This window comes from Pseudomonas svalbardensis (assembly GCF_030053115.1).
Lineage (GTDB): Bacteria > Pseudomonadota > Gammaproteobacteria > Pseudomonadales > Pseudomonadaceae > Aquipseudomonas > Aquipseudomonas svalbardensis.
In genome coordinates this window covers 6,229,975-6,287,645 of the sequence record NZ_CP125619.1, presented here as the reverse complement: position 1 = coordinate 6,287,645, position 57,671 = coordinate 6,229,975, and the positions used below count along the sequence as shown (strand labels likewise).

Sequence of the window (57,671 nt, the reverse complement as noted above, 5' to 3'; positions counted from 1 at the left end):
CATTCACTCGGCCGGCCACCGCCGCTTTTGCCAGTCCGGGTCCGATACTCGCGGCGAGCTCGTACACCGACAGTGGCTGGTCGTATTCACGCAATGAACCATCGCTCAGGGTGATGTGAATCATGTCGGTGCTCTCGAGTGCTAGCGCATAAACCGTAGTGGTAAACCCTGACAGTTGTCATTAAGACGTTTGTCGTGCCAGGCAATTTGCCCCGACACGATTGTCGTGCTGACGCTGTGGCGAAAACGCTGTCGGGCAAAAGGTGTCCAGCCGCATTGAGACAGGATCGGCTGCTGAGAAACGGTGACGCCGCCGGGTTCGGGTTTGATCAGAACGAGGTCGGCCCAATAGCCTTCGCGCAGATAACCGCGATCGGGAATGGCGAACAGATCGGCGACCCGGTGACTGGTTTTTGCGACGAGCGTAGTGATCGGCAACACTTCATCCGCAACCAGTTCCAGCAACGCGGGCAGGGCGTGTTGCACCAATGGCAATCCGGAAGGCGCCTGACTGTACGGCCGCTGTTTTTCAGCCCAGGTGTGTGGCGCGTGATCGCTGCCGATCACGTCGAGTCGATGGCTCAGCAACGCTTCGCGCAAGGCATCGCGGTCGGCCTGGGTTTTGATCGCCGGGTTGCACTTGATCAGGTTGCCGAGGCTCGGGTAATCCCGGTCATCGAACAGCAAGTGGTGCAGGCAGACTTCGGCTGTGATGCGTTTCTGGGCGAGCGGCTTGTCTTCGAACAACGCCAGTTCGCGGGCGGTGGTCAGGTGCAGAACATGCAGTCGGGTGCCGTGACGTCTGGCGAGGTCCACGGCCATTGAGGAGGAGCGAAAGCAGGCCTCGGCGTTGCGGATCAGCGGGTGGGCCGCCGCTGGAATGTGTTCGCCGAACAAGTCGCGCAGGTTCGCGGCGTTGGCGTCGATACTGGGCGTGTGTTCGCAGTGGGCCAACAGAATGGTCGGCACCTCGGCGAATAGCCGTTCCAGAATCTGTGGGTCATCGACCAGCATGTTGCCGGTCGAAGCGCCCATGAACACTTTGACGCCGGCTACTTCACAGGGGTTGAGCCTGGCGACGGTATCGAGATTGTCGTTGCTCACGCCGAAATGAAAGCCGTAATTGGCGACAGAGTTGATCGCCGCTCGGCGCTTTTTGTTGGCCAGTGCGCTGAGGTTCAGGGTCGCCGGATTAGTGTTGGGCATGTCCATGAAGCTGGTGATGCCACCGGCCACCGCCGCCCGGGATTCGGTGTAAAGGCTACCCTTGTCTGGCGAGCCTGGATCGCGGAAGTGCACTTGGTCGTCGATCATTCCGGGCAGCAGCCATTGCCCTTGTGCATCGATTTCCACGTCAGCATTTTCACCGTGGATGCTGCTGGCGATCTTCACGATTCGGCCGTTGCTCACCAGCAAATCACCCTCAAACTCGCGATCTTCGTTCACCAACCGGGCATTGCGAATCAGCACGCTGCTCATGGTCAGAACTCGTTCTGCAGGGCTTTGTAGCCGCGCACCAGATCGACGTTGGTACGCGCCACGTCCTCGGAAAACTCCGAGGCGCTGACGCTCACCGGTGGGAACTGCGACAGATCTGTCTTCGGGCCAATGCGGGTGGTGGAGGGCACGTAGAAGTCTTCGGGCAAGTCGCGACCATCGACCACCGAGTTGTGCCGAACCACGCAACCGTCACCGACGACGCAGTTGAACAGCACGCTGTTGAACCCGATAAACACTCGATCGCCAACCTTGCACGGACCATGAACGATCGAGCGGTGGGCGATGGAACTGAACTCGCCGATGGTCACTGCCGCGCCGGACTTGGAGTGGATCACCACGCCATCCTGGATGTTCGAGTTGGCGCCGATGGTGATCGGCTCCATCTCGCCTGAGGCATCCACTTCGTCAGCGCGTATCACCGCGTAAGGACCGACGAAGACGTTCTCGCCGATCACCACTTTGCCGCAGATGATGGCGGTTTTATCCACGTAGGCAGATTCGGCTATCACCGGCAAATCACCGGAAGGATTCTTGCGGATCATGGCTTGCTCAACGCGTTGTACAGGGTGTTGAGGTTGTACTCGAACAACCCGACAAAGGTGCTGGCCGGCCCGGTCGCCGCGAGCGCATCGGAGTACAACGTGCCACCGATGTGCGCGCCGCTTTCATCGGCAATCTGCTTGAGCAGGCGTGCATCCTTGATATTTTCCATGAACACCGCTTTGACCTTGGCCTGGCGAATCTGAGTGATCAATGCAGCGACTTCAGCGGCTGACGGTTCGCGCTCAGTGGACAGGCCTTGAGGGGCCATGAAGTCGATGCCGTAAGCCTGACCGAGATAACCGAAGGCGTCATGGGACGTCACGATTTTGCGATTGCCCGGTGGCAGCGAGCCGAGTTTGGCCTTGGCTTCGGCGAGCAGCGCGTAGATCTTTTTCAGGTAGGCCTGACTGTTGCGTTCGTAGTCGGCTTTGTTCGTCGGGTCGGCGGCGATCAGTGCCTTGGTGATGTTGCTGATATACAGCTCAGCGTTCGCCAGGTTGTGCCAAGCGTGCGGGTCGGGAATCGTCTCGCCATCTTCATCCAGGGAGCGCGGGATGATACCGTGGCTCGCGCTGATCACTGGCGCTTTGGTCTCGGTGCTGGTCACCAGGCGGTCCAGCCATGGCTCGAAACCCAAGCCGTTTTTGATGATGAGTTTGGCTTTGAGCAACGCCTTGGCGTCGTCAGGTGTCGGCTCGTACGTGTGAGCATCTGCGTCCGCGCCGACCATGTTGGTGATCTGGATATGGTCGCCGCCGACTTGGTGGGTCATGTCGGCGAGGATGCTGAAACTGGTGACTACCTGAAGTTTTTCCGCAGCAGACAGCGACATCGACAGCAGCAAACTGAACAGCACGAGTAAAGCGCGCATCGGGTAACACCTCATTGGGATGTGAGCAAAGGCGGGCGGCGCAGCAAACCGTGCACCGGTCCGAACACCACGGACAGCAGATACAAACCGCCAGCCACCAGCACGATCGCCGGCCCACTGGGGAGCGAGTAGTAGAACGACAGCAACAGTCCGAGCCACACCGAGAGGCAGCCGAGCAGGGCGGCGATGGCCATCAACGTCGGCAAGCGACGACTCCAGAAGCGCGACGCGGCGGCGGGCAGCATCATCAAACCGACGACCATCAACGCGCCGATGGCTTGAAAACCGATCACCAGATTCAGCACCACCAGAGTTAGAAATACGCCGTGTGCTAGGGGACCGAGTCGGCTGACGGTTTGCAGAAAGAGTGGGTCGAGGGTGTCCAGCAACAGCGGTTTGTAGATGAACGCCATGGCGATCAAGCTGAAGCCGGAGACCCAGAGCATGCCCGTCAACGTCGGGCCATCGACCGCCAGTGCCGAGCCAAACAACAGGTGCAACAGGTCCAGACGTTTGCCGGCGATGCCGAGGATCAGCACACCGCAGGCAAGGGAGATCGGGTAGATCGCAGCGAGGCTGGCGTCTTCTCGCAGGCCGGTGCGACGGGTGATCCAGGCAGCAAGTCCGGCCATGCCGAGACCGGCACCGAGGCCTCCGACGGTCAGTGCCGTCAGACTCAATCCGGCGAACCAGAAGCCCAATGCGGCCCCCGGCAGAATGCCGTGAGCCACCGCGTCGCCGATGAGGCTCATCCGTCGCAGGATCAGAAACACGCCCAACGGTGCGGTGCTGCACGCCAGGACCAATCCACCAAGCAGCGCTCGGCGCATGAACACGAACTCGTGGAACGGTTGCCAAAGATGAGTGGCCGCGAGCATCAGGCCACCCGCGCTTGTGGTTGTTGGTGGATCAGATCAACGCTCGATCCGAGGACGCAGCCGGTGCTTTTGATCAGCAACGTTTGAGGAATGTGTTGGCGAACGGCGGCCAGGTCATGGCATACGATCAGCTGGGTTCGGCCTTCGGCATGCCAGGCGTGAATGTGTTTCCAGAGCAGTGCCTGACCGAACTCGTCGAGGGCGGCGTGGGGTTCGTCGAGCAATAGCAATGGTGCGTCGGCGAGGCTCAAACGGGCGAGCAGGGCACGCTGTAATTCGCCGCCGGACAAGGCCATCAACGGGCGCTGTTCCAGTCCGCTCAGACACCAGTTTTCCAGCACGGCTTTGAGACGTTGTCTGCGTATCTCGGGAGACTGCGTGCTACCCCAGAAACCAGCGGCTACTAACTCTTGCAAGCTGATGGGGAATTGGCGATCCAGGTGTTGTTGCTGCGGAAGGAACGAGAGTTTGCCCTTGCGTGAAACATCCAAGATGACTTTGCCGGTCAGCGGTTTTTGCAAACCAGCGATGACTTTCAGGAGGCTGCTTTTACCCGAGCCATTGGCACCGATCACGGCGGTCAAACTGCCCTTAGGCAGTTCGAAATCTACGGAAGGCGTGAGCGGTTGACTGGGTGCGCCCCAACGCAAGGCTTGGCAACGGATCATGCGGCCTCCCAATTCCAACGGCTTTCGGCGACGGCATCATGGGCGTGGAGGCTTTCCGCGTGGACGACTCGTATGTGGAAGGCGTTGATTCCGGGGGAGCGTTTCAGCGCCAGGTTCAAACGTCGGGCGGCGTCTTCGCAGAACATCAGGTTCTGACCGTTGGCCAACGCGAAGGCTTGTTCGTCGGCGCGTTTTACGGCGGTTTGTACGGCGGTGCCAAGGGCCGCTTCGGCGTCGTTGATGATCGCGATCAGCGGCAGGTCATCCAGATAGTCGTCCACTCGAAGCCGCAATTTCGCATTGCTCCGTTGGCTGTGAGGCGTTGCGACGATGCCTTTTGTGGAGCCGAGCCAAGCCAAAACATCGGCATGTTGTAACGGCTTGTTGGCGAAGTCATCGACGAATTGCTGCTGAATCAGTTGTCGGGAAAGCGCGGCCGAACACGGACAGGTCGAGGAATAAGGCACGTCGATTTTTAGTTCCACGTGGAACATCGCGTTTTTCAAACGTGCTTCGATGCTCACTGGATAGGTTTTCCAGCCGGCCAACGGACTGACCAGCGCCGGTCTTTTGAGCAGTAAATCGGTGTGGATTTTTAAGTACGCGCTGTTGGACAGTCCTTCATGAGTCTTGAGGAAACTTTGCAAAACTTTCCGCAACAAGGCTGGCGTCAGGTTTTCTTGCTCGAGCATTTCAAGCGCCAAGTACAGCCGCGACATATGAATCCCGCGCGCCTCTCCATCATCGAGGCTAACGCCGGCGTCGGCTTTCGCACTCAGTCGTTGGCCATCGAACAAAACAGGAAGAGCAATGCCGCACATGCCCACCCACTCAAGTGGCAGGGCTTGGCGTGAGGCCTGCGCGGCGATATCCGGCAGAGTCAGCGCATTCATGAGCAGGTCCATCGTGGGAGTCGATTCCGTATGTTATGTTATTACATTAAAATCAACCATGCCTTTTTTATGAACAGGCTTTCATCATGCACAGACGTCACTTGCTCAACCTGATCATGGCCAGCGCGGCCTTCGCTTTACCGTTTGGCGTCTCGGCCACACAGATTCGCAATGCGCGGCTCTGGCGTTCGGATGACAAGTTGCGATTGGTGTTTGATCTGAGCGGGCCGGTGCAATACAAAACGTTTTCCCTGAGCGCTCCCGAACGGCTGATCATCGATCTGAGTGGCGCCAACCTCAGTGGCGACTTCCGTCAGATGGCGCTCAGCAACACCGTGATTCGCTCTATCCGCTCCGGACAATTTGGCGTTGGTGATACGCGAATCGTCCTCGACCTCAGCGGCCCAGTGCAGCTCGCCAGTTTTTTAATGCCGCCACAGGACGGTCAGGGACATCGACTGGTACTCGATCTGAAGACGGCTGTGTCGTTACAAATGACGGCTGCGCCCGAGCCGCCCGTCGACAAGTCTCACCCCAAGCGCGACATCATCGTCGTGTTCGACCCTAGTCATGGCGGCAAAGATCCGGGAGCGGTCGGAGCCAAAAAAAAATCCGCCGATCGATAGCTACATCGCCTGGCTAAAGGGTCAGAAAAAAGTTGGTTGAACTTTCGCATTAATGTGAACACTTGTTGTAGAAACTAAAGAGGAATAAAAAATCGACTCTGATATTAAAATGGTCTAAAAGCTGCTTGTGACCTGTCATATCTGACAGTAGACGGTGCTTGAGCGACGATGCTTAATTATAGGTGTTAATAGATCGAGAATATTTATCCTAAGTTACATTCTGGAGGGGCTGGTGATGCAAGTTGAAAAGTATGTTGAGGATTTTGATTCTCTCGAAGCACGCAGGTATGAGACCGGAGAAATGCTGGTTACCCCACACATGACATTCATTACAACCTCATGGAGTCATGAGTTAGGGATGAGTATCGGAGACGTCCGTTCCGAGGGAGGCTTTAGCGGTAAAGGTCTACATTCAGACGCTAGTGGTCATTTTGGACACGGAAACTTGATAGTTACGTTCAAACATCCAAGGATTAAACGTTTCGAGTTTTTGTATCACGGAACTAACGCCAATGATCGTGTTTGTCGTTGTTTTGATCAAGGCGGATCGCTTATCGAGGAACTAAAACTGCAAAGCGATGTAGCCCAAGTAGTTAAGTATGGCCGTGGGGAAGCAGGTTCCATATCACGACTCGAGATTGACTTCGGCTCTGACGGACAATATATGGCGGTTGACCGTTTCATCATCGAACAAGAAGAGTAACTTGGCAGTAAGAGCGGACGAGTTGTTGAGACCTGTTGAGTAAGTGCGCGAAGTCACGCAATGACTTGTTGTAGGCTCAGCAGCCTGTAATCCGGCTACACGTGAACTTGGCGCTGCTGTCGCCGGAACTGGAAAACCGGTTGATGGTTGTCCAGCCAACCCGGCGGTTGTAGCCGACCCAGGCTTCGCCATCGGATGCGAGACCGGTAAAGAACGTCAGTTGCCCGTAGCGGTTGTTGGTTTGCGCCCAATAGCGTTTGCCGGCCACTTCGAAGCCGCGCAAATAGATCGTGCTACCGACGGTATTGACGCTGTAGGCATTGCCGTCGCCATCCACGCAGGACAGCAGATTGGCGCTTCGGGTGCATTTGGCCAGGCTCGGGATTTGCGCCCAGGCGTCGACAGCAATCAGCAACGAAACGCTCATCAGCGTTATTTTCAGGGCTACACGCATAGGATTTCTCACGGACCGAACGGGCTTAAGCATCGTGCCCTTTGCCATCATGGGCAAGAGGGGAGTGGCTTGATTGTGTTGTTATACTATAACATCAAGTTAAGCCCGACACTGCGACCGGGCATCTCTATGAGGAATACCTGATGCCCAATCGTCTCCCCGTCACCGTCCTGTCGGGCTTTCTCGGCGCGGGCAAAAGCACGCTGCTCAACTACGTGCTGCGCAATCGCGACAACCTGCGCGTCGCCGTGATCGTCAATGATATGAGCGAAATCAACATTGATGGCGGTGAAGTTCAGCGCGATGTCACCCTGAATCGTGCGGAAGAAAAACTGGTGGAGATGAGCAATGGCTGCATTTGCTGCACCTTGCGCGAAGACTTGTTGGAAGAGGTGAGCAAACTCGCCAAGGAGGGTCGCTTTGATTATTTATTGATCGAATCCACCGGCATTTCCGAGCCACTGCCCGTGGCGGAAACCTTCACCTTCCGCGATGAAGAAGGGCAGAGCCTGGCCGACATCGCCCGGCTCGACACCATGGTCACCGTGGTCGATGGCATGAACTTCCTGCTCGACTATCAGGCCGCCGAAAGCCTCGCCTCCCGTGGTGAAACCTTGGGTGAAGAGGACGAACGCTCGATCACCGACCTGTTGATCGAGCAGATCGAATTCGCCGACGTGATTCTGATCAGCAAGATCGACTTGATCAGCAGCAGCGAACGCCAGGAGCTGATCGCGATCCTTGAGCGGCTTAACGCCCAGGCGGAAATCATCCCGATGGTCATGGGCGAAATTCCCTTGGCGAAGATCCTGAATACCGGCCGTTTCGACTTCGAGAAGGCCGCTCAGGCGCCGGGCTGGTTACAGGAACTGCGTGGCGAACACGTGCCCGAAACCGAGGAATATGGCATCGCCTCGACAGCCTACCGAGCACGCCGACCGTTTCATCCGCAGCGCTTTTTCAGCTTCATCGACCGTCCGTGGGTGAACGGCAAACTGCTGCGCTCCAAGGGTTTCTTCTGGCTGGCCAGCAAGCACATGGACGCCGGGAGCTGGTCCCAGGCCGGCGGACTGATGCGCCATGGTTTCGCCGGGCGCTGGTGGCGTTTCGTGCCGAAAACCCAGTGGCCGCAGGACGAAGAAAGCACCGCCGGGATCATGGAAAACTGGACCGCAGCCAGCGGCGATTGCCGCCAGGAGCTGGTGTTCATCGGCCAGAACATCGACTTCGCGCAACTCACCAGCGAACTCGACAATTGCCTGCTGACCGACGATGAAATGGCGTTAGGCATCGAGGGCTGGCGACTACTGCCAGATCCATTTGGCCCGTGGCATGAAGAGGCGGCAGCCTGATGTTGGCACCCAGTCTGACACTGCGGCCGATCATTTATCAGGTTCAAGGTGAGACGCCGCAAGCGCTCACCCGAATACTGGATGACGGCGTAAACCTCGCCGTTTGGCAGCGCCAATTGCCGGCGCACATCGCTGATTTCGGCAGTTTGCTGCTGTCCCTGAACGAGCCGTTGGCCGAGTCGCTGGTTCTGGAACTGCCCAGCGATGACACCGAACCCAATCTTCACGGATTAGCCTCAGGTTTCAGCGATCTCGAAGGTTACGAAGGTTTCATCGCCGACGTCTCCTGGCTGGTCAGTGCTTTCGCCTGTTTGATGGGCGCCAAGCGTATCGGCCTGCGCTTGCGGGTCCTGGACAAGGCCATGTGCCCGCGTTTCCACGTCGATCATGTGCCGGTGCGGCTGATCACCACGTATTGCGGTATCGGCAGCCAGTGGTTGAAGGAAGGTGCGATGGATCGCCGACAACTGGGCAACGCCGAAGCCGAAACCCAGGACGGTCCGCTGATCGAGCAGATCGCCAGCGGTGAAGTCGCGTTGCTCAAAGGCGAGAAATGGCATGGCAACGAAGGTTTCGGCCTTATTCACCGGTCGCCACAGCTTGCGTCCGGTGAGCGGCGGCTGATCCTGACGCTCGACTGGCTGAGCTAGCGGCTCACGGCTTGAGCCAGGTTCCCTGGCTCTGGGTTTCGCAAAACGGCTTCAAATACGCCGCATCCGTGGCTACGCCGTAATAGTGAATATCCTGCCGGTAAGGCATATTGGCGACTTGGGCGTTGTTGCACACGCCGAACGCGCCAGAGGGGCATTGGTCGACGTACTGCACCTCAACTTTCTGGTCAGGAAGGTTCGGCTGGCAGAAACCATCGGCGAACAGTTTTTCCGGAATGTTGCGGTTCTGCTGGCAGACTTTCACGTCGAGTCGCGCAGCCGTGCTATGTACCACGCAGGCTTGAGCCAGCGCCTCACCTGAAGTGAGCGCCAGGAGCAACGACAATCCCATCAACCGCATCCTTACCTCCTCAGAAACTTTCGACCATGTTGCAGAACATTCCCACTCATGTCATTGCTGGCCCCTTGGGTGCCGGCAAGACCAGCCTGATCAAGCACTTGCTGGCGCAGCGGCCAGCGAATGAGCGTTGGGCAGTGCTGATCAACGAGTTCGGTCAGATCGGCCTCGACGCTGCATTGCTGACTCAGGACGCCGATGGTATCGCACTGGGTGAAGTGGCCGGGGGCTGTTTGTGTTGCGTGAATGGTGCGCCGTTTCAGATCGGCCTCGGGCGTTTGCTGCGCAAGGCGCGGCCGGATCGACTGTTTATCGAGCCCTCCGGGCTGGGGCATCCGGCGCAATTGCTCAGGCAATTGAGTGAGGTGCCGTGGCAAGGTGTGTTGGCTGTTCAACCCTGCGTGCTGGTGCTGGACGCCCAGGCACTTGCTGCCGGCAAACCGCTGCCGGTGGCGCAACAGGAAGCGCTCAAGAGCGCCGGGTTGTTGCTGATGAATAAAGCCGAAAATATCGACGATGCTGATCGTCAGCGAATCACCGCACAGTTGCCGGCGCGTCCGTTGTACTGGACGCAGCAAGCCGCGTTGCCATTGAGTGAGTTACCAGGGCTTGGGGTTCAGGCTGTAGCGGCTGTGGATAACTTCGTTGCGCCCAAAGGATTGGCACAGCTGCCAGCCATCTGGACCGATCCTGCGCTGCCAATTTGCTTGAGCCAGGAGCAGGAGGGCGGCTGGAGCGTTGGGTGGCGTTGGCATCCCAGTCAGGCTTTCGACGCGACGCTCGTTGGCCGTTGGCTTGAAAGCCTTGCCTGGCGGCGGGCGAAGCTGGTTATCCACAGCATCGACGGTTGGGTTTCGGCGAATGCGCTGGAAAACTCGGTGCTGGATTGGCAGCCCAGCGAATGGCGGCGTGATTCGCGTATCGAGCTGATTTTCAGTGAGCCGCAGGATGTTGATTCATTGCAAAGAGCTCTAGCCGACTGCCGGTCGAGCCCGACTTGAATCAAGGACGCCATTTAGTGTGTTCTTGCCGCCACTGGCTCATCTCGATCACCTCAGCGCGCGGTTTCACTACATCGGTCACCGCAGGTGTGTCGTCGAACGGCATCGGGTAGGGCGCCAGCTCAATCTGTGCACTGTGGGCGCCGAACTGGGTGATGGTGCCGTTGTGACGGCTTTCACCGGTCACGGTGAATTCGAAGTTATACACACGGGCGAGGCGCCGCCGGCCGTTGGCGTCTTTAATGAATGCGATCTTCTTCAAGGCCACGTTGCCGTCCAGCAGCTCGATTCCGAGCTTTGCGCAATGCAGCTTGACCCGCTCCAGCGCGCGCTCGCGCAAGCCATGGTTGTGCCATAACCACGCGCCACCGGTGGCAAGCAGCATCAGGACGAAGATATTTCCAAGGGTCAGCATCAACACGTTGCTCCAACAAGATAGTGTCAGCTTAACTGCGTCGCCGGTCTGTCGTACAGGCTGCGTTTAGTCGCATACTGCGCGGCTTGAATTTCAATCGTTTGACGGAAAACCCACCGCATGAAACGTACGCCCCATCTGCTCGCCATCCAGTCCCACGTGGTGTTCGGCCACGCTGGCAACAGCGCCGCGGTTTTCCCGATGCAGCGGGTCGGGGTGAATGTCTGGCCGCTCAATACGGTGCAGTTCTCCAACCACACCCAGTACGGCCAGTGGGCCGGTGAAGTGCTGGCGCCGCATCAGATTCCCGACCTGGTCGAAGGCATCGCGGCGATTGGCGAACTGGGCAACTGCGACGCCGTGCTGTCTGGCTATCTCGGCAGTGCTGCCCAGGGTCGGGCGATCCTGACGGGGGTGGCGCGGATCAAGTCGATGAATCCCAAGGCACTGTATCTGTGTGACCCGGTGATGGGCCATCCGGAGAAGGGTTGCAGCGTGCCCGCGGAAGTCAGCGATTTTCTGCTGGAGGAGGCGGCTGCCGTGGCGGACTTCATGTGCCCGAACCAGCTGGAGCTGGACAGCTTTTCGGGGCGCAAGCCGCAATCGTTGTTCGATTGCCTGGCCATGGCGCGAGCGCTGCTGACGCGCGGTCCGAAGGCTGTGCTGGTCAAGCATCTGGACTATCCCGGTAAACTGGCGGATGTTTTCGAGATGTTGTTGGTGACGGCCGAAGGCAGCTGGCATTTGCGCCGTCCGCTGCTGGCGTTCCCGCGTCAGCCGGTGGGCGTCGGCGACCTGACCTCCGGACTGTTTCTGGCTCGCGTGCTGTTGGGCGATAGCCTGGTGGCGGCTTTCGAATTCGCAGCGTCGGCGGTGCATGAAGTGCTGCTGGAAACCCAGGCTTGCTCCAGCTATGAGCTGGAACTGGTGCGGGCTCAGGACCGGATTGCCCACCCGCGAGTGCGGTTTGAAGCGACACCGATCAGTTTGTAACAACATTCGCGGAAAAAAATCGCAGCCTTTGCGCTGGCTGCGACTTTGTCGATATCAGGCGTCGCCCTTGATGTCCTGATAACGCTTTTCCAGCTCCTGACGAATCTGCCGACGTTGCTGGGCCTGCATGAAGCGGCGTTTGTCTTCGCTGTTCTGCGGTTGCAGTGGCGGGACAACAGCCGGTTTGCGGTCGTCATCCACTGCGACCATGGTGAAGAAGCAGCTGTTGGTGTGGCGCACCGAGCGCTCGCGGATGTTTTCGGTCACTACCTTGATGCCCACCTCCATGGAGGTGTTGCCGGTGTAATTGACCGAGGCCAGAAAGGTCACCAGTTCGCCGACATGGATCGGTTCACGAAAAATCACCTGGTCCACCGACAGGGTCACCACGTAGCGGCCGGCATAACGGCTGGCGCACGCGTAAGCCACTTCGTCGAGGTATTTGAGCAAGGTACCGCCGTGGACATTGCCAGAGAAGTTGGCCATGTCGGGGGTCATCAATACCGTCATCGACAGTTGTGCGTTTCCGGGTTCCATAGCGTTCTCACGGTTCAAGGCAGAATTTCGGGAGGGCGGCACCTCTGCGGGCGCCTCGTCAGCTTTTTCAAACCAACAGTTATCGGGACGCCGGGCAGGTGGCTGCCGTCACGCCTGGATCGATCTGTTTCCATATATTGCACCGCCTTTCTGCCGGAAGTCGCGGTGTTAACCTTCAAAAGCCCCTTCTCAAGGGTAATTCCCACGCGGAAAGTGGATTTTTACCTTGTTCGAACAGACCTTTCCCACGTCTGTCGCTTGAGCAATGTCACCCAAGGAGCCCCACACCATGCACGCCATCAGTTTTATTCAGGACCTGGCAGTGATCATGTTGATCGCGGGTGTGGTGACCGTGCTGTTTCATCGCTTCAAACAACCGGTGGTACTCGGCTACATCGTCGCCGGCTTCATCATCGGCCCGCACACCCCGCCGTTCAGCCTGATCCACGATGAAGAAACCATCAAAACCCTCGCCGAACTCGGGGTGATTTTCCTGATGTTCTGCCTGGGCCTGGAGTTCAGCCTGCGCAAGCTGTTCAAGGTCGGCGCCACGGCGTTCATTGCGGCGTATTTGGAAATCGTGCTGATGATCTGGATCGGCTACGAAATTGGTCGCTGGTTTGACTGGAACTCCATGGACTCGCTGTTCCTTGGCGCGATCCTGGCGATTTCGTCCACCACCATCATCGTCAAGGCGCTCAACGACCTGAAGATGAAGAATGAGCGCTTCGCGCAGCTGATTTTCGGCGTGCTGATCGTTGAAGACATCCTTGGCATCGGCATCATCGCCTTGTTGTCGAGCATCGCGGTCAGCGGCACGGTCAGTTCTGGCGAAGTGTTTTCCACGGTCGGCAAGCTCTCGCTGTTCATGATTGTCGCACTGGTGATCGGCATCCTGCTGGTGCCGCGATTGCTGGCTTACGTGGCGAAGTTCGAAAGCAATGAAATGCTGCTGATCACGGTGTTAGGCCTGTGTTTCGGCTTCTGTTTGCTGGTGGTCAAACTTGAGTACAGCATGGTGCTCGGTGCCTTCCTGATTGGCGCGATCATGGCTGAGTCCCGGCAATTGCTGAAAATCGAGCGCTTGATCGAACCGGTTCGCGATCTGTTCAGTGCGATCTTCTTTGTCGCCATCGGGCTGATGCTCGATCCGATGATCCTGCTGCAATACGCGTGGCCGATTGCGGTGATCACCGTGGCTGTGGTGCTGGGCAAGATGTTTTCTTGCGGTCTTGGCGCCTTTATCGCTGGCAATGATGGACGCACCTCACTTCGCGTCGGGATGGGGCTTTCGCAGATTGGCGAATTTTCTTTCATCATCGCCGCGCTTGGCATGACGTTGCAGGTCACCAGCAACTTCCTTTACCCGGTCGCCGTTGCCGTCTCGGTGATCACCACGTTGCTGACGCCCTACCTGATCCGCGCGGCTGATCCGCTGTCGATCAAGCTCGCCGCGGTGATGCCGAAGCGACTGGGCAGGGTATTGGGGATGTACGGCGAATGGCTGCGCAGCATCCAGCCTCAGGGCGAGGGCGCGCTGTTGGCGTCGATGATTCGGCGGATTCTGTTGCAGGTGGGAGTCAATCTGGCGCTGGTGATTGCGATCTTCTTCTCGGGTGCTTTTTTCGCCGAGCGCATGTCCGCTTACCTGCAAGACTGGATCAGCGACCCGAGCTGGCAGAAAGCGTTGATTTGGGGCGGGGCGTTGCTGTTGTCGCTACCGTTCCTGATCGCCGCCTATCGCAAGCTCAAGGCGCTCTCGATGCTGTTGGCGGAGATGGGCGTGAAGCCGGAGAAGGCCGGCCGCCAGACGCAGCGAGTGCGTCGGGTGATCGCCGAAGTGATCCCGATCCTCTCGCTGCTGGTGATTTTTCTGCTGCTGGCAGCCTTGTCGGCCAGTATTCTGCCGACCAACAAGTTGCTGGTGCTGATCGTCGTCGTCGCGGCCGCTGTAGCGGCGCTGCTCTGGCGCTGGTTCATCCGCGTACACACGCGGATGCAGGTGGCGTTGCTCGAAACACTGGACAACCACAAGGACTCCTCAAGCCACTGAGACCTCTGTAGCAGCTGCCGAAGGCTGCGTTCGACTGCGTAGCAGTCGCAAGTCAGGCAATGAGGAGTTTCAGGGTAATCGAGTCGCAGGGTCTACGACTGCTTCGTCCGAATGCGGCCCGAACCGAGCGCAGGCTGCGCCAGCTGCTATGGCTACAAGTCGAGCTCAATCAGCTTTCCAGCCAGACGTCCCGCGCCCAGTGCCACACCGATTCCCAGGTTTCTTCGGCGATCAGCTCTTCTTCGGCCAACCACAGCACCACGGTGCCGTCTTCTTCGACCAGGTAGTAGTTGTCACCGTCCTGGCAGATCGGAATCATGCTGCGATCAACACCCGCATCCCAGGCGTTGGCGGCAACGTCCGGCAGGTAGGTGTGGGATTGCGGGTCGGTAACGGTTACCGGCTCCAGGCTGCCGTAGACGACGTCGCTGACGGTCAGCAAAAATTCTCTGAAGACAAATGGAATGTCGATGAACAGCTGTTCTTCGATTTCTACCAGTTGATCTTCGTCGGGTAACTCCAAGGGGACCGGTACCGGTTCGTTGGCTTCACGCAGTTGTTCGATGATTTCTTCCACGTCCGGGATCCTCTTGCTTGATGGCGCGGTTTAGTTGGGGCGGTTTATACAGTAGCTCGCTATAGATGCAACCGCGAAATAGAAAACCCCAGCCGAGGCTGGGGTTTTTATTACAGCATGCTTAACGCGGGAGGGATCAGCCGTTCTGGCGGATACCGGCGACCAGCCAAGGCTGGTTCTCGCCCTGCGGACGTTCCATGTTCCAGCTTTCGCTGAACACTTCGCCCTGGTCGAAACGCGAGCTCTTCGACACACCGGTGAAGGTCAGGGTGGCGATGGTCTTGTCGGCACGGTCATCCACGCCGTCCAGTTGAACATTGAGGTTATCAATGTAGGTGGACTGGAAATCGTCGCCCAGATCGGCACGTTCGCGCTTGAGGAACTCCAGCAGTTGCGGGGTCACGAACTCGGCGATCTTGTCCATTTCGTTGGCGTCCCAGTGTTGCTGCAGGGACTGGAAGTGGTTGCGGGCCGCTTCAATGAAATTATTTTCATTGAACCAGGCCGGAGCATTGATTACCGGACGAGCGGCAACCGGTGCTGCCGAGCCGCCGAAGATCGAACCCATGGCCGTTGGCTTCTGCTCGAACACTTCACGCTGCATCGGAGCGCCAGCTGGAGCCATGTGCTCCTGTTGCTTGCGACGACGAGCGGCGATGAAACGGAAGACCAGGAAGGCGATGACCGCCATGATCAGGATGTCGAAGATCTGCATGCCCTGGAAGCCGCCGCCCATGAACATGGAGGCCAACAGGCCACCGGCCGCGATACCGGCCAGAGGGCCGAGCCAGCGCGAAGCACCGCCGGCCTTGGCGGCAGCGCCAGCAGCACCGGCCGCGCCCGCAGTGGCGGCAGCACCACCTGCGGCAGAAGAAGGAGCCATTTGGCTGGTCTGGTGAGTCGGTGCAGCGCCGGAGCTCTTGCCGCCACCAAAGCGCTTGGCGGCATTGGCGTCGAGGCTCATCGTCAGGCCGATGCACAACGCCATGGCGATGCTAAGAAAACGTTTCATAAAGGGAATTCCCATTTGTGGATGGCACGCACGCCATGTTGCACAGCTGAAGTGTTACTGGCTAGCGGCAGAGTGTTTCGGGCTTTTGCCTGACAGGTTGTATTCAGCTTCAGTCAGCGCAATAAGGCCTGTTAACTTTGGTCTGTAAGACGAGTGGATAAGTTCTGTAGGAATGCCCGCAGCGAGTGCAGCGCAGATAGATCGTTCCCATGCAGAGCGTGGGAACGATCATCGGAACCTAAATAGCTTCCAGCTTCGCATAACCCAACATCAGCCACTTGCTGCCTTCGCTAAAGTTCACCTGCACCCGAGCCTGAGCCCCGGCACCTTCGAAGTTCAGGATCACGCCGTCGCCGAACACCGAATGCCGCACGGCCTGGCCAAGGCTGAACCCGGTGTCCGGGATCTCGCTACCGCCAAACAGGCTGCTGGAGCTCTGCTGCTGGCCACCGCCGAACGGACGGCTGACGCTGTTGGACAGCCGCACTTCCTGGATCAGGCCTTTCGGCACTTCACGTACGAAACGCGACACCTTGTTGTAAGTCTCGCTGCCGTACAGGCGTCGGGTTTCAGCATAGGTCATCACCAGGTTCTGCATGGCCCGGGTGATACCGACGTAGGCCAAACGGCGCTCCTCTTCAAGACGACCCGGTTCTTCAAGGCTCATCTTGTGCGGGAACAGGCCTTCTTCCATGCCCACCAGGAACACGTAAGGGAATTCCAGACCCTTGGCGCTGTGCAAAGTCATCAACTGAATGCTGTCTTCGTGCTCGTCGGCCTGAGTATCTCCGGCCTCCAGTGACGCGTGACCGAGGAACGCCGCCAATGGCGTCAGATCTTCGTCTTCTTCAGCGTTTTCGAAGTTGCGTGCGGCGCTGACCAGTTCCTCAAGGTTTTCTACCCGAGCCTGGCCTTTTTCGCCTTTTTCCGCTTCGTGGTAGGCAATCAGCCCGGACTGCTCGATGACAGTCTGGGTCATCAGGTGCAGTGGCATGTCCATGCACTTGGCGGCGAGGTTCTCGATCAGCTCGATAAATGCGCCAAGAGCACCGGCCGCGCGACCGGTCAGGCCTTTATTGGCGACCAGCAGGCGCATGGCTTCCCACATCGACACATCGCTGTGACGGGCATGGTCGCGAATCGCTTCGACGGTTTTCTCACCGATACCACGGGCCGGGACGTTGATCACCCGCTCCAGTGCTGCATCGTTGCCGCGACCTTCCAGCAAGCGCAGGTAGGCCATGGCGTTTTTGATTTCTGCCCGCTCGAAGAAGCGCTGACCGCCATAGATGCGGTACGGAATGCGCTCACGCAGCAAGGCTTCTTCCAAAACGCGTGATTGGGCGTTGGAGCGGTACAAAATCGCGATATCACTGCGAGCCAAGCCGGTTTTCAGCGCGCTTTCGATGGTTTCCACCACGTAGCGTGCTTCATCGTGTTCGTTGAACGCGGCGTACAGGTTGATCGCTTCGCCTTCGCCACCGTCGGTCCACAGCTCTTTGCCCATGCGTCCCGTGTTGTTGGCGATCAGGGCGTTGGCTGCTTTAAGGATACCGGCGGTGGAGCGGTAGTTTTGCTCCAGACGAATGGTTTCAGCATCCGGAAAATCGTCGGAATACTGATAAATGTTTTCGATTTTCGCGCCGCGCCAGCCGTAGATCGACTGATCGTCGTCGCCGACCACCATCAGGCTGTCACCGCCCTTGGCCAGCAGTCGCAACCAGGCGTACTGCACGGCGTTGGTGTCCTGGAACTCGTCCACCAAAATGTGCCGGAAGCGCTTCTGGTAGTGCGCCAGCAGGCCCGGATGATCGCGCCACAGATCGAGGGCACGCAGCAGCAGTTCGGAGAAATCGATCACGCCAGCGCGCAGGCACGCAGCCTCATAGGCTTCATAAATGCTGCGCATGGTCGCCAGGAACAGATCGCCGCTGGCTTGAATGTGTTGCGGACGCAGACCTTCGTCTTTCTGCCCGTTGATGAACCATTGGGCCTGACGGGCCGGCCAGCGTTGCTCGTCCAGACCCAGCTCGCGGATCACTCGCTTGACCAGTCGTTGCTGGTCGTCGCTGTCGAGAATCTGGAAAGTCTGGCTCAGGCCGGCTTCCTGCCAGTGCGCCCGCAGCAAGCGGTGCGCCAGGCCGTGGAAGGTGCCGACCCACATGCCGGCCGGGCTGATACCCATCAGCTGCTCGATGCGATGACGCATCTCGGCAGCGGCCTTATTGGTGAAGGTCACCGACAGGATGGAGTGGGGCGAGGCGTTTTCGACCTGGATCAACCAGGCGATACGGTGCACCAGCACTCGGGTTTTACCGGAACCAGCACCGGCCAGGACCAACTGACGACCCACGGAGGCAGCTACGGCCTGGCGTTGGGCATCGTTGAGGGAGTTCAGCAGAAGGGAGAGATCATCGCGCATCGGGGCATTCTAGGGTGCGCCGTCACACCGGGCAAACCGAGCTTTGCATTAGCCGATGAAAGAAGCACGGATGACGACCGGTCGGTCACTGGCTTGCAGGCGTTGGCGGGGCTCGCTCCAAGGCTTTTCAGGGGGTAAAGGGGGCTGCAGTTTTTGTCGATTTTATGACCTGGGGCAGTTTGGTCCGGGCATTTGCTTGTGTATGCTCCGTCGACGTTTCGGGCTCATGCTCACCATTATAAGAACAAGAACATTGCCTATGACCCTCAGCACCGACCTGTCGGGCCCCGTTGTGGAGCCCCGGGTTATCCGCAAACAGTACGCCATGGAAATGGCGGTCGAACGCACGCGTCTGCTTTATCAGGGCTCGTTGCTGCCCACGTTATTCATGTTGATCAACGGTCTGGTCTGCGCTGGCTTGCTTTGGAGTCCGCAACGTTACTTTCTGGTCAGCGTCTGGCTGGTGTGGCTGTTGTCGCTGGTGGCGTTGCGGGTAATTCAAGTCGCGGCCTTCGATTCGGCGATACCCAATCGTCAGGCCCATCCGATCTGGCGCCGCATGTTTTTGCTGGGTTCGGCCATGACCGGCCTGACCCTGGCCGGCGCCGGCATTGCGCTGGTACCGGCCGATAACTTCATGCAGCAAGCCTGGGTGTTTGGCCTGATCGGCGCCGCAGCGCTTTCGGCCAGTGTTGCCTACGCGGTCAGCCTGCCGGCGTTCCTGTCCTTTACCTTGCCCTGTCTGTTGCCGGCCATCGGCTATCTGTTCTTGGGCGGCGATGAGCAAGATCAGGGATGGGGCTGGTTCGGGCTGATTTTACTGGGTGCGTTGAGTGTGGTTGCCTGGCAGGTCAATCGGCTCATCGATAGCGGACTGTTGCGGCGCTTCCAGAATCAGGCACTGATCGAGCACTTGCAGCAGGCGCAAAGCTGCAGCGACCAGCTCAATCAAAAGCTGGCCAAGGAAATCGACCAGCGCCGTCGTGCCGAAGACGAGCTGCGGCAAATTCAGATCGAGCTGGAAAGCCGAGTTGCCCAGCGCAGCCTGGAGCTGGACGCCGCCAATCAGGCCCTGAGCAAGAGTGAAGCGCGTCTGGCGCTGGCGTTGAAGGCCAGTGAGCTCGGGTTGTGGGACTGGAACCTGCAAACCGACGAAGTCCATCACACCCACCTTCAGGAGCTGTTCGGCCTGGAACCGGAACTCGTAACGGCGATGCTCCGCCACCTCAAGCCGCGCTTGCACCCTGATGACTTGCCGTCGCTCAAGCGCGCGCTGGTCGAGCATTTGAAGGGCCGCAGCGAGGACTACCAAATCGAGTACCGCGTGCGCCACGGCGATGGCCATTGGGTCTGGATCGAGGACCGTGGCCGGGCCGTTGAGCGTGGGGAAAATGGCCGAGTGATCCGCATGGTCGGCACCCGTCGCGACATCAGCGTCAGCAAAGGCTTGGAAGAGCAGCGGCAATTGGCCGCGACGGTGTTCGAGGCCGCCAGCGAAGGTATCGTGATTTTCGATCCGAATTACGCGCTGATCGCGGTCAATCAGGCCTTCAGCCGAGTCACCGGCTACGACATTGAAGACATGATCGGACGCAACGTGGTCGAGTTGCCGTGCAGTCGCGACGCCCGCCGGCACTACGCGGCGATTCATCAGGCACTGGAGCAGCACGGCAGTTGGCAGGGCGAGCTGGTAGAAACCCGCAAGAATGGCGAGGTGTATCCGCAATGGTTGCAACTCAATGCTGTGCGCGATGCTCGGGGAAATGTGAGCCATATCGTGGGCTTCTTCGCCGATCTATCGGCTCGCCGCGAATCCGAAGAACGCATGCGTTACCTGACCCATTACGATGAATTGACTGGGCTGGCCAACCGTTCACTGTTCCGCGAACGGCTAAGCGAGGCCCATCAGCGGGTGCGCCAGGGCGGCTACCGCAGTCTGGCGTTGCTGCACATCAATCTGGATCGCTTCAAGCTGCTCAACGACAGCCTTGGCCATGAAATCGCCGACCAGCTCTTGCAGAAAATGGCCCGGCGGCTGGTCAACGCGTTGCCTGAGGCGGACACCATCGCTCGCTTATCCGGCGATGAATTTGCCGTGTTGTTCAATGCCTACGGCAACCTGTCGAGTCTGGCGCGGGTGGCGACCCGACTGTCGACCAAACTGCGTTTGCCAATCACTGTCGATGGCCATGAGTTGGTGGTCAGCGCATCCATGGGCATCAGCATGTTGCCGGACAACGCGCGAGAAATTTCCGCGCTGGTCCATCAGTCAAATATGGCCATGCAGCACGCCAAGCATCTGGGCGGAAATAACTTCCAGTTCTACACGGACAGCCTGCAAGCCAGCACGCTGGAGCGCTTGCAGCTGGAAAATCAGCTGCGTAAAGCCATCGAAGAGAAGCAGCTGAAGGTGTTTTACCAACCGAAGCTGTGCCTCGCTACGGGCCGGTTGAATGCCGCCGAGGCACTGGTGCGCTGGGATCATCCGACCATGGGCCGTGTGCCGCCGGGGGACTTCATCGGCCTGGCCGAGGAGACCGGGTTGATCGGCCCTATTGGCGAGTTCGTGTTGCGTCAGGCCTGCTGGCAAGCCTGTGAGTGGCAGCGCCAGGGGCTTGCGCCGATTCGGGTGTCGGTCAATCTGTCGGTGCATCAACTGCGTCAGGGCAAGCTGGTCAGCCTTGTCCGCCAGGTGCTGGAAGAAACCGGCCTGGCGCCGCACTACCTCGAACTGGAACTCACCGAAAGTCAGCTGCTGGACAGCGTCGAGCACATCATCGCGACCTTCCAGCAACTGCGGGATTTGGGGGTCAAGTTGGCGATAGATGACTTTGGCACCGGGTATTCGTCCCTGAGCTACCTCAAGCGCATCCCGGTGGATTACGTGAAGATCGATCAGGCGTTTATCCGCGGTCTGGGGGAGGGCAGCGAGGACGCGGCGATCACCCGGGCGATCATTGCCATGGCGCACGGCTTGTCGTTGAAAGTAGTGGCTGAAGGGGTGGAGCGGCAGGAGCAGCTTGAGTTTTTGAAAACCGAGCACTGCGATGAAGTGCAGGGGTATTTGATCAGCCGCCCGGTCGAGGCCGATGGCCTGGCCGAGCTGTTGCGTGCGGACGCGAAACCCTTGTAGGGGCTACATGGAGCGCATGTGGCGTGAAATGGGGACATCGAGTTACGCATTGAGCAGGCAAAAAGCCGATTCTTGTAGTATAACTACAAGCGCGCTACATCCCCGGCACTGCCAATAACAAAGAGTCCAGCCCTTTGAATCTGCTGCAACACATCGCCCAGTCACGCCACCTCTTACGCAAGTCGGAGCTCAAGGTCGCAGACCACGTGCTGCTTGATCCTGCGGCGGTGATGCACAGCTCCATGGCCGACCTGGCCCACAACGTGGGCATCAGCGAACCGACCATCGTGCGCTTTTGCCGCGCCATCGGTTGTTCCGGTTTCCAGGATTTGAAGCTGAAGCTGGCGCAGAGTCTTGCTGCCGGCGCGAGCTTCGGGCAGTTCGCGATCCATGAAGATGATTCGGTCGCTGACTACAGCCTGAAAATCTTCGACACCACGCTGCACACCCTGATGGAGGTTCGCGAGAAGCTCGATCCGGTGGAGTTGCAGCGTGCTGTGTCGCTCATGTCTCAGGCTCAGCGGGTCGAGTTCTATGGCTTTGGCGCGTCGGGTGCAGTGGCGGCCGATGCCCAGCACAAGTTCTTCCGTTTGTTGCTGACGGCGGCGGCGTATTCCGACCCGCACATGCAGGCGATGTCGGCGGTCACGTTGAAACCGACCGATGTGGCAATCTGTATTTCCCAGTCCGGGCGTTCCAAAGATTTGTTGATCACCGCCAACCTGGTGCGCGAAAGCGGCGCTTCGCTGATTACCTTGTGCCCGAGCCAGACACCGTTGGCCGAGCTGTCGACCGTCAACCTGGCGATCGATGTGCACGAAGACACTGAGATCTATACACCGCTGACCTCGCGCATCGCCCACCTGGTGGTGATCGACGTGTTGGCGATGGGCGTGGCCATGGCGCGTGGGCCGAGCCTGGTCAATCACCTCAAGAGCGTCAAACGCAGCCTGCGCAGCTTGCGGCTGTCGCCTAAATCGGTAAAAGCGCTGGACGATTGAGCTTGATCTGAAATGGCTGGAAGGTCGTTCCGACCTTATCGCGAGCAGGCTCGCTCCCACATTATTTGATCGCGTTCTCCTGTGGGAGCGAGCCTGCTCGCGAAACCGTCCTAGAAAGCGCCGAAAATTCACATCCCTGTAACCCTCCCGCCGCCAAACCGTCATCCCTCGAGCCTATCTTGAAACTCCCGTAATCGCCTTGGGAGACTCGAAATGGCCCAGCCCTACGAAGAACGCAACAGCGCCGCCAGAACCCGTCGTCAGCAGGAAGACCAGCGCCGCATGGAGTTTCGTCGCGCTATCGAAGATCGCTGCGATCGTCGCCAACTGCTGGCCGAGATCGGTGATTGCCCTGAGCTGGAGCTCAACTACTGGCAGGCGGCACCGGCAACTTCCCGTCGAAACGCTCAACCAGCGCGCTGATCTGCACCCGCTCGCTGCGAATAAACGCAAGGAACGCGTGCGCCACCGGTGACAGCCGTTTCGCCTTGGCTTGCACCAGGCACCAGCTGCGGTACAACGGCAGCTCTTCGACTGGCAGCTCTATGAGTGCGCCGGTCGCCAACTCAAGGTTCAGGGCGTGGCGCGTCAACAGCGCCAGGCCCAGACCCGCCCGTACGCATTCACGCTGGGCTTCGGCCGACGCCACCTCTTGGGTCTGCGTGAAGTGCACGCGCTTCTCCTTGAAATACTCCTCGCAAGCCAGTCGCGTACCGGAGCCCGGTTCGCGCAACAGCAGCGTATAAGGCTCCAGATCCTGCAAGCGCAGCTGTCCCATATGGGACAGCGGATGATCCGGCGGCGCCACGGCCACGATTGGATTGTTGAGAAACGGCAGAAACTCCAACCCCATGTCTTGCGGCACCATCGACATAATCACCAAATCATCGCGATTGTCCGAAAGGCGTCGAATCACTTGTCCGCGGTTAACCACCGTCAGGTGCAGGTTCACTTCCGGATGCTGGCGCTTGAACGCGGCAAACAGGTGCGGCACGAAATACTTGGCGCTGGATTCCACCGCCAGTTTCAGCTGTCCTTGCAGCGATCCCTGCATGTCAGAAAGCTGCATGTCGAGGTTTTCCAGGCGCCCGAAAATGTCCCGGCTGGCGCGTTGAAGGGCTTCGGCTGCCTCGGTCATGTAGAGCTTTTTGCCGACGTAATCGAACAAAGGTTGACCAATCAGCTCCTCAAGTTGACGAATCTGTAGGCTCACGGCAGGTTGTGTGAGAGACATTTCATCGGCTGCGCGGCTGTAGGACCGCAAATCACAGACCTCATTGAAGATCTGTAATTGACGTAATGTCATACGCATCAAGGACTTACGCATTTTATAGACGCTCTCACCGCAGGCTGATGCGTCAACTATAAGTCTTTACTTATGGCTGACCCAATAATTAATCATTTTTGTTAATCCCTTCTGGGGGCTAGTGTGGGGCTGCGACTGAATCGAAACATTTGGTCACGCGTCGACCTGGTCTAGCAGGTCGTGGGTACCACCGGCTCAAGGGAACCTCCAAGTGATAAAAAAGATCCTGATCGCCAACCGTGGTGAGATTGCCGTACGAATCGTACGTGCCTGCGCCGAGATGGGCATTCGCTCGGTCGCGATCTATTCCGACGCCGACCGCCATGCCTTGCATGTGAAACGCGCGGACGAGGCCCACAGCATCGGTGCCGAGCCACTGGCCGGTTACCTGAATGCGCGCAAGCTGGTGAATCTGGCGGTAGAAACCGGTTGCGATGCGCTGCACCCCGGCTACGGTTTCCTCTCGGAAAACGCCGAACTGGCAGACATCTGCGCTGAACGCGGCATCAAATTCATCGGTCCATCGGCTGAAGTGATTCGCCGCATGGGCGACAAGACTGAAGCCCGTCGCAGCATGATCAAGGCTGGCGTACCCGTCACCCCGGGAACCGAAGGCAACGTCGCGGATATCGCGGAAGCTTTGATCGAAGGCGACCGCATCGGTTATCCGGTGATGCTCAAGGCGACTTCCGGTGGTGGTGGCCGTGGTATCCGTCGCTGCGACAGCCGGGAAGAACTTGAACAAGCATTCCCTCGGGTCATTTCCGAAGCGACCAAGGCCTTTGGTTCGGCGGAAGTGTTCCTGGAAAAATGCATCGTCAATCCGAAACACATCGAAGCGCAGATCCTCGGCGACAGTTTTGGCAACGTGGTGCACCTGTTCGAGCGTGACTGCTCGATCCAGCGCCGTAACCAGAAGCTCATCGAGATCGCCCCAAGCCCGCAGCTGACTCCGGAACAGCGCGCCTACATCGGCGACCTGTCGGTGCGCGCAGCCAAGGCCGTAGGTTACGAGAACGCCGGCACCGTGGAGTTCCTGCTCGCCGAAGGCGAGGTGTACTTCATGGAGATGAACACCCGGGTGCAAGTGGAACACACGATCACCGAAGAAATCACCGGCATCGACATCGTTCGCGAGCAGATCCGCATCGCCTCCGGTTTGCCGCTTTCGGTGAAACAGGAAGACATCCAGCACCGCGGTTTCGCGCTGCAATTCCGAATCAACGCCGAAGACCCGAAAAACAACTTCCTGCCGAGCTTCGGCAAGATCACCCGTTACTACGCACCCGGCGGTCCCGGCGTACGTACCGACACCGCGATCTACACCGGCTACACCATTCCGCCGTTCTACGACTCCATGTGCCTGAAACTGGTGGTCTGGGCGCTGACCTGGGAAGAGGCGATGGACCGTGGCTTGCGCGCCCTCGACGACATGCGTCTGCAAGGGGTCAAGACCACCGCCGCGTACTACCAGGAAATCCTGCGTAACCCGGAATTCCGTAGCGGCCAGTTCAATACCAGCTTCGTTGAAAGCCACCCTGAACTGACCAACTACTCGATCAAGCGCAAACCCGAAGAGCTGGCCCTGGCCATCGCCGCCGCCATCGCCGCCCACGCAGGCCTGTGAGGAATACTCCAATGACTAACTCTTTACCTACAAAGCGTATCCACGTAACCGACACAATCCTGCGCGACGCCCACCAATCGCTGCTCGCGACTCGCATGCGCACCGAAGACATGCTGCCGATCTGCGACAAGCTCGACAAAGTCGGCTACTGGTCGCTGGAAGTCTGGGGCGGCGCGACCTTCGACGCCTGCGTTCGCTTCCTGAAAGAAGACCCGTGGGAGCGTCTGCGCCAACTGCGCGCTGCGCTGCCTAACACTCGCCTGCAAATGCTCCTGCGTGGCCAGAACCTGCTGGGCTACCGCCACTACAGCGACGACGTGGTCAAAGCCTTCGTCGCCAAAGCCGCGGTCAACGGCATCGATGTGTTCCGCATCTTCGACGCCATGAACGACGTGCGTAACCTGCGAGTCGCCATCGAAGCGGTGAAAGCGGCTGGCAAACACGCTCAAGGCACCATCGCATACACCACCAGCCCGGTGCACACCATCGAGGCATTCGTGGCGCAAGCCAAGCAGATGGAAGCCATGGGTTGCGACTCGGTGGCGATCAAGGACATGGCCGGCCTGCTGACGCCGTACGCCACCGGCGAACTGGTCAAAGCGTTGAAGTCCGAGCAATCGCTGCCCGTGTTCATTCACTCGCACGATACCGCGGGCATGGCAACGATGTGCCAACTGAAGGCCATCGAGAACGGCGCCGATCACATCGACACCGCGATCTCCAGCTTCGCCTCGGGCACCAGCCATCCGGGCACCGAATCGATGGTCGCCGCCCTTAAAGGCAGCGAGTTCGACACCGGCCTGAACCTGGAACTGCTGCAAGAGATTGGCTTGTACTTCTACGCCGTGCGCAAGAAGTACCACCAGTTCGAAAGCGAGTTCACCGCCGTCGATACCCGCGTTCAAGTCAACCAGGTCCCGGGCGGGATGATTTCCAACCTGGCCAACCAGTTGAAAGAGCAGGGCGCCCTGAACCGCATGGCCGAAGTGCTGGCCGAAATCCCGCGCGTTCGTGAAGACCTCGGCTTCCCGCCGCTGGTGACCCCGACCTCGCAGATCGTCGGCACCCAGGCGTTCTTCAACGTGCTGGCCGGCGAGCGCTACAAGACCATCACCAACGAAGTGAAGCTTTACCTGCAGGGCGGCTACGGCAAGGCGCCAGGCACCGTGAACGAAAAACTGCGTCGCCAGGCCATCGGCAGCGAAGAAGTGATCGACGTGCGCCCGGCCGACCTGCTCAAGCCGGAGATGACCAAACTGCGTGCCGAAATCGGCACCGTGGCCAAGTCTGAAGAAGACGTGCTGACCTACGCCATGTTCCCGGACATCGGTCGCAAGTTCCTCGAAGAACGCGCCGCCGGCACCCTGACGCCTGAAGTGCTGCTACCGATTCCTGAAGCCGGCGGTGTGACCTCTGCCGGTGGCGAAGGCGTGCCGACCGAGTTCGTCATCGACGTCCACGGCGAAACCTACCGCGTCGACATCACCGGTGTCGGCGTCAAGGCTGAAGGCAAGCGTCACTTCTACCTGTCCATCGACGGCATGCCGGAAGAAGTGGTGTTCGAACCGCTCAACGAATTCGTCAGCGGCGGCAGCAGCAAGCGCAAGCAAGCCACTGCGCCGGGCCACGTCAGCACCACCATGCCGGGCAACATCGTCGACGTGCTGGTCAAGGAAGGCGACACCGTGAAAGCCGGTCAGGCCGTACTGATCACCGAAGCGATGAAGATGGAAACCGAAGTCCAGGCGGCCATCGCCGGCAAAGTCACCGCCATCCACGTGGCCAAGGGCGACCGGGTGAATCCGGGCGAAATCCTGATCGAGATCGAAGGCTGAGTTAACAGCCTCGATATACCGCTTTAAACCTCGGGGGGGCACGTGCTCCCCTTTTTTTCGCCCCGGGTTTGTGGCTGTTAGAAACTCATTCGCCACTGACCCGTGACACCGTGGTTTCGGCTGTCGGTGCCGATCTCGCCAGTGAGGCCGACGCCCAGGGTGTGTTTTGCTGACAATCCAAAGTCCAGCCCTGCATCGACCAGCAGACTGTCACGATCCAGCGGCGCGCCGGAAACGGTGAAGTTTTTTCCGCCCGCAACCAATCGTTGGCGGGTATCGCTGTAGACGTCCCCGTAAGTGTGTTTCCAGCCGGCACTGAACCGCGGCGTCAGTTGCATGCCGTTATCCAGCGTGTTGAGCTTCGCCAGCCGCAGGCCGAATGTGCTGTTCAAATTGTTCTGCGTTTGACCGTGGACCTTCAGTGCCGCTGCGCCACCTTTTTCTGTGTAAGTGTCGCGCTGATAGCGTTGGTAGCCCAGGCTGGCAAACGGTTCGATGCTGACGTTCGCCCGGCCCAGGTTGTAACCCAATTCCGCAAAGGCCTGCTGGGTGTTGGCATCGTAACGGCCTTCGGGGCGGTCGCTGAAACCTTTGAAGGCAACCCGGCGTTTAGTGCTGCCGTCGTGGTTGCTATAGGTCGCGCCCAGGCGCAGGGACATTGGTCCGTTTTGACGTAGGGCATAAGCTCCCAAATGCCAGCTGTCGAGATCGCCGTCGAGTCCGCGGCTGTCCAGGCGCGTTTCGGATTTGCCGCCCATCACCCCGATGCGCCATTCCTCATCGATGCCCCAGTCCGCTCCCAGTACCAGGCCGTGGGTTGTGTGTTTCAGAGCGTCGTAATCGCGATCCAGCGTCCCACCGTGACCCAATGCTTGAAGCCAGACTCGGCCATTGTCCTCGCTGCCGGCGGCCAGGCGTGGTGCATTGCGCTTGGTGGAATTGGCGTAGCTACTGGCGCTGTCCAGCTGACGCATGGCTGAGAGCATGGTCGCGCTGATTGGGCTGTCACTGTTCAGGGTCGCTTTCGCAAGGTTGGCATTCTGGCTGCCGTCCAGTTGGTCGATGGCCTGGGAGGCTGTTTCGGTGGTGGAGGCGAGCAGGGCCGTGACAGCGGTGTTCGCGGTATTGGGAGGTGTCTGCGCCGTCGGACTGGCTTTGGGCTCTTCAATACTGCGGGCGAGTTCCCGACCGTTTTCGTTGGTCGCGAGATTCTCGAAAAGCACTTCGTTGCGAGCGTAGGTCAGGCGAACGGCCTTTTTGTCGCTGTAGTCCGGGGTAGCCGTCATGAACGCCAGGTTGCTGCTGACTCGACTGAATGTTCCTTCGACCTGATCTGCGGAAATTACCGTGTAATTAGTGGTTTGTGCGTAGTCACCGGGCAGAGCGGTAACCAGTAAAGACGCGCCACCAAGCTTGGCGATTCCCTCGACGTAAATAATCTCTGAAGTATCAGCCTTATCCGTTACTTCGTAGGCGAGTGTGGCGCTTTCGCTAAGCGTAAGATCTCCTCTAATGGAAGGAGCCCCCAAATTTTTACTGACCAGCAACTGACCGTCCACGTGCAAGCCGCCTACTTTACCGTAGCCGCCGTAGGTGCCTCCGCTATCAACGTACACAGTGCCTTTTATAGCGCCTAGGTTAAATAGCGTAGCGTCTTTCCTTACATCGGCACCTTCATGGAAGTCGTTGCTGCCATTTAATGTCCATGCACCTTTCGCGACGCGCAGGGCAGCAAAATTGGTTGTGTCTCCTACTGTGCCGCCGTCTACGGAATTAAGGAGTAGCCCGTTGACTCCGTTGCCGCCATCAAGTTCTCCATCCCATCGGGCGCCTCTGTTGATGACCAGGAGGTCATCCGCGTTGCCCAATACCAGCGAGACGCCGTCGATGTTTTGGAGTGGCTCTGAGATGAGGGTGTGTTGAGTGGTGTAGTCGTTCTGGAAATGAGCGAACGGGTCTACCTCCGCAGGAGCGGATGCTACTTCGGAATCGGTGGGCTCGGGAAAGTTAAGAGACTCATAGAAGGCGTCATCGAAGTCGACTGCAACGGTGGCAAGCGGTTCAGCTGTCACTGGCCGAACTGTCTGCCCTTCATCCGACCCGTTTGTGGCCTGGGCAGCATTTTCACGTGGACCGATGAACTCCTTGATCGCGAAAAGATCATCGAAGCGCTCATTGGGCTTGGGGGTTTTTTTACGAGGTTTGGTGGTCGGCGCCTCGGAATTGACTTGAGGCTCCGGTTGCTGCGCCATGGAGACTTCTATGCAACCCACTGCAAGCGCAACGGCCAGCGCCAGATGTTTTGGTCGGTATTTGTGTTGAACGGGCATCGAGTACGGCCTCTTTTGAAAGGAGGCCAACTCTAAGAGGGAGGCTATAGGCGCCGATGTCAGCTGCTTCCGACGGGCTTGCGGGGGTTGTCAGAAGGTTGTGTAGAAAATTACCGGCCTCCTGAGGAAGGCTGTTTTTACCCGTTCGGACTGACGCTTTTTCTTACAACAAATCGAGACATGGTCGGCTATCGCAACTCGGAAACTCATCTTCCTTTCGCTAACTACGGCTCAAATACGCCTTCCCATAATGCCGCTCCATCCGCGCCTGAATCAGCTCCAACCCAATCGACATCACCCAATAAATCACCGCAGCCGTCGTCAGCATCTCGATGTAGCGATAGCTCGAGCGCCCATATGATTGCGCCAGAAACATCACCTCCCAAACCCCCATCACCGAGATCAGCGACGAGTCTTTGAGCATCGAGATGAATTGGTTAGTGGTCGGCGGGATGATGGTGCGCATGGCCTGGGGCAGGGTGACGCGCCAGAAGATCACGGTTTCGCGCATGCCCAGCGCCAGGGATGCTTCGCGTTGGCCGTGGGCGACGCCGAGGATGCCGGCGCGGAAGATTTCGCTGAGGTACGCGCCGTAGTTCAGCGACAGGGCAATGATGCCGGCGGCGATGGCGCCCGGGACGATGCCGAGTTGTGGCAGGCCGAGGTAGATCAGCAGGATCTGGATCAGTAGCGGTGTGCCGCGAAAGAACGAGGCATAGAAGCTCGCGATGCCGAACGCCACCGCGCTTTTCGACAGCCGCGCCAGGGCGGTGATGAAGCCCAGCAGCGAGGAGGTCACGATTGAACACAGGCACAGAAACAGCGTCAGCGCCGCACCCTGCAAAAAGCCGTTGGGCGCCAGGTGCAGGCCGATCAGGTTCGGCAGTTTGTCGAGGATGATCGAGAACTTCAGGTCGAAGCTCAGGAAGAAACTGGCGAACAACCCGAGCATCGCTGCCCAGGTCAGGTACAGCCGCGTGCGGAAACCGAAGATCCGTTGTAGCAGCGACTCAGCCACCGGTTGTGGTGGCTGAGGGGGTTTGGGGAAAGAAGTCATTTGCTGATGTCGGCACCGATCCATTTTTGCGAAAGCTTGCTCAGGGTGCCGTCCTGTTTCAACTGAGCGAAGACGTCGCGCACTTTGGCGTCCCACTGTGCGTCGCCTTTTTCAATGGCCACCGAGTTTGGCTCCGAGTACAGCGGCTCGCCGGCGAGCTTGAAGCGTTTGTCTTCGGTCAGGCGCGGTTGGGCGGTGACAAGGTTGGTGAGGATCGCATCCAGCCGCACGCCAGCGCCCAGGCCAAGGTCCTGGAATGCCACGTTGTCAGTGTCATACGGCGCGATCTGCACGTCCTCGAACGGGTACTGCAATTGAGTGTCTTCAGCGCCTTCGATCACCAGGTTCTTGTTCAGGTAGCTTTCGTAACTGGAAGCGCTGGTGAGGCCGACTTTTTTGCCGCTCAGGTCTTTGGCGCTATGGATGCTGTCGTCCTTGGCGTTGACCACGATCACCGCTGGTGAGGCGTAGTACTCGACCGGGAAGTCGAAGACTTCGGCGCGGGCCTTGCTCGGGGTCATGGAGCAGATGCAGATGTCATAGCGTCCGCTCCAGCGGCCAGCGGCGATCACGTCCCAGGACGGGGTTTCAAGACGCAGTTTGACGCCCAGTTTGTCTGCCACGGCCTTGGCCACGTCGACATCGAATCCATCGAGCTGGTTCTGATCATTGAGGAACGAGAAGGGTGGATAGCTTTCCATCAACACGCCCACCAGTTCTTTCTTTTTTTCGACGCGATCCAGCGTGGCGCCGCCAAAGGCTTGGGTAGAGGCAGCCAGAATCGTCAGGCCCAGGGCCAGGAGTGGTTGGAATTTCACAGTCGATCCCTGATAAAAAAGAGGTTGTTATTAACCGGATGGTGCGTATTAAATAGTTATAAGAACGACTCTGATAGTGAGTTATTTTCATAAGCTTATGAGTGAAAAGCATATGGGCGCAGCAAGCACAGTAATTCTGGATGGCGGCATGGGTCGTGAGTTGCAGCGTCGAGGCGCGCCGTTCAGACAGCCCGAGTGGTCGGCGCTGGCCTTGAGCGAAGCGCCGCAAGCGGTAGAGGCGGTGCACACGGCTTATATCGAAAGCGGTGCGAACGTGATCACCAGCAACAGTTACGCGGTGGTGCCGTTTCACATTGGCGAAGAGCGTTTTGCAACAGAAGGGCAGGCGCTCGCGGCGTTGGCCGGTGAGCTGGCTCGGCGCGCTGTAGAGGCTTCGGGCAAACCCGTGCGTGTAGCCGGTTCATTGCCGCCGCTGTTCGGTTCCTATCGTCCGGACCTTTTCGACGCTGCTCGGGCGGCCGAATTGTTGGCGCCGCTGGTGAAGGGTCTGGCACCTCATGTCGATCTGTGGCTGGCGGAAACCCAGAGTTCGATTGTTGAAGCGCGAGCGATCCATGCTGGTCTGCCGAAGGACGGCAAGCCGTTTTGGCTGTCGTTTACCTTGAAGGATGAGGACACGGACGAAGTGCCGCGCTTGCGTTCGGGTGAGCCGGTGGCTGAAGCCGCAGCAGTGGCGGCTGAGCTGGGCGTCGAGACGTTGCTGTTCAACTGCAGCCAGCCGGAAGTGATCGGTGCTGCGATTGATGCCGCGTGGGAAACCTTCGAGCGTTTGGGTGTGAAGATTTACATCGGCGCCTACGCCAATGCCTTCCCGCCGCAACCGAAAGAGGCCACGGCCAACGACGGCCTGGACCCGTTGCGTGAAGACCTTGATCCGCCGGGTTATTTGCAGTGGGCGGCTGATTGGCAGAAGCGCGGAGCCAGTCATTTGGGGGGGTGTTGCGGGATCGGGCCGGAGCACATCGCAGTGTTGGCCCAGAAACTCGCCTAAAAGCATCGCGGGCAAGCCATGCTCCTACAGGTTTGGTGGCGTCCACAGATAGTGTGTCCGACCCAAATCTTGTAGGAGCAAAGCTTGCTCGCGATGGCGTCAGTCCAGGCGCTACCGAACTACCCGCGGCACTCCGCTAACGTTTTCACCTGCCCCGAATCCGTCTGGTTCTCATCGGACAGCCAGCGCTCAAACCCCGCCCCGATTGCCGGCCATTCCGAGTCCAGAATCGAATACCACGCCGTATCCCGGTTCTGACCCTTGACCACCATGTGCTGGCGAAACACGCCTTCAAAACTGAACCCCAGCCGTTCGGCCGCGTATTTGGAGCGGGCGTTGCCGTTGTTGCACTTCCACTCCAGGCGCCGGTAACCCAAGGAAAACGACTCTTTGGCGAGCAAATAAACCGCCTCGGTACTTTTCGGCGAACGCTGCATCGGCGCGCCAAACGTTACATGGCCGATCTCGATTCGCCCTTGTGAAGGAACAATCGACATCAAACTGAGGATGCCTTGCACATCGCCGCTGGCACGGTCGATCACGCTGAAGAAGTACGGGTCACTGTTGGCCGCATGATTGTTCAGCCAATCGTTGAACGCGCTGCGCTCCGGGAAAGGACCGTATGGCAAATAGTCCCAGAGTTTCGGGTCGGCACCCGGTCCTTGCAGGGCTTTCCACAAACCGTCGGCGTGACGCGCCGGGTCGAGTTTTTCCAGGCGGATGAAACGCCCTTCGATGGTTTGAACCGACGGTGCCGGGACGCCTTTCCAGTCGGCGAGTGAAGTCGACATGCTGCTCTCCTTGAACCTTAAATGGCTTTGCGAAACTGGATGAAACCGGGGCGTTCGGCGATGCGCTCATAAAGCTGAATCGCGGTGGCGTTGGTTTCGTGGGTCAGCCAGTGGACCTTGCAGCAACCGTCCTCTTTGGCTGTGGCGTAAACGAATTCGATCAACTGCCGGCCGACGCCAGTGCCGCGGATTTCAGGCGTTACCAACAGGTCTTGCAGGTAGCAGGAGTTTTCGATGCTCCAGTTCGAACGATGGTAGATGAAGTGCACCATGCCCACCGCTTTGCCATCGGCCCAGGCCAACGCGGCATGGGTCGGTTCGCTCGGGTCGAGCAGGCGCTGCCACGTGCTTTGGGTGACGGCCTCAGGCAGTTCGGTGTTGTAGAAACGCAGGTACGCTTGCCACAAGGGTAACCAGGCGGCGTGGTCGTCGGCGGTGACCTGGCGGATGTCGATCTGACTCATGTTCGTTCCTTAACGCATCAAGTGGGCGAGGGCCTGGTCGTGCACATCAGGGCTGGCGGCAAGCCCCTCGCGCACACCGGCGATGTCTGCAGCGTTGCGGTTCTGGCTGAGCTTGCGCTTGCCATGCAGGCGCTGGATCGGCAAGGCAAAACCGACGATGGCCTTGAGCATCCCGTCAATGTAGTCGGCGGGGGCATCGGCGACTTTCCATGGACTGGCGCGACCCGCTTCATGACGATCAGTCAGCGCGCTGACCAGCGTGCGCAGGCGATCGGCGTCGGTGAACACTTCGGCCGTGCCGTACGCGTGCACGGCAACGTAGTTCCAGGTCGGCACCACTTTGCCGTGCTCGGCTTTGCTCGGGTAAAACCCCGGGCTGACGTAAGCGTCGGCACCGGCAAAAATCACCAGCGCTTCGGCACCGTTCTGCAGTTCCTTCCATTGCGGATTGGCCTTGGCGAAGTGTCCATAAAGGGTGCCATTCGGGCCCTGGTCTGAACTCAACAGCAGCGGCAAATGGCTGGCTTGCAGACCTTGTTCCCCGTGTGTGACCAACACAGCGAGGCGGGTGCCGAGTATCTGCTGGTGCAGTTCATGCAAATCATCTATGGCAAAGCTGCTTGGCGTGTACATGGAGATTTTCCTTGGCGAATGCCTGCATCCTAGGCAGGCTATTGGTCTGTTGTAAGAGCCATTAACGACCAATTTCATAGGTCCATTGCCATGACCAGCGAGCCACTGTCCTTGTCATTCAACCCGGCGGGTATCGAACTCGATCGCCGGCAGGGTTTGAGTCGTCAGCTCTATCAAGCCTTGACAGTGCGAGTGCTCGACGGTCGTCTGGCCAGCGGTACGCGATTACCGGCCAGTCGCGATCTGGCGGCGGCGTTGTCGATTTCCCGAAACAGCGTGGTCCGGGCCTACGATCAGCTCTACGCCGAGGGCTTTATTGAAGGGCGTGTGGGTGACGGGACGTATGTCGCGCAATTGCCTCAATCAGTGTTGCCGGTGAAAAAACTATCCACAAAAGTATCCACAGGGTTGTCAACAGGGTTACCCACAGCCTTATCCACAAATTGGCTGGATTTACCTGTGGTTTCATCCAGCAAAGTTATCCACAGCGGCGCATTGGGGCGGGTTGAAAGGAACCATTTGGCCCTGCCTCCCGTCGGTCCACCCCGCGCATTTCGCGTGGGTGTTCCGGCTTTCGACCTGTTCCCTTTCGAGGTCTGGGCCAAGCTGAATGCGGCTTTCTGGCGCAAACCGGATCTCCAGCAACTGTGTTACGGCGATCCAGCAGGCGATGCGCGCTTGCGCGGTCTGATTGCCGCGTATTTGCGCAGCTCCCGGGGGATGCAGTGCACGGCTGAGCAAATAGTGATCACCAGTGGCGCACAGCAGGGGATTAGCCTTTGTGCACAGCTGCTGGTAGAGCCGGGCGATGGTGTGGCGATCGAGAATCCGGGGTATCGGGCGGCGGGTCATGCGTTCGCCGTGGCCGGTGCGCGATTGCACGGGGTGGCGGTGGACAGCGACGGTATCGACTGCACCGAATTGAACGGGCTCAACGATTGTCGATTGGCCTATGTCACGCCGTCGCATCAATACCCGACCGGGGTGGTGATGAGTCTGGCGCGGCGGCTGGAGTTGTTAGCCTGGGCCGAGCGAACCGAGGGTTGGATCGTCGAGGATGATTACGACGGCGAATATCGTTACAGCGGCGCGCCACTGGCACCGCTGGCTGCGCTTGATCGTCACGGGCGGGTGCTCTACGTCGGCACTTTCGGCAAAGTGGCTTTCCCGGCATTGCGCCTGGGCTATCTGGTGCTGCCACCGGCATTGGTGGACGCTTTCGCCCAGCGTCGCGCGGTCGATGTTCGGCATTCCGAGGTGAGTACCCAGGCCGTCATGGCCGAGTTCATGGCGGCCGGGCATTTCCAGCGGCATATCCGCCGCATGCGCCGCGCCGCGTTGAGTCGCCGCAATACACTTCTGGCCAACTGGCCCTCGGATATTCCCGGGGTTGGCAGCCTGCCGAGTGTGGCGGCAGGGCTGCACCTGACGGTGGCGGTCGACACTCAAGCCCGCGAACGCGAACTGATTGAAGCCGCCGCCAGCGTCGATGTCGAGATCAATGGCCTGAGCAGTTACTGGTTGCCGGATTCGAGCACTCCGGCGGATCAGCGAGCGGGGTTGGTGCTGGGTTTTGCGGCGGTGCCGGGAGCGGCCATCGAATCAGCGCTTGCGCGTTTGCGCAGTGCCTGGCGTCGGTAAAAGGCTGGTCGGCAGAACAGCCCTTCTACGGGTCACCGGGGCTCGAGTATCAGGAACAGTGACTGGGTGGACGCACTGGTGATTCGACGCAGTACGTAATCAATCGGTTGAAGAGTGGCCAGCTGTTGTCGAAGCTCGGTCTCCAGCGTCGCCAGGTATTTTTCAGATACTTTCAGGTGAGCTGCGGTGGGTTGAGTGGCGTTGCTCCCGACTGTTTCGTAGTGGAAATGCGCAACCCACAGTTCCTGGTCATTGTCGGTGATGTCGAGAATCCGGTACTCCTGAAAGTAATCCTTGCGCCCCTTGGTTCTGATCCTGCCTTGCTCGTTGCGGACGATTTTGATCTGTTGGTTTTCGTTTAACCATTGAAAGTACGCCTGCCTGGGCTTGCGCTTCTTGAGCATTTTTGTGCGGGTGCGGATGCCCTCCTTGCGAAGCCTGATGGCCGCTTCACGCATTTCCTGGCTTTGGCCTGATATGGGAGGAGGTTGTTTACCGGCGCTTCTGATGTTGCTCATCGCCCTGTCGAGGTTTGTCGCAGACTCTTCCAGTTTGAGCGCCTGTTGATCGAACAGATCCTGCACATCGGCAGGGATTCGGTTCGCACGTTCGGCATCCCGGTTGGTGCGTCTGATGAAATCGCTTACGTCCAGGTTGAGGCCCAGGGCGGCAGCGATGGTATCGATATCATCCAGGGCGGGTCTGGCTGGCGGAGCGCTTTTGGGGGCGAGCCTCTGGAACGCCTCCTCTTCTTTCGCCTGCTTGGGTGTTTGGGGTGTTTCGTTTTCCACGACGCGTGGACGGGTCTTGGTGACTTTGACCTTGGGCTGCGACGGCCCTGCAACAACAGGTTGGGGAGGTTTCTGGAGAAAAGATTCTTCGGCCTCGGGAAGCAGGTCGTCGAGCTGGGTCAGCGTGAGTGCCTGAAATTCCGAGATCAATGCTTGAAGGTGGTCGAGAGGCGATTGGCGGACCATCCCGGGATATAGGGTTGGCAGGTCCTGGATGCGCTGATGGGTATCGGCATAGATGTCGGCCAGTCTGGACAGTTTTTTGATGCGCTCCTCGGGCGGCTCGGCCACGCTCGGCTGTTTCATCATCTCAGCGACTTCATGGCTGGCGTCGGCGGCATCGACCACAATGCTGGCGGTTGCTGCTCGAGCCTGGGACATGGTCTCGTCAGATGTCTCTTGAATGCATAGTTCGTAGGCCATACCGATTTCGTTGGCCTTGAAGTCCAGTCGGGTGAGTTTTGGCAGGAGCCTGGCGATGCTCTGGGTCTCGGTGAGCCCTGCGCGGCCCAATACCTTGAGGCCAGTCAGGGTGGCTTTTGACAGCTCAAGCCGTTCGATGAGGGCGTTGCCCAGTGCGGTTGCCTGCTGGATGTCGGTCAGGTTCCCGCGCACGGGTTCAGCACTGTTGTAAGGAGCTTGCGCCACCAGTTTTTGCGTGAACTGAGCGTATTGGTTTTTCTTCACCGTGAACCAGAGTGACAGGAACTTTTCCTGCTCGGTGGTGAGGCGCAACAGGTCGTAGGCGTAACCGGTTTCACCGCCCAGCGAGCGCCATTCGCGTAGCTGTTCGAGGGCCTCTCCATAGCTTTTGATCCGCTCATCGAGCTTGTCGGTGTAAAGCCTGGATGTTGTTTCGAGGTTCTTGTCGGTAGCCTTGAGCATAGCGTTCTGGAGGCGATCGAGTGCTTCCTGATGGGTTTTCTCCTGGCCCTTGAATGTCTCTAACTGAGTGTTCAGTTCGTGTTTGCGGTTCTCCTTTGCTTGTTTCAAAGCTTTCAAACGGCTTTTTGGACCACCTCCGCGCAGCCGCAAGCGTGTATCCACAGACCACTTGCCGTGCTGATCATGAGTCAGCAACGGACCGGGGCGCATGGGTTCTTTTGGATTGAAGAGCTGTACTTCCTCGTCGTCGTCGATGCTGACCTGGAACCAGCGCTCGCCGACCTGCGCGTAGTGCATATTGTTGAGCTGATACAGATGGGGCGGTTTCTCATTCAGTGTGTTCAGCTCGGTGCTGTTCAAGTCCGGCGCGCTGACTTTGAGCGTGTCCAGAAAGGCGTCCAGTGTCGGGCCTGAGCGACGAGGGACCGATACGCCGATTTCCAGTGAAGAGGCATGGCGTGCGGACAGTTCAAATACCAGGGGATCCATGGAAATCGTCGCAGGTACAGGCTCGGGTAATGGACGTGGTGCTGGCAGTGGTAGCCGTTTGCGTGCTGGCTTCTTGCGCAAATACCCAGTCCACGTGCTATGACGCTGCTCGTAAGCGCGGTGCGTCAGCACAATAGCAAGTGTCACCAGCACATCACCCAATGAACTCCACTCGACCAGCGTGTCGCCTTGTTCATGAGCATCGAGCGCTTGCTGGATCTCGCTGATGCTTTGCCACACCCAGACGGCGGTCCCCACAGGCCCGCTCAAGAAGGTTGAGGCAACGTTGAATATCGCCCAGGCACTGTCCTTCAAGAGCGCCCAGCGTCTTTCGCCATTGGACAGTGACTGCCGATCCGCCTCCTCGACCATCGTGCTGGCGTTGCTGTTAAACAGTGCAGACAGTATGTCGCCGGTGATTTCTTCGGTTCCCAGGTCAATAGGCCCGACCAGGTCCAGAGTGAGTAACGTATCGATACCGGACTCAGTCACCAGCCATGGTGAAGGCAGCCCCACGGGAAAGACGTATTGCGCATATTCGAAGCTAAGCGCCGGGGTCGGGAGCCAGGCCAGTACGCAATCGCGCAGCTCACCCGGTTGGTGCAGGGCGTAAACCAGGTTTGCCTGCGAGGCAAACTGCAATATAGGTTGCTCAAGCAGTGGCCGGTAGAGCAGGCAGGGAGCGTCTGTTTTTTGCCGCGGGCCGACTATGAACATGTTTGTAACGGTGTCACCGCCAAACAGCAGGCGATGCCGAGGAGTGAACGTGAGGGGGCGAATCACGATATCGAGATTGCCTTGTCGCGGTTTTCCGAGTGCGACGTCCATTAACTCGCAGATGTAGCGATAGCCAGTTTCATCGACCCCGCCTTCCTGTTGAAGCATGCACTCCAGCGCATTGAGCCGCAGCAAGTCGGGCAGTTGATTGATGTAGCGCTGTTTCTGGAGCGCGGCTTGCGCCGAATCATCAATCAGTTTGTTCCTGAGCAACTGCGGGTAGATCCTGCCGATGTTGACCTGGGCGGCCATGGCAATCAGATAATCAACAGTCAACCATTGGGGGACGGGATCGTTGTTTTTGAAATGCAGTTCTGCCAGGTAGGGCGCGGTATTTTGCAGGGCGAAATCACCCAGGCTTTCGATATGCCGGTCATACGGGTTGGGCAAGGTGAACCCGCCGACGATGAAGCTGTTGGTGACAGTGATTTGCAGGTCATCAAGCGGCAGCTGCGCGGCCCCTTCGCTGGCTTTGTCCGTGACGATGGCTTCACGCATTTTGGTTTGCGCGTACGCACCGATCAGCGGGATATCGTTCAGGCCTGAGGCGTTTCGCAGTTTTCCCAGGCGGGAGAGGCCGTGGCTGTAGTCTTGCAGGTGGCTGGCCGAGGCGTTTGATAACCAATCGGGTATGGCCGCCTCAAGCTGCTCGATGCGGCTCTTGTCGGCGGAGCTGAAATGTCCTGCCGGGGTGACTGCCGTGCGCAAGCCAGGGGTTGTTCCGGTCCCGGCGGTCGAGACCGAGGGGATGAGTGCGTTGATGGCGTCCATTTGAGAGGCGATCAGCGCCCAGGCCATGTGATCGAAAATGTTGCCTGCTGGCTCGACCAGATGCCACTTGAGCGTGCGACCTGCCAGGTCCATGTCGATCCGGGCGGGCAGCGACGCGCCCAGTTGCTCCAGAGAATCGAAGGCCTCGTAGCCGCCTTCTATCGTGTACAGCATGATCTGTTCGCGCTGTTTATAAGTTGCCTTCAGGGCAATTGCACCTCCCAGCATGAGATGGGCGGTGTTGGTGGTTTCGCTGTTGTCCACGTCGATCAGGCAGGCTTTGATGCCGGGGATTTCAGTGTTTTTCAACGCCCGTTCGGTTTTGTCCGGATAGTCGTACACCGCACGGGCCAGGGCGCATTGATCGGCGTTCCAGCCCTTTGTCTGTTGGACATTAAACGCGTTTCTCAGCGTCTCGCAGAGCCCATGCCAGCGGGGTTGACCGTTGACCGCCTCATTCCAGAAAGCCAGTTCGCGCTGTTGAAACTCCACGGATAGCAGGGAGGCGTGATCGTTCAGCAGTTGGGCAATGTCTTCGACACTGACAGCGAGATGAACGGGAGACCTGGTAAGGGGATTGTGCGTCAGGAAGTGCTCACCTTCGATGAAGTTCGCGACACCTGCGCTCCAGCTCAGATACACCAGCGCTTGGGTCAATGTCTCCACGTATGGCGAGTCGGCACTCAAGGTTCCATCCTCCATGCGCCATCCTGGAGTGACGATCAGTGTTTGGTTGGGGTCGATGTCGAGCTGCGGATAAAGTTGTTTCAGTGCTTCGCGTAGCACCTGCGAGCTGACGTCGTTGAGGGTGGGGCCCTGACTGGTCAGGCTGACCAGATTACTTCTGTCCAGCAGCAGTGTTGCGTTGCTTGGGGGTGTTGTTGTGGATGCTTGTGTCATGGTCATTTTCCTTTTTGACCGGAGTAAAGGGCGGCCGCCAGCACCCGATAATGGGCGTAACAGCCGGTGAGGCGGTGGTCGATGACCGCGGTTAAAAAGACCCACCGGCAGGTGGGTCTGTGATAACGGTCAGGTGGGCGCGGGTGCCTGAGAGAAGAACAGCGATCGGGCCAGCTGAGGGCTGATCGCGCTGCGATAGATCTCGATCGCTTCCTGGTTGCTGGTGCTCGCTCCTATATCGACACGGCCAAGCAGCCGTTGCTCGCGGGTTTTCAGGTGAGCGGCGGTATAGGACTGGACGCCATCCTTGAGCTGGGCGTAGTGAAAGTGGGCGTACCACAGCACACGGGCGGTGGTGGCCTCACGCACTTCGTATTCCTGCAGATAATCCCGGCGCGGCCCTTTGAGTCGACGTCGGTCTCCCACGCGCACGATGTCGACTTCACCTTTACTGTGTAACCACTCGACGCGTGCGGCGGTAGGCGGTTGTCGTTTGGTCATCTCAAGCCGCAGGCGATGGCCTTCGGCATAGAGCCGGGTGGTTTGTTTGGCCAGTTGTGCCAACACCGGACGTGCGTCGTTCGCATGGTTTTGAGTGACATTGCTCTGGATGAGCGTTGCGTTGATCGCTTTGATGGCGTCTTCAAGACGGGTGGCCTGATGGTGGAACGCTTCTTCTATCTCTACCGGGATCTGCCTGGACTGTTTTGCGTCGGCCTCGGTGCGTTGAGTAAAAGCGGGCAGAGCATCTAGCAGGGCTTGCCCAGCCGTTATGCGTGCTCCCGGGTCAGGCCGGCGCTCTTTGGGAGTCTCCGGTTTCTTCGTCAACCGTTCGACCCAGACCCCAGGTGTTTTTTCGTGGAAGGTGGCGATCACCTTGCCGGTCATCGGCGCGGTGACATCCACGAGGACCGGGTGGCCGGGCGCGGTTTTGCGGGTTTGGCCGATCACGGTGCCTTTGAAGCGCGTCTTGATGACTCTCTTGTTTGACGCCGATGAGGTGCGTGACGGTCCGGGTGTGGGCTCCTGGAGTCGCTGCTCGCGCAGCAGGTCCGCCAGATGCCCGACGGTCTGCTGATTGAACTCGTCAACGCGGCCCTGCAGTCGCTCAAGTTGTTTTTTGACAATCTGCTCCGGGTACGTACCGGCGAAGCTCCGCAGGCGCTGTTCAATAGCGGCGAACTGGTCGACCAGGTTGTTCAAGGCCTCGATCCGGTCACCCGTGCTCAGCACCTGCTCATCACGTATCAACTCCATCGCACTATTCACCGTCAGATCGGCATCTTCGACAATCTGCTCGATGGAAGCTTTGGCTGCGGACAGTTCGGGCGTTTCGCCAGGTTTGAGGCACAGCTCGCGGGCGAGAGTAACCTGAAGGGCTCTGAGGTCCTGGAGGTCGAACTTTGGTAGTTTTTCTCGATACTCAAGGGACAACTGCTCGGCGTTTTTGCCCAGACGCGTCAATTCCTGGAAGCGGGACTGAGCGAACTCAACCTTCTGAATAATGCCCTGAGTCAGGTCTGACATGGTTTCAAACGTGCCGGCGGGAGGAGGGGGGCCGCTGTTTTCTTCGGCATCGAGATGTTCCATGTTCAGACGCAGGGCCTCGACGAATGTCGGGTATTTCTGGTCGATCCAGGTTTGGTTGAAAAACAGTTGAGTTCCCAGCATTTCGATCATTGCGTGACGATAGTTAGGCACTTCCTCGACCAGATTGAGCGATTTGACTTTCTCGATCGTGGTTTCATATTCGTCAGTGCGTGCCTCCAGTTTTTCGAGAAATGTTTGTCGAGTGGCATCGATTGCGTCTGCGGGGGCATTTTTCATGGCGTTGTAGGCGTCGGTAATACTTTTTCGTTTGGACGCCATCTGCGCATCGAAGACGGCCAGATGAGTATTGATGTCGGCGATTCTGGTTGCGTTCGCTTGTTGTAATGCCTTGAGCCTGCTGTTCTTGCCGCCGCCACGCAGCCGCAGCCTGATATCAATGAACCATTCGCCTTTGGAATTGTTGATCAACAACGGTCCGGTGATGGACGGTTCCTGGCGGGTATCAATGATCTGAACGACTCCATCGTCGTTCATGAAGACCTCGAACCATCGTTCGCCAACCGGGGCATAGTATTTGGACTGATGTTCATAGAGGTGTTTGTGCAAGCCTTCGGTACTGGCCGCCCCGAGTCCTTGCGGTTTGGGGATTTTGTACCGGTCCAGGGTTGGCCCCAGCCCTTGCCTGCTGCTATTGAGTACGGTTGTGGGATGAAGTGCGGTCTGGTGTTCGACTGGCAGATAATCGGCAGCAATATCAGGCAAATGTATGCTGGCCGGGGTCTGGGCCGGAGGGCCTTTCCCCGCGCTGACAATGATGGGTGTTTCGGTCTGCGATACGCGGTCTCGCGCGGGTTGGCGTCGGGCGATCGCGTGGTGAGCCAGCACCATGCCCAGGGTCAGGAACAAGTCGGTCAGGGCGGACCATTGTGCCGTCGTATCCTGGTTTTCCCGGGTGTCGATGCCTTCTTGCAGGTCGTCCAGAATCTGCCAGATCCACGCAGCTGTACCAGCGGTGCGACCGAGAAACGGCAACACGGCGCTGAATATCATCCAGGCGTGTTGTTTGAAGCTGGCCCAGCGGCTTTCGGCATCGGACACCGAGTCTCGCTCACCTTTGATGACCATCGCGTTGGCGTTGGCCTTGAACAGAGTCGCCAGGCGGTCGTGTTCGATCACTCTCTGCCCGAACAACACCGGTCCGCTCATCTGCAAGGAAATGGTTGGGTCGACCAGCAGTTGTGACAACGTCCAGACCGAAGGCAATTCCCCCGGGAAGACATACTGCGAATAGTTGAACCGAACGTTGGCCGGCAACCACGCCAGGGTTGATGCCCGTAGCTCTTTGGAGTGTTTGATCGCGTACAGCAGGTTGGCGGCCGCGGGGTACTGCGCCAACGGTTGCTCAAGTAGGGGACGGTAGAGAATACAGGGGCCCTTGTCCATGTCCCGTGGCCCGATCACATACATGTTGGTAACTTCGTCAGGGGTTTTATCACCCCTTTGGCTGGGGATGAACGCCAGCGGGCGAATGACGATCTCTTGCCCGTCCACCCACCGTTTGGCATTCAGCACATTCATCACCGCCACAATGTAGCGATAGCCCCGTTCGTCGATACCGTGTTTGCCAAGGATCTTGCTTTGCAATGCTTGCAGCGCCAGCTGGATGCGCAGGTTACTGGCGTAGAGTCGTTGACGCCGCAGCGATTCCAGCGGGTCATCCAGTAGCTTGCCCTTGACCCACGCTGAGTAGGTCGCACCGATATCGACGGCGCTGATGGCCGTCTTAAGATAGTCGGGTGTCATCCAGGCCGGCACCGCTGTGCCGTCTTTGTACTGGACCGACTGGTCACCCAGAGGGAGGGCGATGAGGTTTTCGAGCGCCAGTTCGGCAAGGTCCAGGCGTTTGGTCTCGCTCATGCCGGGGGCCGTGAATGCTCCCCACACCACTTGACTGACAATAACGATCTCGACGTTCTCAAGCTTCATGAGGGCAACGTCACTGTGGCTTTTGAGCATGTGGGCTCGAAGCGCATCCAGCGCGAACGTCTTGATCGGAGCAATATCGTCGTCGAAGGATTTGCCGCTGTTTCGCAGTTGTAGCAGCGCCAGATCAAACAGGTGTCGGCTGTAGCAACCCAGATCGAATGGCGAAGCGTTGTTCAGCCATTCGGGGATCAGTCGCTGCACCTTTTCGAAGTGCGAATCCTGCTCGGCCTGAGTCGTTCCGGTCACCTCTGCTACGGGACGGGAGTGGGTGGTGATCGCCGGCCTGCTGGCCCGTTTTGCAAATTCCAGGCTGGCAATGGCATCAGCCTGGAGTGCAATCAGTGCGGTGGCCTGATGATCAAAGAAATTCCCGGAGGGTTCGAACAGGCGCCATTGAAGCGTGGCCTCGGGGGGCAGTTTTTCAACGTAACTGGGCAGGATCTCGCCCAGTTTCTCCAGCGACTCATAGGTCAGGAAGCCCGTAGCGATGGCGTGGGTCAGAATGATCGTGCGTGTCCCGACGGAGCCGATCACGACCGTCAAATCCGTACGATTGAGGTGGCTGGACACTGTGCCATCGAGCCGGTCGAAGTCGATCAGGCAGACCCGGGTCTTGTAGGTGTCGTGGGGGCCTCGCAACGTCGCATCGGGATAATTGAAGACACTGCGCGCAATGGCCAGCTGGTGCACATCCCAGCCCTCAACTTTTTCTACATTCCAGATCTGGCGCAATGACTGCGACAACTTCTGCCAACGCAAGGTTGTGCCATTGGTGGGTTGGTCCCAGTATTCAAGTTGTTGTTCCTGGCAAGCCACCAACAGGAGGGGGGACAGCTTATTGATCAGGCGCCCGATCGCATCGATCTTGACCGGAAGGTGGATGGGCGTGATCGCACTGGGATTCAGGCTCAGGAAGTGTTCACCGTCGAGGTAGGTCACTGACTCGCCTGAGCCGGAGTGTCGCAATAGCGCGTCCGTCAATGACTCGAATCTCAATGACCCGGGCTGGACCGTCCCGGCGATGATTTCCCAGCTCGGTGTGACGACCATCGCCATCCCGGGATCGATTTTCAATTGTGGATAAAGCGCTTTCAGGTCGTGTTGAAGAATACGGGTGGCGACTTCCCTGATCGAGGGGCCGGTGATCAGTTGGGTGAGCAGATCACTTAGATTGCTGGATGCCGGATCGGCTTCGACAGCATTCGTTTCGGTAGTGGACATGTGCATTCCTTTCTGAGGGACTGGGACGTGCGCGCAAACGCGCCGGCAGGTTCGGAAAGTAGCGGGGTGTGGGATCGGTCGGGCGGTACTTAATTATCGTCAGGTAAAAAAAGACCCGCACGGGGCGGGTCTTCAATGGTGCGTAAACGATGGGTTGTTCAGGTCCCGGACTTGATCTTGGTCCAGGCCCGGGTCCGCGCCCGTTCGGCATCGCGGGGCAGCGGTTGCAGGGTGTAAAGCGTGCTCATCGCCGTTTCGGTCGGGTACAGATTCGGGTTGTTGCGGATCGCCGGGTCGACCAATTCTGTGGCGTCCTTGTTCGGGTTCGGGTAGCCGACGAAGTCGCTGACCGGTGCAATCACCTGCGGCTGCAACAAGTAGTTGATAAAGGTGTAGGCGTCTTCCGGGTTCTTCGCGCCTTTCGGGATCGAAAGCATGTCGAACCAGATCGGCGCGCCTTCTTTCGGCAGGCGCATGTCGACGATCACGCCGTTCTTGGCTTCCTTGGCGCGGTTGGCCGCCTGGGAGAAGCTGCCGGAATAACCGACCGCGACGCAGATGTCACCGTTGGCGATGTCGGCCATGTACTTCGAAGAATGGAAGTAGGTGACGTACGGACGAATCTTCATCAACAGCGCCTCAGCCTTTTCGTAGTCCGCCGGCTTCTTGCTGTTGGGGTCCAGACCCAAGTGATGCAAGGCCAGTGGCAGGATCTCCGACGGTGAGTCGAGCAGGGCCACGCCGCACTGCTTGAGCTTGCTGATGTTCTCTTCCTTGAAGATCAGGTCCCAGCTGTCCACCGGTGCGTTGTCACCCAATGCTGCCTTGATCTTGTCCGGGTTGAAGCCGATCAGGATGGTGCCGTACATGTACGGCACGGCAAATTTGTTGCCCGGATCGTTGGCTTCGATCAGCTTCATCAGCTTGGGATCGAGGTGGTTCCAGTTCGGCAGTTTGCTGCGATCCAGTGGCTGGAAAACGCCGGCCTCGATCTGCTTGGCGAGGAACACGTTGGACGGCACGACCACGTCATAACCGGAGTTGCCGGTTAGCAACTTGGCCTCCAGTGCTTCGTTGGTGTCGAAGATGTCGTAGACCAGTTTGGTCTGGGTGTTCTGGGCCTTGAAGTCTTCCAGCGCTTTGGGGGTGATGTAGTCGAACCAGTTGTAGACGCGCAACGTTCGCTCTTCAGCGTGAACGGTGCCACTGAGCACTGTGGCGCACAGCACTGTGGGGAAGAGTGCGGGCGCGATAAAACGCTTGAGACTGATCATTGTTCTAATTCCTCATTGGGCGCTTTCAAAACCTTCGAGAACGTTCACGGCATTGATGCCGATTTCTTCTACCGCGTAGCCGCCTTCCATCACGAACAGCGTCGGCTTGCCGAGTCTGGCGATGCGTGCGCCCATGGCCAGGTAATCCGGGCTGTCGAGCTTGAACTGGGAGATCGGATCGTCCTTGAACGTATCGACGCCCAGGGAGACAACAACGATGTCAGCACCGTATTTTTCGATTTCTTTGCAGGCTTGTTCCAGCGCGGCGCTCCAACTGTCCCAACCGCTGCCAGCCGGCAAAGGGTAGTTGAAGTTGAAGCCTTCGCCGGCCCCTTCACCCAGCTCATCTTCATAGCCGAGGAAGAATGGGAACTCGGCTTCCGGATGACCGTGGATCGAAGTGAACAGCACGTCGCTGCGCTCATAGAAAATCGATTGAGTACCGTTGCCGTGGTGGTAGTCGACGTCGAGGATCGCGACTTTTTTGTGGCCCTGGTCAAGGAAGGCTTGAGCGGCGATGGCGGCGTTGTTGAGGTAGCAATAACCGCCCATCAAATCGCTGGCGGCGTGGTGTCCCGGTGGACGGCACAAGGCGAAGGCACTGCGAGCGCCGCGTTGAATGACGGCTTGAGCGGTCAACGCGACTTGCGCCGCGCTGTACGCCGCTTGCCAGGTACCGGCGGTAATCGGTGCGCCACCGTCGAAGCTGTAATAGCCGAGCTGACCGTGCAGGCTGGTGGGCATGATCCGGCGCAGGGTGCGGGCCGGCCAGGTGTAGGGCAGCAAGTCGCCGTCGGTACCGAATTCGGTCCAGCGCGCCCAGGCACCTTTGAAGAAGTCGAGGTAGTCGCGGCTGTGGACGCGCGCGATCGGGTCGAGGCCGAAATCCTGCGGCGCTTCGACCGGGCCGAGGTCGCGGTACTGCACGCGCTGCAGAACATGGTCGGCTCGCGAAGGCATTTCGAAGCAGGGCATCAGTTGCCCGTCCATCAATTCACAACGGCCGTGGTGCAGGTGGTGATCGTCCGAGTAGATCGTCAGCATTTCTTGTTCTCCGCAGGCTGATTCGGTTGAACACAGTCTTGCGGCGCGCAGCGTTTGAGAGAACGGCAGGAAAGGCCAAAAGGGGATCGATATGGCCAAAAGAATTGACCGGAATTCGCCCCTTGTTGGCGCGGCGGTGCCCCACCTCAGAGCATGGTGAATTTAGACAATAAAAACCGTCTGAGAACAATAAAAGCAGTCTCAGAGGTTTGGAGCTTCCTAGTGTGCTGTCTCACAAATAAAGCTCCTCATGCCTGTGAGGCCATTGCCTCACGGGCTCGCTGTATCTTGTTCAAAATATCTTCCCCCTTGGCGTTCCAGACGTAGCGAGTCGGCTGTGCATTTCGCAGTGCCAGGAACGTGGTGATTGAGCTTTCCAGTTCGCGAACCGAACTGAAACTGCCGTCACGCAGGTACACCGTGATATCGCGAAAGAAGCGTTCAACCATGTTCATCCACGAACTGGAGGTCGGGGTGAAATTCATGTGGAAGCGTTTGTGCTTCTCAAGCCACGCCTTCACTTTTGGATGCTTGTGCGTGGCATAGTTGTCGACGATCAAATGCAGCTGAAGATGCTTGGGCGTTTCTCGATTGATCTTCTTGAGAAACTCCAGCCACTCCTGATGCCGATGTTAGCGCTCAATGCTGCTGATCAAATGCCCCTGAAGATAATCCAGCGCGGTGAACAAGGTAACGGTGCCATGGCGGACATAATCGTGCGATTGCGTGCGGATATGTCCGATTCCCAAAGGCAGTCCAGGCTGCGTGCGCTCGAGGGCCTGAACCTGGCTTTTTTCATCGCAACAGAGCACCAGTGCCTTATCCGGCGGATCCAGATACAGCTCAATGACGTCCCAAAATTTCTCTTCGAAGTTTGGATCGTTGGACAGTTTGAAGGTGCCTGTCAGGTGCGGTTTTATGTCGTTGGCGGCCCATATACGCTGGACGCTGGCCGGTGAGATGCCTGCGACTCGCGCCATGCTTCGACAGCTCCAGCGAGGCTGACCGATACGCGGCTGAGTGACTTGCTCAAGGGTCCGTTTCAACGCTTCGGCCGGCAGGGATGGCTTGCGACCTCGTCCGGGCAGATCCACCAGGCCTTGTAGACGCAGCTCTTGAAAACGCTTGCACCAGCGGGTGACTGAAACAACGGAGAGACCGGTCAACTGGGCAATTTTCGTTACGAGAACAACCTCGAGCGGCTAGCAAAATCACCCGCGCCCGACGCCCGTCGCGCTGACTGATCGTGGCTGATCTTATGCGCCGACTCAGTTCAATTTGTTCGTCTTCACTGAGCACGATGTCCTGAGAGTTCATGTGATCACTCCAAGCACTGACTGACCACAGAAGCATAGCCCAGGCTAGAAATTTATTTCAGAGACAGCACACTAGAGCCTCCAACCTCTGCGACAGATGCCCATATTTAATTTAAAGTACTGAATCAGAATTTTGTGCTGCTTCGGAAAGCGTTCATTGCCCTATCAAGCTTGCAGGGGACAGATCATTGATCTGACACCTTGCAAGCGTTAGATTCCCATTGTATTAGAAACAGCCCCTTACGAACTCATAGCCTGAGCTGGTGATTGAGGGGCGATTTAATGGCCGTGAATCTGTAAAAGCAGACTAAAGGGATTGGGTGTCTGGTCAATGCAGAGGATGGCAGATGGAGCTTGTGAGGGCTACGCAAGATTTTGTGATTGCTGGGCAACCCTACCCGGGATTCCCCATTCTTCTGTGGGATTCGATGGAGAGTTGTATCCCCGCCAATCATTTCTTCCGCTACTACTTGCTTCGCGGGGATATCGGGTCTAATCGTTCCTGGCCCAGTACTGGGCGCGCTCTTTACGATTTTTTCAGCTTCCTCCAAGCCCATGAGTTGGACTGGCGTGACGTTGATCGTGGCGAGGCAAAAAGCCTTGTGGCGGCCTATCGGGACTACTGCCTTGTGACGTGCGAACTGGCACCGAACACCACGCGCCAGCGCCTGACTTACATCTGCAAGTTCTACGAATGCGCGCTGAAGGAGGGGCGGTTGAAGCGCCTGCCCTTCGCCTATGAAGAACGGAACGTAAAGCGTGAAGCGAGCATCCTTGTGCATGTCGATGCCAGTGGCGGCAAGACCATGGCAAACGATGTGATGCCGCGCAGCCATAAGGCCCTGCCCTAGTTTCTGAGCATGGGCGAGATCAAATCGCTCCTGACCGCAGCGGAGCCCCCCCACCACCGGATGATGATGCGCCTGGCGCTGCATACGGGTCCGCGCCGCGAGGAGATCGCTGCCTTCCCGCTGGTCTATGTTTTCGACACGGACAAGGCTGGACGAACCGAACGCAACATCCGCATTCGGCTCGATCCGTTTGACGGCAGCGGCATGGTGACCAAGGGCAGTAAGCCGCGAGATATTTCCGTCAGTCGCCAGTTCCTGACCGAACTCTATCGTTATGTGACGATGTGCGGCGTTGTGATGCTTCGAGGCGGTTAAAGGCTCCAGAACCCAAGGTGTCCTAAGCTGGCGGCCATTTTCAGGCGAGTTACTTGCCAGCGGTTCAACGCACTAATGTGTTGTTGTTCTGCCGTTGCATAAGCCGTCAATGCGTTCAGCAGTTCAATCATGCTGCCGACGCCGGAGCGATAGCGGCCTTGTTCAACTTGCAATGCCTGTTGGGCCTGATCCACCCACTCAGTGGTTTTTTCCAGGGCGCCTGTTTCGATATTCAATGTTTGGTAGTGGCTCCAGAGCTCCAGTGATACTTGCTGCTCGATATTCCAGAGCTCCGCTTCCCTGGCTTCTCGTTGCGCATGAGCACCTCGCAGTTGATAGTTCCGCTCGAAACCTTCGAATAACGGAATGTTCAATTGCAGGCCTAGGCTGTTGTCACGTGCATGGTTGTCGCCATTGACTTGGTGGTTTTGCATATCGCCAATGTTGGCGACCAGTGACAGCGTCGGTCGACCGGCGGCGCGGCTTTCGTCGATGAGTGCGTTTGCCGCTTCCACTTTGGCCTTGGCGGCGATGAGCGAGGGGTGATCCTGTCGGGCCAGTTCAAGCAGCTCGTCAATGCTCTTGATAAAGTGGGTATCTGGACGCCGTTCCAGATTCCCGGACAACTGGACATCTGTATTCGGCGAAAATCCCATGCGCAGGGCGATAAGGCCTTTGCTGTTGCGCAATGCGCCTTTGGCGCGTACTTCAGCAAGGCTCGCTTGTGAATAGGCTGTTTGCGCTTGCAGGCGGTCGGACTGCGCCGCAGCGCCCGCTGCAAATTTGGCGCTTGCCGCTTTAAGGTTTTCCGCCGCCAATGCAATAACTTGGCTCGCCGCTACCGCGCTACGTTGGGCGGCCAGGGCGTCATAGTACAACTCTGCGGCTAACTCGAAGGTTTGCTGCAGTTGTCTGTTTTGATTGGCGTTTGCGGCGATAAGCAGTTGACGTGCGTTGCGCACTGCGGTTTCTCGCTGGCCGAAGTCGAACAGAACCCAACTGAGGTTCAGACGATTGTCGAACTGACGCTTATGGCCACTACTGGAGTATTCATCCTGCTGTTCATAGGTCGTGGTACTGCGGCCGCTGCTGATACTTGAACTTGCATTTAATTTGGGCAGGTATGCTGCTTGCTTCACGCCAACCAAAGCCGCTTGGGCTTTGGCAATGGCCCAAGCCTCCCGAGTTTGCGGGTCATGACACAGCACCCTTTCTATCATGTCTTCTAAGGTCAACGAATTGGGAAGGGGCTGCGGATCACATGGCAAGGCCACTCCGTCGATATTGATCGCAGCGGGTGAGACATCTCGTGCTGTGGCAAAGGGGTCAACCAGTGCAGCCATGCTCCATTTTGGCGACAGGCAGAGACACACCGTCAGGGTGGTGGCCAAGACGTTTCTCATCACGCTACGACTTCTGCGCGGGATGGCAGGCTGCCAGAGGAGCTCGACTGATCCACCGCGATCCTACCAGCGTCAAGCACTACGACGCGGTCCGCCGAGGCGATTGTTTCTGCCCTGTGGGCAACAATGACGCGCGTTATTGCAAGTTCACGTACCGCCTTATTCACCATCTGCTCGCAGATGACATCCAAGTGGCTGGTAGCTTCGTCAAGGATCAGGATATCAGGCTTTTTGTATAGCGCCCTAGCCAGCAGCACGCGCTGTTTTTGCCCACCTGAGAGCACCGTACCCATGTCACCTACCAAAGTGTTGTAACCCATGGGCATAGCTAGGATGTCAGTGTGAATCGATGCCTTGCGTGCACACTCCATCACCCACTCCAGATCGGGGCGGGGCTCAAAAAAGGCGATGTTCTCTGCCAGGGAACCAGCGAACAAGCAGTCATCCTGCATTACCGTGGCAATCCTGCTACGAAAGGTCTCCGTACCCAGTTGCTGCAGGTCGCTACCGGCGATGTGAATCTGGCCATGGGTGGGTGCGACGATGCCCAGCAAGAGGCTGACCAGCGTACTCTTTCCACTGCCTGATGCGCCGGCAATTGCCACCGACTCCCCATGCGCAATGTGCAGGTCGATCCCATCCAGCACGAAGGGCTCCTCGTCGGAATAGCGATATTTCAATCCCTTGATATCGATGTCCATCGGGCCAGCGGGCCAGTTCGCGGTAATCGGTCTGGCCGCTATGTCTTCGGGGGGATGCAGGACAATGTCGGCGAGACGTTCGCCGTGCAAGCTCAGCATATGCAACGCGAACATATGATCGATCAGGCTGGCGACGCGACTGACAAATTGGCTTTTGTAAGCAATGAACGCCATCAGCACACCGATGCTGAACTGGTTGCTCATTACTAGGGATGCCCCCAATCCGAGCGCCAGCAGATTCTCCAGTCCGAAAATCAGGCCGTTGAGTTGTGTGTAGATCAGTTCCAGCTTCTGGGTTCGCAAGCCAGCGTTGATCTGCCCCACAAGCAGCCCCAGCCAGGCGGCGCGTCGCTCGCTCTGACGCTGGAAAAGTTTCAGGGTGCGTATGCCGCGCATCGTTTCCAGGAAATGACTTTCCTGTCGTGCTGCATGAATGATGGTTTCCTCGCTTGCCAGACGTAAAGGGCGGTACCACGCCCAGCGAAGCAGGGTATACAGAGCCATGGACGTCAAAGCGATAGCGGCCAGCATAGGGCTGTAGGCGAACATCAGGGCCAGCGTCGCGAAGCTTGCGAGGCCATCGAGGACTGTGGAAAAAAAGGCGGCTGTGAGTGTCTTCTGAATTTCGCCGATAGCGCCGAATCGTGAGACGACATCACCCAGGTGGCGTTTTTCGAAATAATGAATGGGCAAGCGCAGCAGATGAGCAAACACGTTGGCCTGCCACTGCACACTTAGTAGTGTGCTCAAGTGCATCATCACCCAAGCCCGCGTGGCGCTTACTACCTGCTGCATCAACAAAAGCATGCCGAAGCCGGTCAGCAGCGTTGCCAGAAGGTCGTAATCCTGCGTAACCAGAACGTTATCCAGAACCCACTGCAGCAGGTACGGGCTGACCAGGGCGAACACTTCAAGAGCCAAGGCAAGTGAAAGCACCTGAACCAAACCGCGGTGAAGGCCACTGACCTTTCCCAGCATGCTTGTCAATTTGAGCTTGGGCTTGGCCTGCTGTTTTTCAAAGTCACTGCCTGGCCACACCTCAAGAGCGACCCCGGTGAACGATTTGCTGGTCTCGTCCAGACTCAGTCGGCGAATGCCGTAGGCCGGGTCGTGCACGGTAAGCCACTGGCCTTCGACGGACTTGAGCACGACGAAATGGTTGAGATTCCAATGCAGTATGCAAGGCAGCGCGAGTTTGTTTAGCTCATCCAGTTCGACCCTGATCGGCCGAGTACCGAAGTTCAACTGATCAGCAGTCATGATCAGTTGCTTGAGGGTAATGCCTTTGAGAGAAACACTGAACCGGCGGCGTAGTTCAATGAGGGTCGTATGGTGGCCGTGGTAGCCCGCGATCATTGCCAGGCAGGCCAATCCACATTCCGTCGCTTCGGTCTGCAAAGTCAGCGGCAAATGTCGGCCCAGGCGCAAGCTGATGGCGTCAAGATAATTCATGGCTTCGTTCCTAGAGCTTGCCTGTCAGGCTGTAGAGCGGTTCGAGAGCCCACTCATATAGATGGCGGGTCTCCTGCAGGATGTCTGCATCAACCAGCATTCCCGTCTGCAGCGGTCTTTGTTCTCCGTAGGCCAGCACTGATTGCGCCTCGAGATTGACGCGGATGCGATAGATCTGCTCACCGTCCAGGGCAAGCCCCGGTACGCTCCCGGTCCTATTTCCCAAGTCGCCAGCTGATAGGGTTGCTTGGGAAACTGATATCACGGTACCCAGGTGTTGGCCGAATTTCTGGTAGGGGTAAGCCTGATAACGAATCCTTACTGAATCGCCCGTACGAACGAATCCTATGGCTTTGCTAGGCGCATACAACTCTGCTTGCAGCCGCGAACCGGCAGGTACGATGCTCATCATCGTACGAGAACTATCGACGGTTTGGCCTGGCTCAACCAGGATGGCGGTTGCCACGCCATCTTGAGGGGCGGTAATGATCAGGGTGCGCTTGGCTTCGCTTTCGATGAGCTCCTGCTGAACTGTTGAAATTGATCGCTGAATGCTCGCTAGTTGGTTTGCGTGGCGGGAGGCAAGTCCAGACAGCTCGTGTCGGCGCTCGACCAGTTGTTGTTGCAGGGTAGTTGTTTCACGAGCTAACCCTTGCAAGGTCAGGCGCTGACCCAGCAGCTCGGCTTGGCGTTGCTGAAGTTGGTCCATGGATATGTAGCCTTGGTCCATCAACCCCTGATAACGAACGGCGGCATTGCTTGCTAGTTGTACAAGCTGTTCCTGGCTGGCAGTTTGCCGATCCAGCGTCTTCAGCTCCTGATGCAGACTTTTCAGCTTGCTCAGAAGGCTTTCTTGTTCCTGGGTCTGAAGCTGTTTTTGTTTCTCCAATTCGTCCTTCAGAGATTGGTGTCGTTGCAACAGTTGCTCACTCACCTCCGCCTGCACAGCCCCTGAATCACCTGCAGTGCGTTCACTGGAAATACGAAAAAGGTGCGCTCCTTGCTTGACCTGTTGCCCCTCCTCGACGAACCGCTCAAGCACCAGGCCATATTGCGGGGAGTGGATTCTGAGCTGGCCTGCGGCTGGTACTAGTTGGCCAATAACGGTACTGCGTTTGGTGTAGCTGCCAAATACCAGAAATGTCACCACGGTAGTGGCGAGTGCAAGCGCAAGCAGTGTCAGAACCGTGAAGGAAACGGGCCTTACCAATATGATTTCGCCAAGCCAGTCAACCTGCCGCGAGGCAATTGACTCGGGTCGAAACAGCGGAGATTTCGGTGTCACACATCTTTCCTTAGAGTGTTATGCGGTCAGCCACTGCGGAGATTCCTGGACTCTGCCAGTCCTTTGGCGTTCGCTGTGGGGCGGAGGGGTAAATTTATTGCCTGGCTATTCGTATTGTTCCCAGTTGTCTTGTATTCCACCGCTGCTGGAGCATCATGGTCGGTGGCCGGCAATTGAATGTGCGGACGCTGACAGACTGAGTTGGAGCGAAGCTTGAGAAGTACCAGAATAGAGAGCGCAATGTTACGCGCCTGTTGATAAATGGATTTACCAAGAAACAAAATTAACCAGTAACTGTCCGTAATAATACTGTTTCTTATCAAGAAATGCTCATGTAAATTAGCTTTTTTCTCACGCTGGCGACAATGAGTAGTTGAGCCTAATTAATTGTTGTTTCTAGCGCCGAGTACCACCCTCAAGTGTAGGGTGGAGTTTTTTCGCTATTTGCTTTAAGGTTGTGGATAGCAATAGCCATCTTACCACTTGCGGGTAACACGGTTTTTGGGCGAGGTTCGTCCCTGGGTTGAAATGGAAATCATCTGGTGTTATGGAAGGGAATCAATTGGCTGATTTGCATCAAACGTTTGTAAATTTCGATACTAAAATTATCGACGAGTGCAGCATTGTTTACCTGAACGACTCGAGAACGGGCAGGCAGTGTTCACGCGACATCCTCCGAGATTTCACCTATAGGGTGGAACACCGCATCGGAGGGCTACCGAGACGTGCCGGTGAAAACCTTTAAAGCCGAGCGCGGGCTATTGATCAGATCTCCTGCGTACGCAGAACGCCGACTACTCAGTCGCACTGTATCGGGCAGGATTATATGACTGATGTAACGAGCCAGTTAGTTCGATCAGAATAGACGTCACTACTATATGAGAACGGATACCAGTAACGCAGTTGTGCGAACGCCTGCAGTTAAACGAGACGGGTGAGTAAGCGAAAAAAGCTTGTTCGTGTTTTTTATTGCGATCTAAATTGGATATGTAGTAGCTTTAATTGCCGAGCACTGGGAGGTGAATAGATTTCATAAACTGGTGCTGATAATTACAGCTGTAAGTATTCCTTTTTGGTTGGTTAACAGAAAAAGAAGGTGACTGACTTTGGAAATAATGTCAGTTAAGCAATTGTGCTAACGCGTGCGGTAATGCGAGAAGGATGAGTATCTTGAAACGCCTTTTATTCGTGTGTTTAATTTCGGTGTCAATTGGTATCGCGGTCGGTTCAGTTGCCGAATATTGGGATGTTAATAGGTACATTAAATTAGCGCTGATAGCTATAGCTGTGAATATTTCCATTTGGTTATTGAACAGCAAAAAAAAGTGTGACCAACCCGGTTGAATTCTTCAATAGGGATTCAATTCAATTGAAAGTAATTAAGGAAGCAAGATGAGAAATCTAACGGACAAAGAACTGCTGATGATTTCCGGCGCAGGAGGGGGATTTACTGTCTCGCCAGAGACGTTAGGAGGCGCAATTGGTGGGACTATCGGGGGTATGGTAGGCGGGCCAATTGGCGGCGGAATCGGTGTTGTCATAGGCGGTGGGGCGGCTAACCACCTGGCAAACGGAACACGTGCCCCTGGCTCGGTGAGCGGCAGTGGTATTCCTTCGGGGGCCTCAATGGGCGGCCCTTATAATCCCGCGGACGCAAAATGACGGGTATGACCTGAATCCAGTCGTATCTGACTGAGTTGCCGAGCAAACCGTTCCTGCGGGGCCATACAGCCTCCGCAGGAACCAGTTCTTGGCGTAATTTCTAGCATGGATTTGCACCGCGTAATGGACTTATGAACACAGACCACATTCACAGTGGAAAAATGGCAAGTCGAATGCAGGCGGTTGGTCAACACAAATACAACTAGCTGGTCAGTCCATGCAATTACGCTAGTTACTAATTTCTTCAACTCGATGAAGCAAATCAAGAATAGAAAGTCGAATTGAGTCAGTAGACTTGCGAGGTGATCGCGTTACTGCATGACCGCTTCCATTCTTGCGCGCAGGCTGCGATTATTTTTACACGCCGATACTCTTAATTTTTTGACCCTGAAAAGGCCGAGCGGTAAAGATCGTTATTCCTCTCGCGCAGGAGGGAACCCACGGTGGGTTCTGGGTGCGCAAACGCAGTATTGGCGTTAATTCACGACATCAAACCCCACGGCTGGGGGGTGGGTGTTGTAATAAAAAGCGCAATGAAAAGTGCGCTGTTAATAAGTGCTAATTACTTACTATAAAAGCCAGAGATAAAGAAGCGATGATTGATGAGAAAAAGTTGCCTGAAATTCCAACTAGAGTTTTTTTAAGAAAAACCTTTAGCATATTGGTTTTATATTGGAAGGGCGAAGAAAAGGTATTTGCCTGGGTGGCGACAATAAGCCTTGTTTTGTTGGCGCTCTCGGGAGTAGCAACAGCGCTGGCTTTTAATGAATGGTATAAACACTTTTATAATGCGATTCAAGAGCTGAATGGAGATCGGTTTTACTATTTGGTTTGGGTTTTTTT

At 57.7% G+C, this 57,671-nt stretch carries 44 protein-coding genes and 2 pseudogenes (2 of these 46 only partly in view); 17 read left to right on the top strand and 29 right to left on the bottom strand.

Annotated features, from left to right (window positions below; all coding sequences use genetic code 11):
• The 7 genes in view from QFX16_RS29165 to folE2 are tightly spaced (at most 17 nt apart) and all read right to left on the bottom strand, a layout consistent with a single transcriptional unit that may run on beyond the window.
• Positions 1-124: the start of a His/Gly/Thr/Pro-type tRNA ligase C-terminal domain-containing protein gene (locus QFX16_RS29165; protein ID WP_283182289.1), read on the bottom strand. The gene continues 758 nt to the left of window position 1, outside the view; the window shows 124 of its 882 coding nt (coding positions 1-124); it begins with the start codon at positions 122-124; its stop codon lies off the left edge, out of view.
• A 17-nt stretch (positions 125-141) separates the two neighbouring features.
• On the bottom strand, positions 142-1,479 hold the full coding sequence (locus QFX16_RS29160; protein WP_283182288.1) for a dihydroorotase: 1,338 nt from the start codon (positions 1,477-1,479) through the stop codon (positions 142-144).
• A 2-nt stretch (positions 1,480-1,481) separates the two neighbouring features.
• Positions 1,482-2,042, bottom strand: a complete 561-nt coding sequence (locus tag QFX16_RS29155; protein ID WP_046044954.1) for a gamma carbonic anhydrase family protein — start codon at positions 2,040-2,042, stop codon at positions 1,482-1,484.
• Positions 2,039-2,914 carry a metal ABC transporter substrate-binding protein gene (locus tag QFX16_RS29150; protein WP_283182287.1) on the bottom strand — a complete coding sequence of 292 codons (876 nt, stop codon included), beginning with the start codon at positions 2,912-2,914 and terminating at the stop codon, positions 2,039-2,041. Before QFX16_RS29150 ends, QFX16_RS29155 begins: the two co-directional genes overlap by 4 nt.
• A gap of 11 nt (positions 2,915-2,925) precedes the next feature.
• Positions 2,926-3,792 carry a metal ABC transporter permease gene (locus QFX16_RS29145; RefSeq protein ID WP_283182286.1) on the bottom strand — a complete coding sequence of 289 codons (867 nt, stop codon included), beginning with the start codon at positions 3,790-3,792 and terminating at the stop codon, positions 2,926-2,928.
• Positions 3,792-4,460: a metal ABC transporter ATP-binding protein gene (locus QFX16_RS29140; protein ID WP_283182285.1), complete on the bottom strand. Its 669-nt coding sequence runs from the start codon at positions 4,458-4,460 to the stop codon at positions 3,792-3,794. Before QFX16_RS29140 ends, QFX16_RS29145 begins: the two co-directional genes overlap by 1 nt.
• Positions 4,457-5,353 carry a GTP cyclohydrolase FolE2 gene (folE2, locus tag QFX16_RS29135; protein WP_283182284.1) on the bottom strand — a complete coding sequence of 299 codons (897 nt, stop codon included), beginning with the start codon at positions 5,351-5,353 and terminating at the stop codon, positions 4,457-4,459. Before folE2 ends, QFX16_RS29140 begins: the two co-directional genes overlap by 4 nt.
• Before the next feature lie 86 nt (positions 5,354-5,439).
• Between folE2 and QFX16_RS29130 the strand changes: the two are divergent.
• Together QFX16_RS29130 and QFX16_RS29125 are read left to right on the top strand one after the other, a co-directional pair.
• Positions 5,440-5,958: pseudogene (locus QFX16_RS29130) on the top strand (AMIN domain-containing protein); the annotation flags it as partial.
• 253 nt (positions 5,959-6,211) lie between these two features.
• Positions 6,212-6,682: a hypothetical protein gene (locus QFX16_RS29125; protein WP_283182283.1), complete on the top strand. Its 471-nt coding sequence runs from the start codon at positions 6,212-6,214 to the stop codon at positions 6,680-6,682.
• Positions 6,683-6,758: 76 nt separating this feature from the next.
• Here QFX16_RS29125 and QFX16_RS29120 read toward each other — a convergent pair whose 3' ends face one another.
• Positions 6,759-7,136, bottom strand: a complete 378-nt coding sequence (locus QFX16_RS29120; protein ID WP_283182282.1) for a glutamine synthetase — start codon at positions 7,134-7,136, stop codon at positions 6,759-6,761.
• A gap of 143 nt (positions 7,137-7,279) precedes the next feature.
• On the opposite strand from QFX16_RS29120, the gene zigA reads away from it, so the two are divergent.
• Together zigA and QFX16_RS29110 are read left to right on the top strand one after the other, a co-directional pair.
• Positions 7,280-8,488 carry a zinc metallochaperone GTPase ZigA gene (gene zigA / locus QFX16_RS29115; protein WP_283182281.1) on the top strand — a complete coding sequence of 403 codons (1,209 nt, stop codon included), beginning with the start codon at positions 7,280-7,282 and terminating at the stop codon, positions 8,486-8,488.
• On the top strand, positions 8,488-9,138 hold the full coding sequence (locus tag QFX16_RS29110) for a DUF1826 domain-containing protein (RefSeq protein ID WP_283182280.1): 651 nt from the start codon (positions 8,488-8,490) through the stop codon (positions 9,136-9,138). Before zigA ends, QFX16_RS29110 begins: the two co-directional genes overlap by 1 nt.
• Positions 9,139-9,142: 4 nt before the next feature.
• On the opposite strand, the gene QFX16_RS29105 is transcribed toward QFX16_RS29110, so the two are convergent.
• Complete coding sequence (locus QFX16_RS29105) at positions 9,143-9,499, bottom strand: NADH:ubiquinone oxidoreductase (RefSeq protein WP_283182279.1); 357 nt, start codon at positions 9,497-9,499, stop codon at positions 9,143-9,145.
• 26 nt (positions 9,500-9,525) lie between these two features.
• Between QFX16_RS29105 and QFX16_RS29100 the strand changes: the two genes are divergently transcribed.
• The gene (locus tag QFX16_RS29100; RefSeq protein ID WP_283182278.1) at positions 9,526-10,497 is read left to right on the top strand and encodes a CobW family GTP-binding protein; all 972 of its coding nucleotides are present in this window, start codon (positions 9,526-9,528) and stop codon (positions 10,495-10,497) included.
• Between the two features lies 1 nt (position 10,498).
• On the opposite strand, the gene QFX16_RS29095 is transcribed toward QFX16_RS29100, so the two are convergent.
• Positions 10,499-10,912, bottom strand: a complete 414-nt coding sequence (locus QFX16_RS29095; protein WP_129439855.1) for a DUF3301 domain-containing protein — start codon at positions 10,910-10,912, stop codon at positions 10,499-10,501.
• A 120-nt stretch (positions 10,913-11,032) separates the two neighbouring features.
• Between QFX16_RS29095 and pdxY the strand changes: the two genes are divergently transcribed.
• Positions 11,033-11,905, top strand: a complete 873-nt coding sequence (gene pdxY / locus QFX16_RS29090) for a pyridoxal kinase PdxY (RefSeq protein WP_283182277.1) — start codon at positions 11,033-11,035, stop codon at positions 11,903-11,905.
• A 54-nt stretch (positions 11,906-11,959) separates the two neighbouring features.
• Here the strand turns inward: pdxY and QFX16_RS29085 are convergent, their stop codons facing one another.
• On the bottom strand, positions 11,960-12,442 hold the full coding sequence (locus QFX16_RS29085) for an acyl-CoA thioesterase (protein WP_008156660.1): 483 nt from the start codon (positions 12,440-12,442) through the stop codon (positions 11,960-11,962).
• A 289-nt stretch (positions 12,443-12,731) separates the two neighbouring features.
• Here QFX16_RS29085 and QFX16_RS29080 point away from each other — a divergent pair, with 289 nt between their 5' ends.
• Positions 12,732-14,495 carry a cation:proton antiporter gene (locus QFX16_RS29080; RefSeq protein ID WP_283182276.1) on the top strand — a complete coding sequence of 588 codons (1,764 nt, stop codon included), beginning with the start codon at positions 12,732-12,734 and terminating at the stop codon, positions 14,493-14,495.
• Positions 14,496-14,664: 169 nt separating this feature from the next.
• Here QFX16_RS29080 and QFX16_RS29075 read toward each other — a convergent pair whose 3' ends face one another.
• The 3 genes from QFX16_RS29075 to uvrD all read right to left on the bottom strand — a co-directional run bounded on the left by QFX16_RS29075 (position 14,665) and on the right by uvrD (position 18,506).
• A complete protein-coding gene (locus QFX16_RS29075; protein WP_008156656.1) occupies positions 14,665-15,072 on the bottom strand; it encodes an SMI1/KNR4 family protein in 408 nt (135 codons plus the stop codon).
• Positions 15,073-15,208: 136 nt separating this feature from the next.
• Positions 15,209-16,084 carry a Tim44 domain-containing protein gene (locus QFX16_RS29070; protein ID WP_283182275.1) on the bottom strand — a complete coding sequence of 292 codons (876 nt, stop codon included), beginning with the start codon at positions 16,082-16,084 and terminating at the stop codon, positions 15,209-15,211.
• Between the two features lie 238 nt (positions 16,085-16,322).
• Entirely contained in the window at positions 16,323-18,506 is a 2,184-nt protein-coding gene (uvrD, locus tag QFX16_RS29065) for a DNA helicase II (protein WP_283182274.1), read from the bottom strand.
• Positions 18,507-18,765: 259 nt separating this feature from the next.
• On the opposite strand from uvrD, the gene QFX16_RS29060 reads away from it, so the two are divergent.
• The 3 genes from QFX16_RS29060 (at position 18,766) to QFX16_RS29050 (ending at position 23,063) form a co-directional block, all read left to right on the top strand.
• Complete coding sequence (locus QFX16_RS29060) at positions 18,766-21,639, top strand: EAL domain-containing protein (protein ID WP_283182273.1); 2,874 nt, start codon at positions 18,766-18,768, stop codon at positions 21,637-21,639.
• Between the two features lie 134 nt (positions 21,640-21,773).
• Entirely contained in the window at positions 21,774-22,640 is an 867-nt protein-coding gene (hexR, locus tag QFX16_RS29055) for a transcriptional regulator HexR (protein ID WP_008156648.1), read from the top strand.
• Positions 22,641-22,853: 213 nt separating this feature from the next.
• Positions 22,854-23,063, top strand: coding sequence for a PA3496 family putative envelope integrity protein (locus QFX16_RS29050; RefSeq protein ID WP_283182272.1), 210 nt, complete (start codon positions 22,854-22,856; stop codon positions 23,061-23,063).
• Here QFX16_RS29050 and QFX16_RS29045 read toward each other — a convergent pair.
• Positions 23,005-23,967 carry a LysR family transcriptional regulator gene (locus tag QFX16_RS29045; protein WP_283182271.1) on the bottom strand — a complete coding sequence of 321 codons (963 nt, stop codon included), beginning with the start codon at positions 23,965-23,967 and terminating at the stop codon, positions 23,005-23,007. The two genes, QFX16_RS29050 and QFX16_RS29045, sit on opposite strands and share 59 nt — an antisense overlap.
• Before the next feature lie 190 nt (positions 23,968-24,157).
• On the opposite strand from QFX16_RS29045, the gene QFX16_RS29040 reads away from it, so the two are divergent.
• Entirely contained in the window at positions 24,158-25,573 is a 1,416-nt protein-coding gene (locus QFX16_RS29040; protein WP_008156643.1) for an acetyl-CoA carboxylase biotin carboxylase subunit, read from the top strand.
• Between the two features lie 11 nt (positions 25,574-25,584).
• Positions 25,585-27,408, top strand: a complete 1,824-nt coding sequence (oadA, locus tag QFX16_RS29035; protein WP_283182270.1) for a sodium-extruding oxaloacetate decarboxylase subunit alpha — start codon at positions 25,585-25,587, stop codon at positions 27,406-27,408.
• Positions 27,409-27,485: 77 nt separating this feature from the next.
• Here oadA and QFX16_RS29030 read toward each other — a convergent pair whose 3' ends face one another.
• From QFX16_RS29030 to QFX16_RS29020, 3 genes are all read right to left on the bottom strand, one after another.
• Positions 27,486-29,738 (bottom strand): autotransporter outer membrane beta-barrel domain-containing protein, encoded by a 2,253-nt coding sequence (locus QFX16_RS29030; RefSeq protein ID WP_283182269.1) that lies wholly within the window; start codon positions 29,736-29,738, stop codon positions 27,486-27,488.
• Positions 29,739-29,958: 220 nt separating this feature from the next.
• On the bottom strand, positions 29,959-30,795 hold the full coding sequence (locus tag QFX16_RS29025) for an amino acid ABC transporter permease (RefSeq protein WP_095126856.1): 837 nt from the start codon (positions 30,793-30,795) through the stop codon (positions 29,959-29,961).
• On the bottom strand, positions 30,792-31,613 hold the full coding sequence (locus tag QFX16_RS29020) for an ABC transporter substrate-binding protein (RefSeq protein WP_033059249.1): 822 nt from the start codon (positions 31,611-31,613) through the stop codon (positions 30,792-30,794). Before QFX16_RS29020 ends, QFX16_RS29025 begins: the two co-directional genes overlap by 4 nt.
• Positions 31,614-31,725: 112 nt before the next feature.
• Between QFX16_RS29020 and QFX16_RS29015 the strand changes: the two genes are divergently transcribed.
• A complete protein-coding gene (locus tag QFX16_RS29015) occupies positions 31,726-32,625 on the top strand; it encodes a homocysteine S-methyltransferase family protein (RefSeq protein ID WP_283182268.1) in 900 nt (299 codons plus the stop codon).
• Between the two features lie 119 nt (positions 32,626-32,744).
• Here QFX16_RS29015 and QFX16_RS29010 read toward each other — a convergent pair whose 3' ends face one another.
• Genes QFX16_RS29010 through QFX16_RS29000 form a run of 3 tightly spaced genes read right to left on the bottom strand, consistent with a single transcriptional unit; the run spans position 32,745 to position 34,513 of the window.
• Positions 32,745-33,416 carry a GNAT family N-acetyltransferase gene (locus QFX16_RS29010; RefSeq protein WP_283182267.1) on the bottom strand — a complete coding sequence of 224 codons (672 nt, stop codon included), beginning with the start codon at positions 33,414-33,416 and terminating at the stop codon, positions 32,745-32,747.
• Positions 33,417-33,433: 17 nt separating this feature from the next.
• Complete coding sequence (locus QFX16_RS29005; protein WP_283182266.1) at positions 33,434-33,880, bottom strand: GNAT family N-acetyltransferase; 447 nt, start codon at positions 33,878-33,880, stop codon at positions 33,434-33,436.
• A gap of 9 nt (positions 33,881-33,889) precedes the next feature.
• Positions 33,890-34,513 (bottom strand): FMN-binding negative transcriptional regulator, encoded by a 624-nt coding sequence (locus QFX16_RS29000; protein ID WP_283182265.1) that lies wholly within the window; start codon positions 34,511-34,513, stop codon positions 33,890-33,892.
• Between the two features lie 90 nt (positions 34,514-34,603).
• On the opposite strand from QFX16_RS29000, the gene pdxR reads away from it, so the two are divergent.
• Positions 34,604-36,154 (top strand): MocR-like pyridoxine biosynthesis transcription factor PdxR, encoded by a 1,551-nt coding sequence (gene pdxR, locus QFX16_RS28995; RefSeq protein WP_283182264.1) that lies wholly within the window; start codon positions 34,604-34,606, stop codon positions 36,152-36,154.
• A gap of 32 nt (positions 36,155-36,186) precedes the next feature.
• Here pdxR and QFX16_RS28990 read toward each other — a convergent pair whose 3' ends face one another.
• From QFX16_RS28990 to QFX16_RS28970, 5 genes and pseudogenes are all read right to left on the bottom strand, one after another.
• Entirely contained in the window at positions 36,187-40,872 is a 4,686-nt protein-coding gene (locus QFX16_RS28990) for a hypothetical protein (protein ID WP_283182263.1), read from the bottom strand.
• 24 nt (positions 40,873-40,896) lie between these two features.
• On the bottom strand, positions 40,897-45,525 hold the full coding sequence (locus tag QFX16_RS28985) for a coiled-coil domain-containing protein (protein WP_283182262.1): 4,629 nt from the start codon (positions 45,523-45,525) through the stop codon (positions 40,897-40,899).
• 158 nt (positions 45,526-45,683) lie between these two features.
• Complete coding sequence (locus QFX16_RS28980; protein WP_283182261.1) at positions 45,684-46,799, bottom strand: polyamine ABC transporter substrate-binding protein; 1,116 nt, start codon at positions 46,797-46,799, stop codon at positions 45,684-45,686.
• 12 nt (positions 46,800-46,811) lie between these two features.
• Positions 46,812-47,843, bottom strand: a complete 1,032-nt coding sequence (locus QFX16_RS28975) for a histone deacetylase family protein (RefSeq protein WP_283182260.1) — start codon at positions 47,841-47,843, stop codon at positions 46,812-46,814.
• A gap of 248 nt (positions 47,844-48,091) precedes the next feature.
• Positions 48,092-49,160 (bottom strand): annotated as a pseudogene (locus QFX16_RS28970) (IS630 family transposase).
• A gap of 346 nt (positions 49,161-49,506) precedes the next feature.
• Between QFX16_RS28970 and QFX16_RS28965 the strand changes: the two are divergent.
• Both QFX16_RS28965 and QFX16_RS28960 read left to right on the top strand, forming a co-directional pair.
• Positions 49,507-50,010 (top strand): site-specific integrase, encoded by a 504-nt coding sequence (locus tag QFX16_RS28965; RefSeq protein ID WP_283182259.1) that lies wholly within the window; start codon positions 49,507-49,509, stop codon positions 50,008-50,010.
• 9 nt (positions 50,011-50,019) lie between these two features.
• Complete coding sequence (locus QFX16_RS28960) at positions 50,020-50,325, top strand: site-specific integrase (RefSeq protein WP_283182258.1); 306 nt, start codon at positions 50,020-50,022, stop codon at positions 50,323-50,325.
• On the opposite strand, the gene QFX16_RS28955 is transcribed toward QFX16_RS28960, so the two are convergent.
• From QFX16_RS28955 to QFX16_RS28945, 3 genes are read right to left on the bottom strand one after another with little or no spacing between them, the layout of a single operon-like run.
• A complete protein-coding gene (locus QFX16_RS28955; RefSeq protein ID WP_439900101.1) occupies positions 50,322-51,728 on the bottom strand; it encodes a TolC family protein in 1,407 nt (468 codons plus the stop codon). The two genes, QFX16_RS28960 and QFX16_RS28955, sit on opposite strands and share 4 nt — an antisense overlap.
• Positions 51,728-53,881, bottom strand: coding sequence for a peptidase domain-containing ABC transporter (locus QFX16_RS28950; RefSeq protein WP_283182257.1), 2,154 nt, complete (start codon positions 53,879-53,881; stop codon positions 51,728-51,730). Before QFX16_RS28950 ends, QFX16_RS28955 begins: the two co-directional genes overlap by 1 nt.
• A 10-nt stretch (positions 53,882-53,891) precedes the next feature.
• Positions 53,892-55,148 carry an HlyD family secretion protein gene (locus QFX16_RS28945; RefSeq protein WP_283184656.1) on the bottom strand — a complete coding sequence of 419 codons (1,257 nt, stop codon included), beginning with the start codon at positions 55,146-55,148 and terminating at the stop codon, positions 53,892-53,894.
• A 2,275-nt stretch (positions 55,149-57,423) separates the two neighbouring features.
• Here QFX16_RS28945 and QFX16_RS28940 point away from each other — a divergent pair.
• Positions 57,424-57,671 carry the 5' portion of an SbmA/BacA-like family transporter gene (locus tag QFX16_RS28940; RefSeq protein ID WP_283182256.1) on the top strand. 895 nt of this gene lie beyond the right edge of the window, so 248 of the gene's 1,143 nt are visible here — the first part of the coding sequence; its start codon is at positions 57,424-57,426; the stop codon falls past the right edge of the window.

What these genes read in the sequence shown, in the direction of transcription:
- QFX16_RS29160 (WP_283182288.1), bottom strand. Translation starts at nt 1,479, where the DNA reads ATGAGCAGCGTGCTGATTCGCAATGCCCGGTTGGTGAACGAAGATCGC.
- QFX16_RS29155 (WP_046044954.1), bottom strand. Translation starts at nt 2,042, where the DNA reads ATGATCCGCAAGAATCCTTCCGGTGATTTGCCGGTGATAGCCGAATCT.
- QFX16_RS29150 (WP_283182287.1), bottom strand. Translation starts at nt 2,914, where the DNA reads ATGCGCGCTTTACTCGTGCTGTTCAGTTTGCTGCTGTCGATGTCGCTG.
- QFX16_RS29145 (WP_283182286.1), bottom strand. Translation starts at nt 3,792, where the DNA reads ATGCTCGCGGCCACTCATCTTTGGCAACCGTTCCACGAGTTCGTGTTC.
- QFX16_RS29140 (WP_283182285.1), bottom strand. Translation starts at nt 4,460, where the DNA reads ATGATCCGTTGCCAAGCCTTGCGTTGGGGCGCACCCAGTCAACCGCTC.
- folE2 (WP_283182284.1), bottom strand. Translation starts at nt 5,353, where the DNA reads ATGAATGCGCTGACTCTGCCGGATATCGCCGCGCAGGCCTCACGCCAA.
- QFX16_RS29120 (WP_283182282.1), bottom strand. Translation starts at nt 7,136, where the DNA reads ATGCGTGTAGCCCTGAAAATAACGCTGATGAGCGTTTCGTTGCTGATT.
- zigA (WP_283182281.1), top strand. Translation starts at nt 7,280, where the DNA reads ATGCCCAATCGTCTCCCCGTCACCGTCCTGTCGGGCTTTCTCGGCGCG.
- QFX16_RS29110 (WP_283182280.1), top strand. Translation starts at nt 8,488, where the DNA reads ATGTTGGCACCCAGTCTGACACTGCGGCCGATCATTTATCAGGTTCAA.
- QFX16_RS29105 (WP_283182279.1), bottom strand. Translation starts at nt 9,499, where the DNA reads ATGCGGTTGATGGGATTGTCGTTGCTCCTGGCGCTCACTTCAGGTGAG.
- QFX16_RS29100 (WP_283182278.1), top strand. Translation starts at nt 9,526, where the DNA reads ATGTTGCAGAACATTCCCACTCATGTCATTGCTGGCCCCTTGGGTGCC.
- QFX16_RS29095 (WP_129439855.1), bottom strand. Translation starts at nt 10,912, where the DNA reads ATGCTGACCCTTGGAAATATCTTCGTCCTGATGCTGCTTGCCACCGGT.
- pdxY (WP_283182277.1), top strand. Translation starts at nt 11,033, where the DNA reads ATGAAACGTACGCCCCATCTGCTCGCCATCCAGTCCCACGTGGTGTTC.
- QFX16_RS29085 (WP_008156660.1), bottom strand. Translation starts at nt 12,442, where the DNA reads ATGGAACCCGGAAACGCACAACTGTCGATGACGGTATTGATGACCCCC.
- QFX16_RS29080 (WP_283182276.1), top strand. Translation starts at nt 12,732, where the DNA reads ATGCACGCCATCAGTTTTATTCAGGACCTGGCAGTGATCATGTTGATC.
- QFX16_RS29070 (WP_283182275.1), bottom strand. Translation starts at nt 16,084, where the DNA reads ATGAAACGTTTTCTTAGCATCGCCATGGCGTTGTGCATCGGCCTGACG.
- uvrD (WP_283182274.1), bottom strand. Translation starts at nt 18,506, where the DNA reads ATGCGCGATGATCTCTCCCTTCTGCTGAACTCCCTCAACGATGCCCAA.
- QFX16_RS29060 (WP_283182273.1), top strand. Translation starts at nt 18,766, where the DNA reads ATGACCCTCAGCACCGACCTGTCGGGCCCCGTTGTGGAGCCCCGGGTT.
- QFX16_RS29050 (WP_283182272.1), top strand. Translation starts at nt 22,854, where the DNA reads ATGGCCCAGCCCTACGAAGAACGCAACAGCGCCGCCAGAACCCGTCGT.
- QFX16_RS29045 (WP_283182271.1), bottom strand. Translation starts at nt 23,967, where the DNA reads ATGCGTAAGTCCTTGATGCGTATGACATTACGTCAATTACAGATCTTC.
- oadA (WP_283182270.1), top strand. Translation starts at nt 25,585, where the DNA reads ATGACTAACTCTTTACCTACAAAGCGTATCCACGTAACCGACACAATC.
- QFX16_RS29030 (WP_283182269.1), bottom strand. Translation starts at nt 29,738, where the DNA reads ATGCCCGTTCAACACAAATACCGACCAAAACATCTGGCGCTGGCCGTT.
- QFX16_RS29025 (WP_095126856.1), bottom strand. Translation starts at nt 30,795, where the DNA reads ATGACTTCTTTCCCCAAACCCCCTCAGCCACCACAACCGGTGGCTGAG.
- QFX16_RS29015 (WP_283182268.1), top strand. Translation starts at nt 31,726, where the DNA reads ATGGGCGCAGCAAGCACAGTAATTCTGGATGGCGGCATGGGTCGTGAG.
- QFX16_RS29010 (WP_283182267.1), bottom strand. Translation starts at nt 33,416, where the DNA reads ATGTCGACTTCACTCGCCGACTGGAAAGGCGTCCCGGCACCGTCGGTT.
- QFX16_RS29005 (WP_283182266.1), bottom strand. Translation starts at nt 33,880, where the DNA reads ATGAGTCAGATCGACATCCGCCAGGTCACCGCCGACGACCACGCCGCC.
- QFX16_RS29000 (WP_283182265.1), bottom strand. Translation starts at nt 34,513, where the DNA reads ATGTACACGCCAAGCAGCTTTGCCATAGATGATTTGCATGAACTGCAC.
- pdxR (WP_283182264.1), top strand. Translation starts at nt 34,604, where the DNA reads ATGACCAGCGAGCCACTGTCCTTGTCATTCAACCCGGCGGGTATCGAA.
- QFX16_RS28985 (WP_283182262.1), bottom strand. Translation starts at nt 45,525, where the DNA reads ATGTCCACTACCGAAACGAATGCTGTCGAAGCCGATCCGGCATCCAGC.
- QFX16_RS28980 (WP_283182261.1), bottom strand. Translation starts at nt 46,799, where the DNA reads ATGATCAGTCTCAAGCGTTTTATCGCGCCCGCACTCTTCCCCACAGTG.
- QFX16_RS28975 (WP_283182260.1), bottom strand. Translation starts at nt 47,843, where the DNA reads ATGCTGACGATCTACTCGGACGATCACCACCTGCACCACGGCCGTTGT.
- QFX16_RS28965 (WP_283182259.1), top strand. Translation starts at nt 49,507, where the DNA reads ATGGAGCTTGTGAGGGCTACGCAAGATTTTGTGATTGCTGGGCAACCC.
- QFX16_RS28960 (WP_283182258.1), top strand. Translation starts at nt 50,020, where the DNA reads ATGGGCGAGATCAAATCGCTCCTGACCGCAGCGGAGCCCCCCCACCAC.
- QFX16_RS28955 (WP_439900101.1), bottom strand. Translation starts at nt 51,728, where the DNA reads ATGAGAAACGTCTTGGCCACCACCCTGACGGTGTGTCTCTGCCTGTCG.
- QFX16_RS28950 (WP_283182257.1), bottom strand. Translation starts at nt 53,881, where the DNA reads ATGAATTATCTTGACGCCATCAGCTTGCGCCTGGGCCGACATTTGCCG.